Here is a 57671-nt window from a genome sequence, read left to right as displayed (position 1 = left end):
ATACGCTACTCGATATAATTGTTCTTTATGAACAGTAAGTAGTTGAAAGAATGCTTCCTGGTCCCCTTTTTGTGCTTCCTTCAACAGTTGTTCGACCATATCCATATTTACACCCCGATTCTTCCTCTTCCCCCATTAGACTCTACAGCCTTGCAAACAGTTTTAGTAAATTTCATTTTTTTAGCATACCATAAATTACTATGTTCCTCTTTTTGCATTCGTTATGTTTTGGTACGAATTTGGATTAGCAGTCCTATCCATTACATTTTTATGACCGTTACGCTATACTAAGTAAATGCAAGAACAAAATATTGGATTATAGAAAACCAAATGTATGTATTTCATTCATTACTTTCCAACGTTCATTAACTAAAATCAAATAGTATAAATGCTTGTTTGTACGTAAATTTCATCAACTGAAAGGAGATATTATGAAGTCACTTGTACTCGCAGAAAAGCCTAGTGTTGCTCGAGAAATTGCACGAGTTCTTGGTTGCCGCGAATCACATAAAAGCTATATAGAAGGTAAGCAATATATTGTGACATGGGCACTTGGGCATCTTGTAGAATTAAAAATGCCAGAACACTATGATAGTAAATATAAAACATGGAAGCTTGAGGATTTGCCAATTATTCCGGAGAAAATGGGGCTTAAAGTGATTAAACAGACAAGCCATCAATTCCGAGCAATTGAAGGACTTGCAAAGCGAAATGATATTAAGGAAGTCATCATCGCAACCGATGCAGGAAGGGAAGGAGAGCTTGTCGCTCGGTGGATTTTAGAAAAACTCCGCTGGAGAAAGCCAATTAAACGACTTTGGATTTCTTCCGTTACAGATCGGGCAATTCAAGATGGCTTTAAGCAACTAAAGCCTGGAAAACAATTCGAGCATTTGTATCAATCCGCCATTTGTCGTGCAGAGGCTGACTGGTTAATTGGTTTAAATGTATCTAGAGCATTAACAACTAAATACAAGGATCCCCTTTCTGCTGGACGTGTTCAAACGCCAACACTATCGATTATCATTGATCAGGAAAAGCAAATCCAAACTTTTGTGCCGAAAACATATTGGACCGTTCAAGCAAAGGTCGGCCCACTTCAAACAGACTGGGAAAAAGCTGGGGAAAAACGAATATTTTCAAAAGAAACTGCAGAAAAAATTGTCTCCACTGTTAGCGGAAAACAAGCGATAATTCGCGATATTAATAGAAAAGAAAAATCCGAACAACAGCCGCTCCCATATGACTTGAACGAACTACAAAGAGATGCCAATAAACGTTTTGGTTTTTCTGCAAAGAAAACATTAAATACATTGCAAAAATTATATGAAGAGCATAAACTCGTGACTTATCCACGAACCGATTCTCGTTATTTAACAAATGATATGAAGGAAACAATGATTGACCGGCTACACGGTATCGCTAACGCATATAAAGAGGATGTTCGACCGATTCTTGCAAACAAAGGGAAAGTATTGGCAAATCGCGTGTTTAATAATGCTAAGGTTTCCGATCACCACGCAATTATTCCAACCGAGCAGCAGGTCCATATTGGCGATTTATCAGCAGATGAAAGAAAGCTGTACGATCTCATCGTCCGTCGATTCTTAACACTATTCCATTCACCATATAAATACGAAACCATTCAAGTGGTCATGGACATTGAAGGTGAAACATTCACTGCTAAAGAAAAAGTAATTATGGAGTTTGGCTTCAAAAAGGTTTCCGGAAATCATGAGATGGACGAATCTCCCCAAAGACTTGGTAACCTTACAAAAGGTCAAAAATTATTCGTACACTCTGCGGAATTCCAAGAACGACTAACAGAGCCACCAAGCCGTTTTTCTGAATCAGACTTGCTGTATCATATGGAGAAATATGGACTTGGAACACCTGCTACAAGAGCAGAAATTATCGAAAGACTTGTTTCAACAGAAGTAGTCGAACGAAACAATGGAAAGTTCCATTCTACTCCAAAAGGAAAACAGTTAATGGAGCTAGTGAATAATGAATTAAAATCACCTGAACTAACGGCAAAATGGGAGAGAGAGCTCGAGATGATCGCTCTTGGCAAAGGAAATCCCGCTAGCTTTTTACAAAATATTCGCCAACAAACAAAGAACCTAGTATCTGAGATTGTCAAAAGTGAGAAATCGTACCGAGCACATAACTTAACAGGTTCGAAATGTCCAGAATGCGGATCCTTTTTAAAGGAACGTAATACGAAAGAAGGTAAAATACTTGTTTGCTCTAGTCAGAGCTGTTCCTATCGTCGAAGAAAAGACCCGAAATTGTCTAATCGCCGCTGTCCACAATGTCATAAAAAAATGGAAATGCATAATGGAGTAGCTGGTGTATACTTCCAGTGTCGTACCTGTAATGTAGTGGAGAAAGCAGCTGAGAAGAAAAAAGCAGTGAACAAGCGCGAGGAGCGAAAATTGCTGCAAAAATATACGCAAAAAGAGGACTCCTTTGGTACTAGTCTTGGTGATTTATTAAAGGCAGCAATGGAAGATAATAAAGAGTAATTACCATAGGAAAAAGAGGCTGGGACATAACAATTGATGTTTAAATGTAAGAGATAGCGGAGGAAATATACGTAGACTCCTGCGGGAAAAGCATAAGCCGAAGACCCCGCTCGAAGCGTAGCGGAGGAGGCTTTTGCCATGTCCGCGGAAAGCGAAGTATATTTCCGGAGCGAATTTACCTACTTAACTTTGTTTGGATTCTCTTACATAAAAATTACTTTTGTCCCAGCCTCTTTTTTCATTTTATAACATCTACAAATTTAGCATGAACAACATTTGCCAATGCTTCTGGGGCAAGTTCCATTTGCATTCCAATTTTCCCTGCACTGACGACCATGCTCGGTAGGTCTTTCGCATGTAAATCAATGAAGGTCGGATAGCTTTTTTTCATACCGATCGGGGAGCACCCTCCGCGAATATAGCCAGTATACTTTTGTAAATCCTTCACATGAAGCATTTCAATCTTTTTTTCCCCTGCCGCTTTCGCAGCCTTCTTTAAATCTAGTTCTGCCATAACCGGGATGACAAATATGTAAATATTTTGTCCTTGATGGGTGACCAATGTTTTAAAAACTGTTGCCTCTGCTCGATTAATTTTATCCGCAACCGTTGTCCCATTTATTTTCCCATCGTTCACATCATATGTAAAAATATTGTAATTAATTTTTTCCTTATCCAATATTCGGATTGCATTAGTTTTTGTACTCATAATTCTCACCCTTTTTACAAATCGATTGCTTCTGATACATCATAAAGCTCGAGTTCAATATCGACTGCATACCCAGACACTAATTTCGCCAGCTGTGCCCCGAGAAATGGTCCAACGGTTAAACCAGAGGCACCAAGACCATTGGCTACATAAAGTCCTTTATAGGCGGGAATTTCTCCGATGATTGGTAGGTAGCCTGGAGTAAATGGTCGAAACCCAACCCTTGCCTCTAAAAATGTTGCCTGCTTCATGCCGGGAGCTATTGATAATGCTTTTTCGAATACTTCGTGGAGTCCACCAACGGTTACCCGATTATCAAAACCCATATTATTTTCATGTGTCGCACCTATTACCATTTTTCCATCCTCAAAGGCAAGAATATATTGATCATTCGGTGGAATCACTACCGGCCAATTGGCGGTTTCATGATTGTCTAATTGCAAATGGACAATTTGTGCCTTTTGTGAGGTTACTTGAAAATCGATTCCTAATGGTTTTAATAATTCATTAGCCCAAGCGCCTGCCGTATTTATGATTGCATCTGCCTCATAAAAATCGTGCCCTATTTGTACTCCTGTTATTTTACCTTCATAATGTTCGATAGTTGCCGAGCCATTAATAAATGTTGCACCATGCTTTGTTGCAGCATTTATTAATGCATTTCTTAGCGAGCGACCATTAACACGAGCAGCACCGCTGACGAAAACAGCACCATAATGATCAGCAAGAGGTGGGAAAAGTTTAGTTGTTTCTTCTGGGGATAATACCCGAACATCCCCGATTTCTGGTGCCTCTTCCCGTCTTTTAATTGCTCGTTCTGCCATTTTTATTAATTTTTCTTCATCTGTATGGATACTTAAGGCACCTACCTGATGATATCCTGTTTCCGTTTCTCCATCTTCTATTAATTGTTGAATCAAGGAGGCATAATATGCAGCACCATCCTTTGCAAGAGCATACCACGCCTTATTTCTCCGTTGAGACAGCCAAGGACAAATGATTCCGGCTGCTGCATCTGTCGCCTGACCAGCATCCTTCCGATCCACAACAATTACCTCTGCGCCAAGCTTTGCTAAATGGTATGCAGTAGAAGCTCCTAAAACACCGGCACCAATAACAATACATTTTTTCATTTCAAACACCTTATCTTCTTTAGTTATACTCTTATTGTAACGCACTTTTTCGCGCAAATAAAATAGACTATACCATTTTGTATAGCCCTCCATTCGGATTTCAACCATTTTTATTTAGTAGGTGGGACAAATTCATTAAAGTCACTCGATTCGACAATAATTGCTACTAAACCAGTATTAACGGCTTTATAAAGAAAGAACCGATTTTTTCGATTGATACTATATTATTATTTTTCAGGATTACTAACAAGCTTTAAATAGCGGCGGTAAAAAGCGGAAAAGGATAAATATGCAACTAATGAAAACGTAAAAAATGGCAGTAAAAATAATAAACCATTAATACTCATATAAAAAATTATCCCATTACTCACAAGGACAACAACGGCTAATAATGGACTACCAACCGTGATAAGAAAGGCTTTCTTTAATAATACGATTAACTTTTCATTATAATGTGCTTGAATGGAAAACAAGTTGATCGTATACACATATAATAGGAAACCCATTAATAGGAAGGAGCCCATGAATAATACAGATTCCTTACTAAAGTAGTAATAATCAACACCCCAAATAACCCACACAATAGTAAGCAAGACTCCAACACCAACACTCTGCTTATAATTTTCACGATAATATTTCCAAAAGAATCGAATTAAGGAATGTTCCTCCTTTTGCATCACCCAATTTCGAGCAGATGCAAACATCGCAGTAGTAGCAGGGAATAATAATAGTGGCGCTAGAATTACTGCAGGTATTATTAATTGGATGGTGCTATCGTTAGTTTTGTTCATCCACATACTCACGACAATAATAACTAACGGGATATTAAACAGTAGCCACATTAAATTTATTACCGAAAATCGCATAATCCAAGTACTTATATTATTTATTCCATTAGTCAAACCGGATGAGTTCATTGGAAGCACTCCTTAACATTTTTCTTTTGTCATAAGTTAACAGTTTGATAACTTTAGGCTGTTTTCGTATAGCTTGTTGATATTTGTAAAAAGACAGCAGACAGAATACATGCGTTTCTGCTTTTCGTGGAGTCTTTGTTTACTCAGTCTGCTCAGCACTCCATTTAATAAACTTATCTCATGAAATAACAACAATCCTTGAGAAAACAGCCAAACTTTGATCTCTAGATGAATAACATCTAGTCTATTATAAAAAAAAGAAAAGCCTAAAGATAGTGTCTCACTTGGAGGTGCTTCTTTAGGTTTTTCCATAATCAATATCCATTTCTCCTAGTTCTTACTAGTTCCATACAAGTGTCTCTTTCGATAATAATCGTTGGAATAATGACGCTCTTTTTGAAAATATTTGGAGTATTAATTAGTTCCAATAAACATTTTGCCGATTCAAAACCTAGCTGATAGGTTTGGGTATCTACAGAAGTCATTGGCGGAGTTGCTAATTTCGAGATAATCGTATTATTAAAGCTAATAATACTAATTTCTTCAGGTACATTAATATTTAAATCTCGTAAAGTAAGCATCACAAGTAATGCATTAATATCATCGGTAATTACGAAAGCCGTTGGGGGTTTCGGCATCCGTAAAAACGCTTGTACAATTTGCGTCGCTTGTACTTGATTGAATTGGAAATATTTTTCATATGATTCGTCCAATGCTAAGTGATGGTCATTTACTGCTTGTTGGAAACCATTTAGACGATCACGAACCACCTGAAAATTCGGATCTCCTCCGATAAAGCCAATTTTCTCATGCCCACGAGTGATGATATACTCTGTGGCTTCCTTTGCTGCTTGAATATTATCGTTATCAACATACATTATACGATTCGTATCGCTCAATGGTTTTCCGATAACAACAAAAGGGAAATCCGATTCTAGTAAAAATGGTACAACTTTATCGTTGATTTTCGAGTAAAGCACAATAACACCATCAACTCTCCTACTCCGTACCATTCTTACTACTTCTTCGTAAATATCCTCCTCTGTTTCACCAGTTGTAAGCGAAATACTATATTCATGTTTATAACAAAGAGAACTTATTCCTCGTAATACTTCGGGGAAAAATGGGTTATTCAATGTATGGCTGGCAGAATGCTTCATCACAATGCCAATCGTTTGGGTATTCTTCTGAACTAACACTCTAGCATTATAATTGGAATAGTAGCCCAACTCTTCCATTACTTTTCGAACTTTCTTCTTCGTTTTTTCACTTATACTGCTACTATCCGCTATAACTCTTGAAACAGTAGCAGGAGATACATTCGCCTTTTTCGCCACATCCTTAATTGTAACACTCACCCTTTCTCCTCCTTCCTTACGATATTTACCTTACACCATTATTAACTTTACAATGGAAGGAGAAAATAGCCTTCCCCTAAATATTTTAATCGTACATTCCAATACAAAAGTAGTTATTATTTTACCGCACCATCTGAAACCCCTTTAATAATATGCTTTTGCGCAAAGAAGTAAACAATGATAACCGGAATAATAGCAATCGTTAAGCCTGCAAGTGCTAAATGCCATTGTTTTGTATATTGTCCAAAGAAGAAGAACATCTTTAAAGGAATAGTTGCACTTTGTTCATTTAATACTAATGATGGCAATAGATAGTCATTCCAAATCCAGATGACGTTCAATATTCCTACCGTAACAGAAATTGGTTTAAGAATAGGGAATATAATCCGCCAGAAGATTTGCCATTTGTTTGCACCATCAATTGTAGCAGCTTCGTCGAGCGAAACAGCAACACTTGATAAGGATCCATGATATAGGAAGATGGATAAGCTACTACCAAAGCCTAAATACATAAAGATTAAGCCAACTTGATTTAGCATTTCAACTTTTCCAAAAAGTGATACAAGTGGAATCATAACCGATTGGAATGGAATAAGCATAGCTGCAACAAATATAAAGAAAATCATCCCGCTTAATTTACTCTTATTCCGTTGAAGCGCATATGCTGCCATTGCAGAGAAAATAATAATGATTCCCACGCTAAATATCGTAATAATTAAGGAATTAATAAAAGAATGGATAAAATCTAAATCAATAAACGCATTAGAAAAGTTTTCGAATGTCCACTCTTCTGGAATTCCAATAACGTCACTAAAAATTTCTTTCTTCGTTTTAATTGAATTTACAATCATAATATAGAAAGGAGATAACCATAATAATGCAAGAAGTAAGCCTACAATCTCTAAAATTAGTAAATTTCTTTTTTTCTTCTTCATTATAAGTCAACCTCCTTCTTCTTATTAAAGTACACTTGAGTTAAACCGATACCAGCAACAATGATGAAGAATATTACTGCTTTTGATTGAGCAAATGCCATTAAGTTCTCATTGAATGCTGTTTTGTAAATTTCCATTGCCACCATTTGTGTTGAGTTAAATGGCCCACCTGCCGTTAAAGATAAGTTTTGATCATACATCTTAAACGAATGGGATAATGTTAAGAATAAACATACCGTAAATGCAGGTCGAATTAGTGGGAATGTAACATTGCGGAATCTTTGGAAGCTGTTCGCTCCATCCATTTCTGCAGCTTCGATAAGTTCTTGAGGCACCCCTTCAAGATACGCAATATAGATAATCATAATATAGCCTGCCCATTGCCATACCGTTAATATGATAAGTCCCCAAAATCCAGTTTCTGTTGTAGATAGCCAGCCACTTAACCATTCCATATGAAGTAATTTACCTACTCCATCAAATACGTTAATAAAAATAAATTGCCAAATGAATCCTAGAATTAACCCCCCAATAAGATTCGGCATGAAGAAAATGGTTCGTAAAAAATTGCTGGACTTTAGTTTTCTCGTTACTAGTAGTGCAAGTCCTAGGCCAATAACATTTAATAATATAATAGCTACAACTGCAAATTTCGTTGTAAACCAAATGGATTGAAGAAATTCTTTATCCTTAAATAAATCCACGTAATTTTCTAACCCGATAAAATTACTACCTTTAAGTCCGGTCCAATCCGTAAATGAGAAGATAAATCCATAAATTAAAGGTACTAATACTACCACGCAAAGACTTATAAGTACCGGTCCGAGAAATAACCAAAAAGATAAGCTTTTATTTTTCATTCCTTACACCCCCACTGAATGCTTTCCATCGAAAGTTAAACGATACAACCAACAAAATGTCATTATTTTGTTGGTTGTATTTAAATGCTTACTTACTCGAAATTATTTTCTTGCCTTTTCCCAATCGCTCTTAGCGTTATCCATTGCTGTATCCCAATCAATTTCACCACTTAAATATTTCTGCATATTTACAGCTAATGATTCTTCTTGCCAGCCTACAGGAGAGCCTAAGAATACCCAACCAATGGTATTTCCTTCAGAAGCATATTTATAAATTTCTTGTGAAAGTGGATCTGCTATTTGTGCTGGATCATATCCTTCGTAAGCAGGGATAAATTTGAAATCATTCATAACGGCTTCTTTACCAGTCTCAGATGTATACATCCAGTCTAGGAAATCCTTTGCTGCAGCTACAACTTCATCACCTGCATTTTTATTTACTGTCCAATACATTGGTACACCAACAGGTAATTTTCCTTCATAACCTTCTACCGGAATAGGAATAATCCCAATATTTTCTTCTGCGAACTCAGGATCCATACTATACACTGTATTGTAGATCCAGTTACCTTGTTTAATCATTGCTACTTTCTCTAAAGAGAATAATTGCTCCACTTGTTGTGAATAATCAAGACTTAGTACTGGTTGTACAGAATATTCATTTTGTAAATCTAGCATTCTCTTTAATTCATTTGATTTACTGATTTCAATTGTAGGAGAATTATACGCTTCTAGAACACTATGGTTAAAGTCTGGTGCAATAAATGCGTTTGCTAAATGGTTTCCGATAACCCATGTTTCTTTCGCTGCAAGTGCAAATACTGCATCGATACCAAGTTCGGATTTTTTCGAATCTAATGTTTTAACAGCGCTTTCAAAAGCGTCGTAAGTAGTTAATGTGCTAGGATCAATACCAGCTTTTTCAAAAACTTTCTTATTGTAAATAAATCCATAGCCTTCTTGGTTAAATGGTAATCCTAAAATTTCTTCGCCATCTGTTACACTATCAAGTGTTCCAGGAAGTGCTGCTTTTGCAGCTGCTGTATCGGATAGATCTGTCAAATAATCACGATATTGCTCTACCTCTGAAGGTCCACCAACATTGAAAATATCAGGTTCATCTCCAGCTGCAAATGCTGCTTTTACTGCTGCTCCGTAATCATTTCCTCCACCCACAGTTTTAACATTGATGTTAACATCTGGATGTTCTTTTTCATATTTCGCTACTAAATCCTCAAATTGTTCCTTAAATTCTACTTTAAATTGGAAAACGTCAACCGTAATTTTGTCTTCGTCTGAGCCTCCATCACTAGAGCAACCTGCTAGTAATACCCCTGCCAGTGATAATGCCATTAGTGATTTGGAGAAAATTCTTTTATTCTTCATCATCCCACTCCTCATAATAAATGATCATTTCTTTGTCATGCACCCTTACAATGAATACGGTTACATTCGGTAGCAAAAAAATAAAACCAGTCATATAAACACCGCAATCATCATAAAAACACATTCCGTCACTATGTAAATACAAATTTAGTAAAACGTTTGCATTTACAATGTCATAGTATCATACAAAAAAAGTATAGGCAATATCCATTTTTTATTTTTTTGAAAACGCTTATATTTTTTATTATTTACCTACTATATATATTTTTTTAGTTAGTTTCTCTGTTTGCAGATTACGAAAAATTATCTTATCCCAATAGCTTTTTTAATGATTCCCTAAAAATAAAAGTTATCTTCCTCTTTCAATTCAACAAATCAATCACATGTATAAATCTGAAAAGTCTGACTTATATGTAAGCTATTGACCTAATTTCAAATATTTAATATAGTAAAATTACAGTTTGTGAAAACGTTTTACTAATTTATTTTCTTCTCATAGCATGCGTTTCGACAGATGAACTTTTAAAAAACTATACTAATAGTTTCGTTGTGCGCATAGAATAAAGCGTTTTCATTTATCCTGTTCTAATATAACTATTCATTACTTAGGAGTGATTTACTTGGTAAAAGTAACAGTATGGAATGAAAATCGCCACGAGCAAAAGAACCCGGTAGTAAAGGAAGTTTATCCAACAGGTATTCATAATGCCATTGCTGGTTTTTTATCCACTGCTGGTTTTGAAACTAGAACAGCAACTTTAGATCAACCACAACATGGTTTAACCGATGATGTTTTACAAGATACAGATGTTTTAATTTGGTGGGGACACCTTGCACATAATGAAGTTTCAGATGAAATCGTAGAAAAGGTACGGCAACGAGTATTAAACGGAATGGGATTAATTGTTTTACACTCTGGGCATTTCTCTAAAATATTCAAAGCCTTAATGGGCACAAGCTGTGACCTAAAATGGCGAGAAGCTGGGGAAAGGGAAAGAATATGGGTTGTTAATCCAAGCCATCCAATTACAAAAGGACTTCCAGAATACATTGAATTAGAACAAGAGGAAATGTATGGAGAACATTTTGATATTCCAGCACCAGACGAGCTCGTCTTCACTAGCTGGTTCCAAGGCGGAGAGGTATTTCGTAGCGGCTGCACGTATTCACGCGGTAACGGAAAAGTATTTTACTTCCGCCCAGGGCATGAAACTTATCCAACATACCATCAAGAACTTATTCAAAAGGTAATAATCAATGCCGTACAATGGGCAGCTCCTGTTGAAAGACTTCGTCCAGTTTACGGAAATGTTCAACCATTAGAAGTCTTAGCTAGTAAATAAATCTCTTTCATTGGGAGGAATGCTACATGACAAAATTGAAAGTTGGCATTATCGGCTGCGGCAATATTTTTCCAATGCATGCACAATCTGTTAAGCAACTAGAGAATGCAGAGCTAGTGGCAGTATGTGATTCGAAAGAAGAACGAGCAAAAGAGAAAGCGGCAACATACAATTGTCGTTACTATACCGATTATCTAGAATTGTTTGATAAAGAAGAACTGGATGTCATCCATATTTGTTTACCTCATTATTTGCACGCACCTGTTGCAATTGAGGCAGCCAAAAGAAAGATTCATATTTTAACAGAAAAACCAATGGCTATTGCCTATGAAGATGCATTAGAAATGGTGAATACAGCAAAAGCAAATAATGTGACTCTAGGTGTAATCTTCCAAAATCGCTATAATCCAGGATCTCAGCTAATCAAAAAAATGCTGGAAAGCGGCGAGTTAGGTGCGATTAAAGCAGGTAAGTTAACTGTCACTTGGGATCGTTCCGATGATTATTACTTAAAAAGCGATTGGAAGGGCACGTGGGAAAAAGAAGGTGGCGGCGTAATCATTGATCAAGCCATCCACACAATGGATTTAATGCGCTGGTTTGTAGATAGCGAAATTAAATATATCGATGCAACGATTAGCAATCGAGCACATGAAATTATTGAAGTAGAGGATGCGGCTGAAGGTGTCATCGCTTATAAAAATGGTGTTGTTACTGCATTCCATGCAATAAACTACTATTCCTATGATGCACCAGTTGAAATTGAACTTCATTGTGAAAATGGTATCGCGAAAATGGTAGCAGACCGCGCGAGCGTAAAGCTTGTCGACGGAAGAGAATTTATTGCAGAAAACAATCCAGCAGAAACGTTTGTTTATGATTCTGGTGTGAAAAGCTATTGGGGCGTTAGTCATATTAAACAAATTAATAATTTCTATAATGCACTCCAAAACGGAATGGAACCAGAAATTACTGGTGAAGAAGCATTAAAGACACAAAAAATGATTTGTGCAATCTATCAATCTGGCAAAGAGAAACAACGTGTAACCTTTCAATAATTAACTAATTATCCATTAAGGAGGAGTATAAAATGAGTAAACTTAAAGTCGGAGTTATTGGCTGTGGAAGTATAGCAAGACACCGCCACTTACCAGAATATCAATTAAATGCAGCTGTGGAAATTGTTGCTGTTTGTGATATTGTTCCAGAACGCGCAGAGGAAATGGCAACGTTATATCATGCTACAGCTTTTACAGATTATCAGGAACTATTAAAATCAGCAGAAGTTGATGCGATTAGTGTATGTCTACCAAACTATTTACATGCACCTGTATCTATTGCTGCCTTAAATGCCGGTAAACATGTACTATGTGAAAAACCAATGGCTACTTCTAAAGAGGAAGCAGAGGCAATGATTGCAGCAGCAAAAGCAAATGACAAAAAATTAATGATTGCCCATAACCAACGCTTTGTCGCTTCTCATCAAAAAGCGAAGGAAATAATTGAAAGCGGTAAATTAGGGAAGGTTTATAGCTTTAAAACAACGTTTGGTCATCCTGGACCAGAAGGCTGGAGCGTAGATGGTGCAAACAGCTGGTTCTTTAAAAAAGAACAAGCCTTTATCGGTGCTATGGGAGACCTTGGTGTCCATAAAGCAGACTTACTTCGCTATTTACTTGGCGAATTTAGTGAAGTTGGTGCGTTTGTCGAAACAAATGCAAAACAAAATACTGACGTAGATGATAATGCAGTATGCATTCTTCGCACAGCAGATGGTGTAATCGGTACATTAGCTGCTAGCTGGGCATACGTAACTGGTGATGATAATTCCACAACCATTTATGGTGAAAAGGGCATCCTTAAATTAGAATCGGATCCAGAATATTCCTTAATAGAAGAGTATCGCAACGGTGAATCTGTTTACCATAAACTTGGAAAAATCCAAACCAATGAAGATGGTGGACAATCGAAGACCCATGTAATCGATCACTTCGTTACATCCATTCTAGAAAATAAAGAACCATTAATTACAGGCGAAGAAGGGAAAAAATCATTAGAAATTATTTTAGCTGCACTAGAATCTTATGAAACGAAAAAAATCGTTTCTTTATAATTAGGAGGGAATAGTATGAAATTAGGAGTATTCACTGTATTGTTTTCCGAATTATCCTTTGAAGAAATGTTGGATCATGTAAAAGAAGCAGGTCTAAACGCGGTTGAAATTGGTACCGGGGGCTATCCTGGTAATGCACATTGTCCTTTAGATGAATTATTAGAAAGTGAAGAAAAAAGAACAGCCTATTTAGAAGCCGTTACTTCTCGAGGACTTACAATTAGCGCATTTAGCTGTCATGGTAATCCAATCTCACCTGATAAAGCTTTTGCACAGCAATCAGATGCAACATTACGTAAAACAATTAAGCTAGCTTCTTTACTTGGCGTACCAGTTGTCAATGCTTTCTCTGGTACACCTGGTGATAGTGAAGATGCAAAACAACCAAACTGGCCAGTTGTTGCTTGGCCAACGGAATATGCTGATATTTTAACATGGCAATGGGAAAACAAACTTATTCCATATTGGAAAGAAATTGGAGAATTAGCGCAACAAAGTAATGTGAAAATCGGCTTAGAATTGCATGGAGGATTTTTAGTGCATACACCGTATACAATGTTAAAATTGCGCGAAGCAACATGTGATGCCATCGGAGCAAACCTAGATCCATCTCATATGTGGTGGCAAGGAATTGACCCGGTTGCAGCAATAAAAATATTAGGTAAAGCTGGAGCGATTCATCACTTCCATGCAAAAGATACCTATATTGATCAAGACAATGTCAATATGTATGGATTAACAGATATGCAACCATATGGTAATGTACAAACAAGAGCATGGACCTTCCGTAGTGTAGGCTGTGGCCATAGTATGCAAGAATGGTCTGATATGATAAGTGCGCTTCGTACGTATGGCTATGATTATGTAGTAAGCATAGAGCATGAAGATCCGTTAATGTCTATCGATGAAGGATTTAATCGTGCGGTGAAAAACTTAAAAGATGTTCTAATTTATGATTCTCCGACAAATATGTGGTGGGCTTAATACGAACCTTTCGTATCCCACCTCAGAGAAGAAAGCCGATTTCTTATGAAATCGGCCTTCTACTTTTATCTATCCGCTAATAACAATGGCTGTATTTATTTTTCTACTACACTATGCCCACCAAATTCATTTCGAAGGGCTGCGACTACTTTTCCAGAGAATGTATCTGTTTCAAGTGAACGATATCTCATCATTAATGAAAGTGCGATTATTGGAGTTGCTGCTTGTAAATCTAACGCAGTTTCTACTGTCCATTTTCCTTCACCCGAGGATTGCATTATCCCCTTCATATTCTCTAATCGATTATCCTTTGTAAAGGCACTTTCGGTAAGCTCCATTAACCAGGAACGAATAACCGATCCATTATTCCATACCCGAGCAACATCCTTAAAGGAGAAATCAAAAGGACTTTTTTCGAGAACCTCAAATCCTTCGGCAATGGATTGCATCATCCCGTATTCAACACCGTTATGAACCATCTTCAAGAAATGCCCACTACCAGATTTTCCAGTGTATAAATAACCACTCTCAACTGTAATTGCTTGAAAAACTGGTTCAATATAGGCAAATGCTTCCTTGTCTCCTCCAATCATCGTACAAGCTCCGTGACGGGCACCTTCCATCCCACCACTTGTTCCACAATCGTAGAAATAAATCCCTTTTTGTTTTAATGCCTCGGCTCTTTTTATCGAGTCTTTATAATTAGAATTGCCTCCATCGATTATGTAATCACCTTTTTCTAAATAACTGCTTACTTCCTCAACAACTGCATCCGTAATTTCCCCTGCTGGTACCATAATCCAAACCACCTTTGGGGAAGGTAAATTTGCTGCAAGTTCCTTAATTGAAGCTGCCGTTTGAATATCTTCCTTCGCAATCTTCGGTAATACCTCTTCATTCTTATCATAGGCAATCACTTGAAAACCATTATCTCGTAAATTTAGTGATAAATTATAACCCATCTTCCCAAGACCAATCATTCCTATTTTCATATATAAAACCTCCAAGTGAAAATTTTTTTCATCCAATACTTTAAGTATACAAAAAAAATTTCATAATACAATCTATGAAAAAAATTTTTTCTATTGTAAAATAAAAGTAATAGAAAAATTTTTCGGAGGTGGCGTAATTGACGACCGACAATCCGTATTGTCTAGCGAAAATAAAAACCCACTATACGTTTTTAAGCGATAAAGAAAAAATAGTTGCCGACTTTGTTTTAGAAAATCCGAAGGAAATTATTCATACAACCATTAACGAAATGGCCGAAGATTTAAAGATTGCCGAATCCACCATCTTCCGTTTTTGCAAAAAAATTGGTTTCAAAGGCTTTCAAGCATTTAAAATTGCCCTTGCTGCAGATATTGTTACCCCAATTACTGATATTCATGAAAATATTAAAGAAGAAGACGATTATCGAACGATTACCGAAAAAGTTTTTCGATCAAATATAAAAACTTTAGAGGATACTTTGCAAGTTTTTCATGGAGAAGCTTTTCATCAAACCGTTCAATCCGTAACCGAGGCGAATCGAGTGGAATTTTTCGGTGTTGGCGGTTCCGCAATCATTGCAATGGATGCTTATCATAAGTTTATCCGTACGGGTATTCCAGTAAACGCAAATTTAGATATCCATATTCAACTTATGTCTGCTTCCCAGTTAAAGGAAAATGACTTAGCGATCTTCATTTCTCATTCCGGGTCAACGAATGATACATTGGAGCTGCTGAAGGTAGTAAAAGCAAATGGGGTCAAAACGATCGGTATTACTAGCTATATGAAGTCTCCTCTGAGTCAGGCTGTCGATATACCGCTCTATACAGTATCGGAGGAAACTGAATATCGAGCAGAAGCATTATCGTCCCGATATGCACAATTAAGCATCCTTGATGCGATATACGTTAATGTAATGCTTGCTCGGAAAGATAAAGGAAAAGAATCGTTACAAAAAATCCGAAAGGTTATTTCGATCCAAAAAATATAATTTTTCTTGTAGAGAAGGAGAAACCGACCATATGTTGGCGACTCCTCCTTTTTTATTTACACTACATGAAGTCATTGTTTATTTTTTCTAGTTTCTATTCCTTTTGGAATAAATTCCTTTTTATTATTGAAAACTATTAATAGCTTTTTATTAACTTAATAAAAGGAGTAAGTTATGAGCAATTGGGTAGATTCTACAAATGTATTTTCATTACTATTCTTTTTTATGATATACGCTTGCTTAGGTTGGCTTTTAGAGAATACATATAATTACATTATCAATCGCAAGTTTGTAAAGGATAATTTCTTCATCGGTCCATTCAAGCCAATGTACGGATTTGCACCGATACTATTACTCCTGATGTTGAGTCCAAATATGCATTTGTTAACTGTGCTGATGTTATACCTAGTGATTCCTACCATTATTGAGTATGTGAGTGGATGGTTACTTTTTACCTTTTTCCGACGCAAGTATTGGGATTATTCTAAACAAAAATTCCAATTGCATGGACATATTTGCTTACCGTTTTCAATTTGTTGGATGGTACTTTCCTATGCTTGCTTGCACTGGCTTCATCTGATATTCGTGATGATATATGGGAAAGTGGATTTTCTATGGCCATGGATGGCACCATTCGTTATGATTTATTTACTAGCCGAGCTAATTTTCGCGATAAGACGAAATTTATTAATTCAATCGCCTGCAAATGAACCAAATCCGGTACAATAAGGCTCGGAAAAAAAGAGAGCCGTGAATGATGTGCATTGAATTACACATTGTTCACGGCATTTTCCACTATGACTTCATTTCTTGAAAAATTTCCTTTACTTTTTGTACGACTATTTTACTGCCATGCTCTTGAATCCCTTCCATCATCATCGCAATAAGTAAATCTTTATTATCCGTATTATACGCTACAAACCAGCCATTCTCTGTCCCTTGCTCACCTTGAGCTGCCTTGGCAATTTCTGCTGTGCCTGTTTTTCCAGCTAACGGCACTTCAGTCATGTTAGCAAGTCGCCCAGTTCCATTTGGCTCAGCAATTACTGCCCGCAAATCCTCTGCTAGGAGATTAGCGTATTCCTTCGATACTACCTCTTTTTTCCAAACCTGTGAAGTAGGTTCTTCTTTTAATAATGTCGGTTTAATCATATTTCCTTCATTAATAAATGCCGTATAACCTGATGCTAATTGAATAATATTAGTCTGTACCTCACCTTGCCCATAGCCAGAGTCTGCTAAAAGAATTTCTTCATTTAATGACCCGTCATTTGATATTTTGGAAGGCTCTAATGGATACGTATACGGAATTTCCTCGGCAAATCCAAAGTTTTTCAATCCTTGAATAAATTTATCTGCGCCGATTTCCAATGCGGTTTGGGCAAAATAAATATTATCCGAAAATACGAGGGCATCCTTTAAATTCACCGGTTTTCCAGGATCGGTTACTCTCGTTATTTTGTAGCCACCCCAAGAATCATCCTTTTGCCATTGTTTCGTCTTAATGTCTCTTGCTAAATCCGGTGTAATTGTACCTGTTTCTAGTCCGACTATTGCTGTAAATGGCTTCATAACTGATCCAGGTGTTTGTGGATAGGCAAATCGATTGAGCAATGGCTGCAGAGGATTTTCTTCTAGCTTGCTTTGCTGCTCTCCTCCCATTCCAAAAACATATTGATTAGGGTCAAAAGAAGGGCTACTTACAATTGCTAATGTTTCTCCTGTTGTTGGATTAATTGCAACTCCAGTACCTGCTGCACCATCATATTTGTTCAACATTGTTTGCTGCAGCACAGAATCAATTGTTAATTGAACCGATTCGCCATTTTTCACTGGCTTTTCTGCTAATGTTGCTGTCGTTCCATCTGGTTTTTCAATGGTAATTTTTACTCCATTCTCTCCCTTTAGCCTACTTTCCAGTAATTGCTCTAAACCTCTTTTTCCTATAACATCTCCTGTTACATAGCCTTGATTTTTCTCAAGGTCCTCTGCTGTTACTTCACCTACATAGCCAATTAAGTGGGCTGCTGCTTCTTTCAACGGATAAACCCGGGCATTCGCTGTATTGATTTGCACACCTGGAATTTCCAATAATTTATTTTCTAGCTCCACGTCTTCTTTAGAAAATTTCTTTAGCGGGACAAAATAATTCGGCTGTACCCAGCTGGCATTTAATTTCGAATCAATTTCTTCAACAGACATTGCTAGCAAAGTAGAAAGTTTTTCCTTTGCTTCTTTTTCATTTGTAATTTTTTCTGGTACGAGTCCAACCTCATTTACTTCCCCGTTAATAGCAAGTCCCTTTCCGTTACGATCTAAAATTTCCCCACGAGTAGATTTTACCGTCTCAATCCCAATCTTATCCTCTGGCTGTAATCCTTCAAAAATAAATTCCGTATCCCAATTAATCAACCAATTGGTTTCCTCTTCTTCTGCCTCGACTTTGACTAATTCTGCCTCGTGCGAAAACTCAATTGGTCCTGCGATTGTATTCATTGATACGGTAAATGGAAAAGTAAAGCTCGTTTCGTCTTTTACTTCTAGCTCCTTCGGCCTTTCAAATTCTACCTTTAAGTCGCTAACCCCTAAGTCATTGTAGATTTTTTCATATCTACTCGTAAAATCTTCTTCAGATACAATTTCCTTTGCACTATCTGAAAGCATTGGATACATCTCGGCAAAGTTTTGTTTATTCCATTGCTCAATATACTTTGCAAATACTTCATCGGGCTGTACCTCTTTATCTTCACATGCAGATAAAACGAATAGTATTAAACCACTAATTAATAGTAACCACCATTTTGCTTTCATCTATATTCCTCCCCTCTAAAAAATATAGCTTTGTCTCAGCAATTTATGCTGATTCTTTCGTCATCTTATAGATTCAACCTGCAGATGTGCTTGCATATTGAGGAATTTTATTATTCTTGAATTCTCCGTCATTGCTAAATAATGAAAACCAGTATCACCTGTCGCAAAAGCCACTTTACTAGCTACAGGTAAATCTAAAAACGTTTGCAATAAATTTGAAATTAGCCCTCCATGCGAAACAATCGCTACTCTGTTGTACATATTGTACTCTGTAATTATTTTGTGAAATACATAGTCTGCTCGATAACGGAATTCTAATTCAGATTCCCCGTTTTTAATCGGCACATAGATTGGTCTACCACTTTTCGGTAGCGGATACATGTGTGCTGCTTCTTCTCTTGATAACCCTGCAAGTACTCCATTATTAAACTCCATTAAATTCGGCTCCAAAAGTAGTTCACACTTTGTATAGGTTTGTAATATCTCTGCCGTCTGTTTCGCTCGTTTTAATGGACTGGAGATAATAATTTCCGGTTGTATATTTTTTGCTACATATTTCGCCATTTTTCTAGCCTGTAATTCTCCTAAGCTAGTTAACGGAAAATCTGCTCTCCCTTCATGAACGTTTAATATATCTGCCTCTGACTGGCCATGTCGAATAATTATTAACTCCAATATTTGTCCCCTCACACCTAACAATTAGCATTTTTTTATATCTTCTTCCATTGTAGAATTTTAACAGGAAAATTTCAAAAATTTTTTCATTAAAACCTCATAAACTCCTTCAAAAAAATGCTAGGCATACTCTCTCAACCTAGCATTTTATATCAGAATATCCTGTAATGTTTACGCTTCATAGGAACCATAAACATTCACTTGATTTTTTCCATATTTTTTCGATTGATACAAAGCAATGTCCGCTCGCTTAATTAAGCTTTCCTTTGAATCTCCCGGCTGGTAACTCGCAACACCAAAACTTGCTGTCACATTTTTCACCATTGCAAAGTGATGCTGTTCAATACTATTCCGCAGCAGTTCTGCTAATTTCATTGCTTGCTGTAAGGATATCGGAGAAATAATCATAAATTCTTCTCCGCCCCAACGTCCAAAAAATTCCTGCTCAGATAAATTATTGCGAATGAGGTTGGTAAATTCCTTCAATACGACATCTCCAACATCATGACCAAATTGATCATTCACTTTTTTAAAATTATCGAGATCAGCAAAAATTACCGATATTTCATGGTTGTTTAATAATGCACTTTTCAATAGGCTTTCAAAATTCAAGCCCAACTTTCTCCGATTTGGAATTTCCGTTAGCGAATCAATATATGCCTTTGTTTTAATAGAACTGAATTCTGCTAGCATTCCAAAAGCAAATTGAGAATAATAAAAAGCTAATATATAAACAAGATGTGCCAAATAAAATTGGATGAAGGAATCCATAGTAAGCAAGTTGTATTGTTTAACGTGATAGCTACCAATAGAAAACATGATAAGAAAAATACCAAGCGAAAATAGAACACCTTTTTTTCTACCTAAACTTAAGTATGTATAAATGACATACAGCGGCATCCATACGACAAAATCACCAAGCTTAGTATTATCTCCCAGAATAATTAATTGAACCGATTCCCAAAATAGATTTATTTGAAAAATACTGATCAAGAATAGATTGGATAGTTCAATAAACCGAAAGAGGAATCGTTTGTACATCATCACCCAGCAAATGGAAAAATATATAATTAGTATGCAATTTAAATAGAAGCTCATTGGTAAACTTTTATCAAATAAATTATTTATAATTAAAGCAAACACGAGTAGTGGGGTAGCATATAAATATAAGTTTCTTTTAAGCTCTTCAAGGTTCTCAATTGGTTTTTTCAAGAGGATTCGCCCTTTCTCACGAAAAAAAGTTAATCGTTGCCGATTAACTTTCACCACTGTCACAATCGGTAACTGGCTGGCATCGTTTTTCAAACATTAGCCCCTCTAGTTTTGCGCCATCATCTTTCAATGATTTTGCCTTTATCATTAATATTAAACTGAATACTAACAGTACAAAAGACACATGTAAATAGTCCTATTCGTATTATAAAGCTAATTATTATATCGAGCAATAGAACAAGTTGTGACATATTCCTCCCAGTAGTTAGAAGAATTTCCAACAGAAAATTTCCTAATTTTTAATGTAACTATTATCAAATATTTTTCACCTGATATAGTACTTTTTACCTATAATCCCCATTTATGTATTCATATTACAAAAGGATGCATTGGTTTAGGCTGTTGCTATATATACTCTTTCATAAAAATAAAATGATCCTCTGGGTTCCACACATGTAAATGATCACAAACGTATCCTCTTAGCCACAACAAACCGTTCATACGTCTAAGATAAAATCCTTTCGGAAAATCATCGTCTTCCGATAGTATTAATATATAATTAAGTTTGAGGTGAGTTAATTGTCAGAATTGTCAGAATTGGATATGTACCTTGATTATTTAGATGAGATGCTTACCTTTTTAGAAAGAGAATTAAATCAATTAGTTTGTAGTTGGGAAAGTTTATTAAAAGTTTGTTAAATGGATAAAAATATAAGGGTATCACCCTTATTTTTTTATTGTTCATTTTATAAAATTTTTCTAAACTGCTTTTTAAAAAATTCAAGAAAGTAAAATAAAATTTAGATATTGAAGTATTAATTATGAGTCTATTTTCTCAAAAAAATTAATAAAAAAACATGGTAGAATAACCTTGAATAGTATGTAAGAAATTAATTAAAGGGGAGAAATTAATAGAATGAGAAAACTTTATGAATATATATCAGTTGAACAAAAAAAAGAAGTTATAGAAAAGCTGAAACAATCACTAGAGCAGTTAGATGGTGAACTATCAAATAACGGAGATTCCTTTTCACCATTTGTTAGACAGATACTTCTTAGTACAAAAGATAAATGGACATTAGAGATTGAATTATTGCAAAATGATATTAAGGATAATAACGAATCATAGTAATTAGAAAAATAAATACACCCCATTTAAGGGGTGTATTTATTCGCACTAGGCTAGCTATTTAACTGGATTATAGTAGTAGCCAAGTAATGGTTCTTGCTATTGCGTCAGCAATAGGTAATGAATAAGATTACTAAATAAAAAACGTGATGAAACTTTACGTATCATCACGTTTACAAAAACATTCAGGCTGTCGACAAAAGGCAGTGAGAGCCCTCTCGGTGCATTGCGTTTAAATTCCGTTGATTTCCGCTCCGGGCACTTGCTTTCCGGGGGCTGGCGGTGTGCTTTCTCCTCACTGTCGCTCCTGCGGGAAAAGCGGGACAGTCGAGACCCTGGACTAAGCGTAGCGTGGGAAGCGCCTCCGCCCCGCCCACGAAAAGCGTCCACCCTTTTTTTCCAATACACTAGTTACATCATTCGATTTTTAAAGAAAAAAGAGTGTAGACAAAACGTTTCTTCTTTCATTATCGTTCTCCAAAAGGGGAAGCTTTTGAAGAATGTATCTAATTTTATCTTCTCGATACGTAGCCAATAGATTAAATCACCGATTTCAACAAATACAAAAAATACGGTGCACCGATTAAAGCAACGACAATTCCTGCTGGGATAGTTGCTGTTTCTAGGACAGAGCGGCCAATCGTATCAGCGAACATTAGGAGAGTTGCTCCGGTTAAGGTTGCAATTGGTAGAAAAAACTGATGTCTAGGTCCGACTAGCCTTTTCGCAATATGAGGTGTCATTAAGCCGATAAATGCTATTCCTCCAGTTACCGATACTGCGGCAGCCGCTAATGCGACAGCAATACATAGCAGCTTTAAGCGTTCTTGTTTTAAATGGATACCAAGTCCTATTGCGGTTGGCTCATTTAACGCTAGTAGATTTAAGACATTTGCTTTGAAAAATACAATTGGAAATAAAATAATAATCCATGGTAAAAATGCAAAAATGAACGGCCAATCGGTTCCCCAAACATTACCTGCTAGCCATTGGGCAATAAAATCAACCTCACTCCGCTCTGCAGAGGAAATCAAGATCATCATGACACCAGATAATGCAAAAGCAAATCCAACACCTACTAACACAAGTCGAACTGGGTGGATTCCTTTCCCTTTTTCATAGGAAAATAGATAAATGCAACTAGCTGTAGCCAGTGCCCCGGCAAATCCTACTAATGGCATTACATAAGCAAAATTCATAATATCTGCTTTCGCAAATAAATAAAAAATCGTGATTCCTACTCCTGCTCCTGCATTAATACCGATTATTCCAGGCTCCGCTAAATCATTTCTAGTGACGCTTTGGAGAATGGTACCAGATACAGCTAATGCCATCCCTGCTAATGCTAAAATTAATATACGTGGTAATCGAACCGTAAACAAAATAAAGTCTTCTTTAAAGCTGCCATAGCCCAATAAGGTAGGAATAATCCGGTCAACTGTTAACGAACCACTTCCTATTGAAATTCCAGCTACAAAAACAACAATAAATAACACTAATAAAATAGCTAACCACTTGATTACATTTTTGCTTTTATACTCACGCAAAATGTCGTCCTCCTTTTCGTACCATGATTAAGAAGAACGGCAAACCGATCAAAGATACTAATGCAACAACTGGTGTTTCAAATGGCGCATTGATGATCCTTCCACATAAATCCGCTAGTACCATAAATGTCCCACCTACAATAATACTCATCGGAATAATGTAGCGATAATCCGAACCGACAAATGCGCGTACCATATGCGGAATCATTAATCCAACAAAAGCTAGATTGCCAACAAGGGCAACAGCAGAACCCGCAAGAATAATTACTAAAAACATCATGACGCTTTTCACAACAGTCGTTTTTTGACCGAGTCCAATCGAAATTTCCTCGTTCAAGCTTAGTATGGTTAGCTGGCGACTAATAGCGATACTTCCCACTAATCCGAATACAATGACTGGAACAATTACTAATGCCTGCCAAGTTGTTCCCATCAAGCCACCTGCCGTCCACATCGACACATCCTTCGAAATTTTAAAAAGAATGCCCACTCCATCGGCAATCGCTTGTAAAAAGGCAGTAACCGCTGCACCAGCCAAAACAAGCTTTAACGGCGAAAGTCCACCTTTAGTCGAAGCGCCGATACTATATACGAGAATCATGCCAATTCCCGCGCCAATAAAGCATGCGACCATAATACCATAATAAGATACCGAGGGAAGGATGGCCATAACAACCGCCAGTGCTGCATTGGCACCAGCGGAAAGACCTAATAATCCTGGGTCTGCTAATGGATTCCGTGTTACTCCTTGCATAATTGCACCTGCAACAGCTAAAGCACTACCGACAAAAAAGGCAGCAATTACTCTTGGAAAGCGAATTTCACGCAGCACTGCATAGTGTTCGCCACCGGGATACGAAAATATCGCATCTGCAATATCCTGCAGACTCGTATTTGCTGCCCCATAATAGATAGCGATTACCATCGAAATTATGGAAATAAGAATGCCTACTATTATTTTTATAGAAAAGGGTACCGAACGAAAGATTCCCATTTTTTTGCTTCCTCTTCCAATTTAATTTTCACCTAAAAATTTTTCTTCAAAAAAGTTCAACTGATAATCCAATGACATCGCATCATTGAAATAAAAGGCTTTTGCGTCTGCTTCAAATAAATGTCCATTTTTCACTGCTTCTATTTCTTTATACCAATCAGCGTCTAAAAACGAAGTGTCCTGATCAGTCGTTAAGCTTAATATGACATAATCACCTGTATAATCCCCTAATACTTCCTGTGAAATGGCAAAATAACCAGGTTCTAATGCTACTTTCGATACTGCTGCCGGCATTTTTAATCCCATTGCTTGATATAAAATTTCTGTTCCTCTTCCCCAGTTGTCACCAAAAAGGTAGAATTGCTTTTCATAGTTTTCAATAACGGTAACAGTAGCATCTTCGCCAATTTTCTCTTTAATTTTTGCACCTAAGTCTGCAGCACGTGTTTTAAAATCTTCCACCCATGCATTTGCTTCTTTTTCTTTATTTACCACTTTCCCAATTTCAATATGCTGTTGTAAATAGTCGTTTTTGCCATAGGTAAATAATACTGTTGGCGCTATTTCCTGTAACTTATCTGCGTTGGATATATTATTTAGCCCGATAATTAAATCTGGCTCCAACTCAATAATTTTCTCTAAATCTTCATTCGTAACTACTTGGGCATCCTTTAATGCAGCAGCAAAATTCGGGTTGGCCGCTGACCAGGAATCAACACCAACTATATTTACACCAAGCTTGATTAAATCGCCAGCATACGAAGAAAGCACGACAACTCGCTTTGGATTTGCTGGTACTTCCACTGGACCTGTTTCTGACTCGTATGTAATCATTTCATTATCCTTCGATCCTCCGCTAGAAACATTGCTTGCTTTATTGTCACATGCTGCAAGCATTAATAGAAGTAACAAACTAAAACTAATAATTAACGATTTTTTCACCTTTTCTCTCCCCCTTAATTAAGTTATAGGTCATACATATCGGTTTATTTGTATTTGGATCCTTTCCGATTACTGCATCAATAGAAAATACTTTCTCTAATACTTCCTTATTCATCACTTGCACTGGGCTCCCCGCACAGGTTAAATATCCATTTGCTAGCGCAATCATATAGTCTGAAAAGCGTGCCGCATGATTCAAATCATGTAAAACCATTACGATAGTCCTGCCCTCTTCTTTATTTAATCGTTGCAAAAGCTCCAACACTTCCAATTGGTGAGCCATATCTAAATAAGTAGTAGGTTCATCTAAAAAAATAATATCCGTTTCTTGTGCCAGCGCCATTGCAATCCAAACCCGTTGACGCTGTCCGCCAGACAATGCATCGACAGGCTTATAACGAAATAAATCGGTACGCGTGACTTGAAGTGCCCAATCAATCACATCTTTATCTTTTTTCGATAAATTACCAAATCCTCGTTGATAAGGATAACGACCATAGGACACAAGCTCTTCCACTAGCAATCCATTCACACTCTCTGGACTTTGGGGCAGTATCGCCAATTGCCTAGCAAGCTCCTTTGTATTCATCAACCGAATATCTTTACCATCGAGAATGATTTTTCCGCTTTGATGGGAGATTATTCTTGTAATCGCTTTTAATAAAGTCGATTTACCACAGCCATTGGAGCCAATAATGGTGGTTATTTTTCCATCTGGAATTTGAATGCTCATGTCGTGTATGATCGTTTGTTCTTCATAGCCAACACGAATATCTTTCACCTGTAAACGCAATGTCTATATCCCTCACTTTAAAAAATGGATTATATTTTTCAGTTTCTAGTTGAGAATGATTATCAATATCGTTTATAATCATTATATTAAGTATAGGAATAATCTTTGTCAACAGAAGAATTTTCTTATTTTTTGCTATCATTTCATGAAACGGGGAAATTAATGATGAAGGAACTTTTCGATGTAACGATTATCGGTGGTGGTCCAGCTGGTTTATATGCGGCCTTTTACAGTGGTTTGCGCAAGATGAAAACGAAAATTATCGAATACCAACCACAATTAGGTGGTAAAGTATTGCTCTATCCTGAAAAAATGATTTGGGACGTTGGTGGACAACCGCCAATATTAGGAGATAGCTTCACAAAACAGCTCGTACAACAAGCATTAACCTTCCATCCAGCCGTATGCTTGAATACAAAAGTAGATGTCATTGATAAAAACAAAAATGGACATTTTGTTATTCGAACGGATACCGGGGAGGAACATTATTCGAAAGCTGTTATCATGGCCAATGGTGGTGGAATCGTTAACCCACAAAAACTGAAAGTTGAGGGTGCTGAAAAATTCGAAATGACAAACCTTCATTACACTGTTCCATCCTTGCGATCGTTTAAAGATAAAGTAGTATTAATATCCGGTGGCGGCAATACTGCGATTGACTGGGCAGTTGAGCTATTACCAATTGCTAGAAAGATCCTATTGGTTTATCGAAAAGATGTCCTTTCTGCACACGAAGCACAAGTAGATCAATTACGGAATAGTAATGCATCATTGTTATCCAATACTACGATAACTAAGCTAATAGCCAATCCGGAGAAAAGGAAAATCGAAAAGGTACAATTACTAAATAGTAAAACAGAGGAAGTAACACTTCAAGAGGTAGATCACGTTATCGTGAACCATGGGTATAATCAAGATGCTTCCCTTGGATTTGCACCATCATTACACATTGAAAAGAAGGATGGTTATTTCTATCAAGGAACGGCAACAGGCTTAACAACGGAAAAAGGAATTTTTGCTGCTGGAGATATTTTAAGCTATGATGGAAAAATTAATCTGTTAGCAGGTGCCTTCCAGGATGCGGTAAATGCGGTGAATGCTGCTAAAACCTATACGGAACCAGCAGCCGAAAGTATCGCCATGGTGTCCTCTCATAATGATATTTTCGAAGCGAGAAATCGAGAGTTAATGAAGGAACTCGTCTACGAAAATTGACTTTTACTCCAATCGTTTAAAATGGACTAGTGGTCAGTCGTAGTCATAATAAGAAAAAGGCTAGACTCACAGGGATTCCCCCTTGGAGACTAGCCCCTTTTTACATTTCCTGAACCTTTTGATAGCCTGCAGGAACGACAATTTATTCCTATTCAATTATTATTATCCATTTTCTAGCGCTTGCTGGGCAAGTAAAAGCGAGCCAGTAATTCCTGCATTATCCCCTAAGCCAGGACTTACAATATACTCGGAAAGCTCTGGTAAAACTACGTACGCATTTACCAATTCGGTTAAATGCTTATAAATATAGGAAAATACTTGTTTCTGCTTAGCAACTCCACCGCCAAGAATAATTTTTTTTGGGGAAACAATTAATATATATTGCATTAATGCTTGTGCAATATAATAGCCTTCTAAATCCCAAACCTCGATTTGGTCTGAAAGCTCTATTCCTTTTTTGCCCCAACGTTCTTCAATTGCTGGTCCAGCTGCTAAACCTTCTAAGCAATCATGATGATACGGACAGTTCCCTTTATACGTATCACTCGAATGACGGCGAACCAACACATGTCCCATTTCCGGATGGGATAGTCCTTGAAGTAAATTACCTTGGACAATTGCCCCAGCGCCAATTCCTGTACCTATCGTAATGTAAAGACAGCTGTCCAAGCCACGAGCAGCTCCTAGTGTTACTTCTCCTAATGCAGCAGCATTTACATCCGTATTAAACCCTACAGGGATAGAAAATGCCGCTTTTATTGTTTGAACAAACGGATAGTTTTTCCAGCCTTCCTTCGGTGTAGAAGTAATGTATCCATAGGTAGGGCTATCCAAGTTCACATCAATCGGACCAAATGAACCAATTCCGATTGCGTCTAGTTCATATTTTCGAAAGAAGCTTATTACTTGCTTCATCGTTTCCTCTGGTACAGTTGTCGGGATTTGTACGCGATCGATAATATTTCCTAAATGGTCCCCGACAGCACAAACAAATTTTGTACCTCCAGCCTCAATAGCTCCTAACATAGTAATCCTCCCCTATTATCGCTTTTTCTGATATTTATACTCCAAGTTTAGCATAACGAGGGCTATTTAAACCCCGCCTTAATAGTAGGACGGGGAATTTTTCCTGTTTGTTCCGTTAAATAGATGCTTATTTTTATAAACTAGTAGACTTCCAAGTGCAAGTAATAATCCGGAAATGACAAAAACGATTCTAATTCCAAGTAAGTCTGCAAGTGCACCGATACTAAGTGATCCGATGCCAAAGACACTGGTTCCAACTGCACCAAGTAAAGAATAGACAGTTGCCAACTGTTCTTTGGAGACGCTAGTCTGGATGATGGTTTGTTGTGGAATGCTTTTTATTTGGCTAAAAAATCCTACGAAAAAAGATAGTAGTAAGGCGATAATTGGAATACTATTCAAACTAAACCATATCGTAATAAACGCGCTACCGATTGACCCAAGAAAAATAAAACGACCTAATTTCTTTTCAATACTGGCGGAATACTTTATGCAATAAATACTTCCAACAATTAACCCAAAAAAGAAGGCGCCATTTATAAATCCCCACCAATTTTCCTCTGCATGTAGAGCATCATTGACAAAAACTAATAAAATAGCTGCTATCCATACCGTTCCTGCAATTGTTTCGAAAAAGTCCAACAAGGCAATCCTCTTTAATACTGCAATGTTTGCTAATATTTGCCAGCCTGATTTAATCTGTTCTATTTTTCCCAAGGACGAATCCATTTGCTGGCTAACATTTTCTAAAAGGCAGAGGAAGCTGCAAGATACAACAAACAAAAATCCTACTACCCAAATAAGCTGTTGGGAAGTAAGAATAATTAAGAACAAGCTGCCGAAAAACCACATTCCAGCTTGGATGGTTTGCGTAACTGTTTCCGCTATCCCATTAGCTTGCAATAAATGTTCTGGTTGAACATAATACGGGATTAATGTTTGTCTAATTGGGTTTGCAACACCATCAAAAAGGGCAATCCATCCGATAAAGATAAAGATGAAATAGTAATTTTCTTTTGTTACTCCAACAAGCATAAATCCTAAAATAATAAGCAATATTGTTTTTCCGATTTGCGACCCTGCCATTAACCATTTTAATTTGACTTTGCCGATTAATAGAGGTGTTAGTATGCTTGAGACAAACATTGCTGTTGTTATTGTAAACGGCACGAACGAGGAAATCGTTGCGGAACCTGTTAAGGCAAAGACCATTTGAATAACAGCTACTATATATAAAACATCTCCTATATTAGCTAGCGCTTGACCAAACAATAGGAAAGAGAAATTTCGATTCCATTTCATTGTATATCCCCCAAATTTTGTATAAATGTGAAATTATCTGTGGGGGAGAGTTAAATTGGACTGTACATAAAGTTTCCTCCATTCATTTAACGGATAAATCTGGGGGATTTGATTTATCCTATTTTTACTAATTATGTTTAAATGAATTTTATCATAATTAAAACATTTTTGTGATATATTCTAAATTCCTGCTTACTATTAACTATCATCTCCGCTTTTTCCATTTAGTAAAAGAGCGTCCACAAATAAAAAAAAGACGAGATCCAATAGGATTCGTCGCGATGTTTCAAAGAAAACTAGGAAAAATTTGTTCGCTGATAGGGCATATCTATTTTTCCTTCCTACACATAACGGAATTATATTTATCGGATAAGCTTATAAACAACATTCGCTAGTAGATGAACTGCAACAAGTGTCTTCTTGATTATCGTTAATCTCTTTAACCTCCACTCCACAGCAACTTGCTGGTTTATTTTCCTCATTACCAATGTTACTGAAAAAATTCTTCATACACTTCATACTCTCCATCTCCTTCATCAACTTTTTTGTATTTCCTATATAAATCAAATAATTTTGATTTATATACATATTATAATCATGAATATTCCCTAACGCAATATTTAATCAAATTTTTTTGATTAAATATTGACACAATAAATATGGAAGGATAATATAATGGTATCAAGCAAACCCGATTAAATTGTGAGGTGTAATTATGACAACAGAAATCAAGGTTCAAGATATTTCCATGGACAGTTTTTTTGAAAAATATGAAGGAAAATTCAAAGCCATTGCGGATAAAAAAAGACTAAAAATCATGAATATCTTAACGCAAAAAGGAGCTATGTGTGTCTGTGACCTTGCGCCTCTAATGGATATGTCACAATCAAAGCTATCCTACCATTTAAAAATTTTACTAGATGCCAACCTTTTAATTAAAGAAACAAAGGGTACATGGAGCTATTATCAGCTCAATCAGAAGGAACTTAACCATCTATTGTCTTCAGAGCTTTGTTGTGTTTTCAAACCGACCTGTTGAAAAATTTTTAACTTGTATATCGATTTTTTTTGATATAAATATCAAATAAATTTGATTTAATAAAGGAGGATTCCGTCATGCTTAATCATTTTGAAGTTTTTCAGTTAATGAAATTGCGTCAAGAACAAACAGAACAAACCGCAAGCATTGCTTGGGAGAACTATCCGGATACGAATAAAATGAAAGTGACAACAGCAGGAAAACAACAGTATGCACCAATAATATGCTGCTGCCAATGTGCTTAGCTTCGTTCATTATATCAATTTTCTTGATTAAGATAATTTTAGCTTTTGCAATTTTTTTACAACTGCCGAGAATCCTAATAGGGGCTCGGCTTTTTGATTATTTTATGCCCATAATTAGAAAGTTAACATAAAAAAGCTGAACCCTCTTGGATTCAGCCAGAATTATGTATTTTTCTTTACTTCGCTTACTAATCAATCTCCAACAACTGTATTAATTTAATGATTTCTTCGTTATCACCTGGGTCAACGTATACTAGCTCCGTATTGTGAATAATATCTTCCATATCTTCCAGAACTTTTTCTTTATCTAAATCCTCTGGAGGAGGCATCCCGCCATACCAACGTATCGGAACCTCGTACACATTGATTGTGCCATCTCCATTCCCACTATATGTTACGATCCCATCAACTAACCGAGAACCTGTTAGGCGGATAACATCTTCTGGGTAGTTAACCGTAATGTCATGATCAGGATCAAGTGGTGTTCCGGCCGAAATATGTGTAACAACCAATTCATCTATATTTTGATTTGGTCCAAGCTGCCGCCAAACTCTAGCATATTCAACTTGTTGACTAGAATAATTGGCAAGTGGATCTTCATCCTCAATAACAGCGTTGCTACTATCGGTTTCTGACTTACTAGCTTCTTCTGCCGAGAGGCTATTTGCATCATCTGAATCTGATTCTTTTGTTAATGTGTTTTCCTCATTTTCGGCTTCATCCTCATTAATTGACTCTGTAATCGAGTTATTGAGCGTAGGATTAGCCATAGATTCTTCTTTTGTATTGCCTTCACATCCAGCAAATAGGAACAAAGCAATAACGAGATAAAGAATCTTTGTTAGCTTTTTCATTCGTCTAGTCCTTCCTTTAGTTAGTTCCTTTATTCTTAATTTTTATAACAATATAATTATATTAACATAAATTTCTAATGAAAAAATAACGCTGGGATAATTGTTAAGATTTTATCCAAGCGCTTCTGAAAAATTTAGTTACCTTTATGTTTAATTTTTTTTAATTGCTCTGTTATCTCATTAAATTTTTTATCATAAACCGCATAGTCTACATGATTTGGGATTAATAAGCTTAGTTTTCCTAGAACAAATTGGAGTTCTGTTTCCAGACGCATTCTCTCCATATTGTTCCCATCCATCGTTTCCATCACTTGCTTCCGTTTCAATACCTTTGCATGAATTTCTAACGTATCATCCACTACTTTTTCACGAAAATAACGATCATGACTGACAATGATACATGTACATGGATATGCATTGATCGTTTCCTCTAGTTGCTCACGGGACGGCAAATCTAAATGATTGGTTGGTTCATCTAAAATTAATAAATCCGTTTCTTCTAAAATGTACTGCATTAATTTTATTTTTATCCGTTCTCCCATACTCATCTTCTCTATCGGCTGCTGCCATTGAATCGTCGAGAAGCCTAAGTTTTTCATGAGCGTCTGTACTTTCCCCCGCTCTTTAAATGTTTCACGTTCAAATAGCTGTGCTGGAGTTTTCGTAAACGGTAAATCATAAACTGTTTGTGATAAGTATCCAATTTTTGCGGATGGTGTTATCCATACATTTCCTGATGTCGGCGTCATCCTACCTAGCAATAATTTTAGAAGCGTAGTTTTTCCTGATCCATTAGGTCCCGTTATCGCAATTTTTTCTCCATGCCTCAGCTGAAATGTCGCTTCTTCGATAACGGTATAATCGCCATATGCTACTGACACTTGATCACATACAATAATCCGATTTCCCCGTTTTTCAACTGGATTAAAGGAAAACAAGACATTCGGTTCACTGGAAACAGTCTCCACTTTTTCCTTTTCCAGCTGCTTTTCTAATAGCTTTCGTTTCGATTTGATTTGTTTATCCATCCGCTTAGCAGACATGCGCTCATATTCCTTTGCACCCATAACTTTCGAATTTTCACTTCTTGTGGAATCACGTTGTGCAACATGTGACCAGCCTTGTAGCTGATTCAATTGCGATTCAATCATCACTATTTTTTTCTGCTGTTTTTCATATGCTCTTTGTTGCGCTAGCCGGCGCTCCGTACGGACATGCATATAATGAAAGTAATTGCCTTGTTGTTCATAAATAAATGTATCTTCAATCGACCAAATTTTTGTTGCAACCTTATCTAAAAAATATCGATCATGACTGACAATTACAATGGTTCCTTTATACTTACGGACTTCTGTTATTAAGCGAGCAACCGATTTTTCATCTAAATGATTGGTTGGTTCATCAAGTAGTAATACTGGTGATTGCTTCTGCAAGCCGTGCAGTAAGCGATATTTCAACTTTTGTCCACCACTTAATTCCTTATATGGCTTATTCGGAACATTCCATTGTTGATGTAGAGGAGTGTACACCATTTCTTTCACGTTCTCTACTTCTTGCGAAACATAACTTAGCTTTTGTGGGACGAACCATTGAATCATTCCGGCTGTAGGCTGCCATTTACCTTGTAATAATTGTAAAAGCGTTGATTTTCCACTTCCATTTGCCCCAATCAAACCGACAACATCATTTTCCTGGAGTGAAATCGTTACATCTTGAAATAAAATTTTATCGTCAAAAGCCATCGATACATGATGAAATTGACATAGTTCCATATGGATTCACCTCTTATGAGGATTAGCCTCCAAAAAACAAAAAATCCTACCATCATACCGGGTAGGATTCATCGCAAAATACACCTATTGATAGTAGGTGAAACCGTTCTTTATCGAATAATGGGCAGACTAATCCTAAATGTTTTTTTCACGTAATATACGTTTCGTAAACAGTAGAATTAGTTTTTCATCGGCCACCCATCATCCCTTCTATCATTGTTATATTAACCATACCATATACACGTATTTGTATCAATTAAAATAATTTGACTTTTCCCTCTAAAAATAATATTTTCTCACAATCTTATCGAATGAAGCAAGGTCAACTAATGGCATATGGTAGCCCAGCAACGGTTATGCCCCCAGACGTTTTGATAAATGTATTTCAAATAGAAGCTAAAATTATCCATGATGAGGAATTGAATATTCCTATCTGTGTTAGAAATGATCTTTCATAATAGAAAAAAAACCTACTTAGTTCCAGTAGTTAGGACACTAGTAAAATGTGCGTTATCTACAGAACCATATTACCATCCAGAAACAAATAGGCTGTTGTCCTGTAATATCTGCCCAAAAATTTATTAGCTTTCAAGGAATTATCCCCTTACTATTCAATAATCCTCATCTATTGTTTGTAAAATCTCTAGTGAAGTCTCATCAAGTTCTTCCATCTTTTCTCCCTCTGATGGATTCACTATGATTTTTACTAATTCATTTTTAAGCTGCTTTTTTATGTCACCTGGCAATTTTTTAACTAAAACTTCTAAACACCAATATTTCCATACAGGGTCATTTGTTGCTAACACATCTTTTATTAAAGGAATGATATCGATTGGATATTTTAACAGGAGTGCTGCTACCTCGTTTGCTATCGGCCAATTCATATCCTGTATCCATTCCATTAAACCAGGTAGAAACGGGAGGATCTCTTCTCTACTTAAATTCTTGAGTTGTTTTACACGTTCAATGTCATGCTTATTTCTTGGTAGATAATTTTTCATTTTCTCACCTTATGGCTTTTCCTATTTATAAACTATTAACCTTCTTAGTTCCTTATCATTTAATCATGAAAAGGGGCGTTTTTCCCAAGGCTCCACCGTTCCGACAGTATTTAGTAATTTTTCGTTTTGAATAGCATCAATTACACCTTGTGAAATTTCTTCATTTGTTAGCCATCTCGAATACCCGCTCTCCATGACGAATCCTAGCTGCACTTGGTGATAACAGATGGAATCTAGTAAACGAATAGTTGCTTTCATTTCGCTTAAATTTTTACTACTTCCTAATACATGAAATAGCTTCCATTTCTCGTCGTTCTGATGTGAAACTTCATTTACTATTGTCTGTAGTGCCTGTTCCGCATCTGAGTGGATCCAAGCAACGACTAATGTAATTTGTCCATTCTGCTCCATCGTCTCTCGTAATTTCTTTCTTAATTGGGATTTATCACGATAATCTACGATAACTGGCGTAATACGTGAATGATCTATTGCCTTACTGATTAGGCTTTCCATTTTACTTGGATTACGTCCGATTACAGAAACATGATACCCTTGACTCGCAAGCCAAAGGGATGTGTTCGCTAACATGCCTGTTCCTCCAATAACTAATGCATGTGTCATTTTAACTTTACCTCCCTTTTATCATCATTCCTATTCATTATCGATAGTTTAGTAGATTTATCATTAATCTAATGAATGGTGCTGCTTTCGAATGTTTATCTACTTTAGATTCTATCCAATCAATTTCTTCATTCAATAAATTCATTAAGTGGTAAACGGATTTTTTATGGGAAGCAGGCGTGATATACTCGAAAATAGTTTTTACTTTTGCTAGTGGAATTGAAGGCAAATTCGATTCCAAGCTTTTTAATCCCAATTGAGCTTTTTCCGGATTATATTTATGTAATAACACTTTCGCTAGATTAACCATAACATGCTGTAGCATTTCTACAGCCCATAAATCATTCCCTCTTTGCTTCGCCTTATAGTATTGGAAAAGAAACCAGGCGACATCATAGGCAAAATCACTAAACTCTTCAGAGGAAAGGAGTAAATTTTGTGTCGATTGGAATTTCGTTAACCGACCTTCTGGATCATACAACACACGGAAATAATCCTTTTCTTTGAAGCTCTTTTCGGTAACAGTAAATAAATCTACATGAAGAAGATTATCAAATACTGCTATTATTTGTGGTGCAATAATAAAAAAATCCTCATAAAACAATAGCTCTCGATAAGACTCTAAATGCTTTACTCGTTGCTTCAAAAATAGTGCTTCATCTTCCTCATCCACCAAGCAGTAGAGGTCAACATCCGAAAATTCATCATATTCTCCTCTTCCCATTGACCCTTTTAAATAAATTGCCTTTACATGCGGATCTTTTTTTAAACTTTGCGAAATAGCTTTTACAGCTTCCTCTTGTTTCATCATTACCCTCCCTACGGAAAAATAAATATTACGCCATTATATTCCAGTTACTCAGAATAATCAATATCTATTTCTCGTAGACAGCGACGTTTAACACGTTTATTCAATTAGTTTATTACGTTATTTATCTTGCTCCTAGTAATCTATCTAGATCTATTATCTCTTTTCTAACGTCTCATTTTTAAACATATATAATGAATTAACCAAGCGCTTAATCTCTTTTTTCTTGATAGTTAATTGAAAGGACTCAATTTGTTCTAGTTCTTCTTTACTTCTTCCTACTAATAAGGATAAGTCCTCATAATGAAGATTAAATTTTCTCCGTAGCTTTTTTAGCTCGTTTACTTTATTATTATATTCTATATCCAATTCTAGTTTCTCGATGAGTGGAACCGGGTTAATGGATAATTGCTTATGCGCTTTAATCAATACTTTTGCTGTATTGTATGCATCATCAATTGATCGATGGGGATTGCCATCAAACATTAATCCTAATGATTTTATCGCCGTCATTAACCCTATTTGATTTCCTTTTTGCTGATTAACTAATGGTGAAAACGCTGATTGGACATTATAATAATATTGAAATTTATTTGCAGATAATTGGTGAAACGACAAGTTATGAAGTAGTACTTTACGATCTTCTTCTCCCCACGAGCATAAAATAAAAGATTGATTTCCTAGCCACTTGTAAAATTGGTCCATCACTTTCGGAAATCTTGCTGCTAGCCATGTATCTGGTTCTTTAAGATTCGTTAAACTTTTTATTTTTTTTGAAACCGAATGAAGAGGTCTAACAAAGGAATGAAACTGCCTACCAATCACTAAAATTCCATCTACCTCACTTACTTCCACAGCCCCAATTTCCGTAATTTCTTGACTATATAACTTTCCATTTTGAAAAGTAGAATTCCATTCTAAATCGAAGACAATGTACCGCATACCTTCACCTCTTTACTTTTAGCTATGATAGATTGTTTAAATAAACAAGATAATTTTACAATGTTTACTTATAGGGGGGATAGTGCAAAATTATGGATACTAGGTTCCTAGAATTTAATTTCTTATGTACGATGAATTGGGCTGATTAAAGTTTAGAATAAAAAAACCGAAAATCTACCGGGAAAAGTACCGGATAAATCTTCGGTTTTGAATAGGATTTAAAGGAATATCGTTTCATTATTCTACAGGTAAGTAAATATTTTTCTATCATTGGATAACATCGAAACCCATTATTTATGGCACTTTCTTAAACCCACGCGCTCATGCCACCTTTTACATTGTATATTTTCTCAAAGCCTTGTCTTTTTAATAATTTTGCTGCTTTCGAACTTCTCATTCCACTTTGACAAATTACAACTATCTCTTTATTTTTATCTAATTGATCCAATTTGCTAAGTAAATTGGATAGTGGAATATTTTTAAATTGTTGACGATGATTGGCTTTATATTCACCCGGCGTACGTACATCAATAAATTGAACATTTTTATCTTTAAATTTATTTTTTGTCTGTTCAATTGATATAGTTGTAATACCCTTTGTCGGTAAAAAATGTCTGATTACAAATAATGCTATTAATATAATAATAATCCATTGGATGATATCCATTCTAATCTCCCCATTTCACTTCATCTTTTAATTTTTATACCCATATGGGTATTTAATAAAGTAAAGGAAAAAGGTGACAACTCTTTCTAAAGAAAGAGAAGTTGTTCACCCTTTTACCTGCTTTTTACTAGCAAATCTACCGCTTCTTTTACGAGAGCTTTTGTATCTTCGCCTTTTTCAATATTATCCCGGACACATTGCTCTAAATTCATACTCACAATTAAACCAATTGTACGATCTATCGCAGAACGTGATGCTGATAATTGCGTAATAACTTCACGACAATCTTTATTTTGTTCTATCATATTGATTACACCATTTATTTGACCTTCAATCCGCTTTAACCGATTTACTACCGATTTATCATAATTCATCCATTATTCCCCCTCTTTCTTCACAGAATTACCTTTAACAGGAAACTATCTTCTATACAACTCCATGTAAAGTAAACCAATAACCGCTCCTAATAAATTGATACCCCTTTTGAATTACTTAAAATTATATTCTGTGACAATTTTATCTCTACCAGTAACGATATCATTAAAATATTCATAGAGGTTTACACCTAAATAGGATCCAGAAATATTATATATGTTTTCATATCCTAATCCCTGTAATGCCATCACCATATTGTAACTTCTTTGACCGGAACGACAGTGAATATATACAGGTTGATCCTTTGGAATTTCATCAATTCTTTGTCGAAATTCACTTAACGGAATATTGATTGCATTTTTAAAATGACCTGCCTCATACTCTGCTTGTTCACGAGCATCAATTATGAAAGCATTGCTTTCTATTAAGTCTCGAACTTGAGAAACCTTTACTTCTTTATATTTGCCTTGAAGTAGATTTAAACCAACCAATGCTGCATGATTTACTACATCCTTAGCCGTTCCTAGCATGGGTGAGTACGTTAATTCAAGATCTTTTAAATCTTCCAATGTTCCATTCATCGTAATGATCGTTGCTACCACATCTATGCGTTTATCAACATTTCCTTTTCCAATTGCTTGAGCACCTAAAATTCGTCCCGTTGGATATTCATATATCAATTTAAAATGCATTGGATTACTATTTGGCATTAATCCTACCTTATCTCCTGGCATTAAATAAACCGAATCATGCATAATCCCCGCTTGTTTCGCTTGTTTTACATTTAGACCGGTGGAAGCAGCATTCAGTTCAAATAAATGTATGGATGATGAACCGATTACACCCATATTTCGACTTGGAATTCCATACATATGGTCAGCAGCTACTCGTGCTTGCTTTTGAGCCGGACCCGCTAATGCTAGTCTTGTAGGTTTGCGTAACAATCGATGATATACTTCAATCGCATCACCTACTGCATAAATATTACTATCACTTGTTACATAGTTGTGGTCTACTTTAATGGCACCTGTTTCACCAATTTCAAGACCGGCAGCTTCCGCTAATCGCGTTTCCGGTTTTACACCAGTTGCTAATACAACTGCCTGCGCATCAATTTTCTTCCCGGAATTTGTCAGTACATATCCATCAGAAAGTTTAGCCAATCCATCCTCTAAAATTAGGTTCACACCATGGTCGATCATTTCTTTATGAAGGATTTGTGCCATATCATAATCAAAAGTTGTCATCACTTGATTAGCAAACTCCACTAACGTTACATTGTATCCCGCTAATTTTAGGTTTTCTGCTACTTCTACCCCGATAAAGCCCCCTCCAATTACAGCAATATCATGGATTCCATTTTGTTTAATATAGGAATTAATATTCTCGATATCAACTACATTACGTACTGTAAAAACATTTGGGCTGTTAATACCTTCTACGTTTGGTCGAATCGGTGTAGCTCCTGGAGAAAGCACTAAATGATCATAACTCTCCTCATACATCTTTGCAGCAACCAAATCTTTTACAATAATCGTTTTCTTTTCCCGATTAATTTGAACAACCTCTTGATTAACTCTAGCTTCAATATTATAGCGGTTTTTAAAGATTTCTGGATTCATTAATACAAGTCTCTCACTATTTTCGACAATCCCGCTCAAATGATAAGGTAGGGAACAATTTGAAATAGAGACATGTGGGCTTTTTTCAAACATAATAATTTCTGCACGTTCATCTAATCGCCTTACCCTTGCGGCTGCAGACGCACCCCCTGCAACGCCACCCACAATTAATACTTTCTTGAACATCTCAAATCCTCCTATTCTTTTTCACCTTTCCATGCCAGCATACCGCCAGTCATATTCGTTACATCATAGCCTTGATTGATTAAAAATTCACATGCAGCAGAACTTCTTCCGCCAGCATGACAGACAATATAATAATGTTCATTTTTATCTAGCTTATCTAATGAATACGGGATGTCAGCTGATGGTATATGTTTTGCTCCGGGAATTTTACCTGTAGCAACTTCTGATTCTTCACGGACATCAATAATCGTAACCTTTTCACCATCTTTTAATTTCCCATGTAATTCGTCGGCTGTTATGTTTTTCATAATTGATTCTCCTCTTTTAAATTTTCTAGTTCGCTTCCTTCTAAATTTGCTTTATTTATCCTATTACTGCTTGGTAGAAGAACAAAACCTAATACCCCTAAGGGTATAAAGGAGTTGAAAATAAAAAGTCGTAATTCACGACTACTTTAAGTTTCCTATTGAGGTTCAGCTTCACTATGCAATAATTTTTTGTGTAATTCAACAACATGTAAATATTATACCCCAAGGGGTATTTTGTCAACTTATACACCTAGGAAAAATAAACATCCTACTATTTTGGCAGAATTTTAACCGGATATAAATGCTGAATGAACCTTTATTGAGAGGATTTTGAAAAAAGGAAATGGGAGGGGCAGAGTCCTATTGGACACGACCAGATTTGATATGATTTTTTATATAAAAAACTGGTTAAATAACGATTAGTTACATAATAATATTCTTGCTGCACTTCCTTTTTCTCTTCCATTTGTATACCAACTATAAAGCATTGGGAACAAACCTTTTAGCATCGAGAAAAAAGGAATCGCTGTATTTAATAGAGAAGGAATTAAAGAAGGAATTAAAAATGACATGCTAATACCTTTTTCATAACAGATATGCACCCGTTTTTTCAATAGACTTATTTGATAATATTAAATGAGTGTCCATCACGTTCTAATATAATTTTTGTCTTTTCAATTGAATGATTTTTAACAAGTAGGTAATCTGTATTAAATGTTGAAATGGCAAAGATACTGATTTTATTTTCGGCTAATGGATTTGCTAAAGAAGATAATATTCCAGTTAAGCTAAAGTCTAAAACATCCTCTACTTTTATACACCTCCAATCCTTTTCTATATTATTAAATACCTGATTGGTTGGTAAACATTCCGTAGGACATACAATTGACAGTTCCTCATCTGTTCGGGTAATAGAAAATATTTCGCTGTTCAATGCCCATAATGGTATCGTTACAGTTGTAGGTAATTTCAGAACGGAAAAAGTGGAATCTAAAATTTTTAATTGCATATTTTCAGCGCTCCTTTAATTAGTTATTTTTCCATTTGTAATCAACTGCACATTACTTAATAAAGTACGACCCTCTTGTTTATACTTTGCATTATTCCTTGACTGAGTTCTGACACTTCTTTACTTACTTCGACGCCATTTGATAAATACCTTTTTACTGTTTTATAAACTACGCCTAGCTCTCTTGCAATGGCCTTAACACTTAAAAAGGATGTGATGTTTCATTAGAGGAAAGAAGTTTGAAGATCAGCCAGAAGAAATTTTAAAATGGATAACAGTTAACTGAGGCTGGGACAAAAGTATTTTTATGTAAGAGAATCCGAACTAAGTTAAGTAGATAAATTTGCTCCGGAAATATACTTCGCTTTCCGCGGGCATGGCCTTAGCCGCCTCCTCCGCTACGCTTCGTGCGGGGTCTTCGGCTCATGCTTTCCCGCAGGAGTCTACGTATATTTCCTCCGCTATCCGAATTATTGTTCGTCTTACATTTAAACATCAATTGTTATGTCCCAGCCTCTGTTGCTACAATCTAGGTTTATTAATTGACGTGTTCTCTGAAATACATATACAAAATACATATTTTAAAATAGAGGAGTTGAGTGAATTTTCTAGAATATATTTATAGATTGCAAAAGAGAGAAGGAGTAAATGAAAAGTGAGTAATCAAATAATCGCAGCTCTAATTGCCTTTATAATTGTTGCAATATTATCTCCGCTATTAATAACTGTTTTGAGAAAACTTAGGCTTATTCAACCGATTAGAAAAGAACTTCCTTCAGATCACCAATTAAAAAAAGGTACTCCTTTAATGTTTGGAATGATACTTTTTATAGGAATTATAGTAGCTATTGCGTTTTCCCCTACTCCATTAATGTATTTTTTATCTATTATTTATTTTCTTTTTAGTTTTGTAGGGTTTTTAGATGATTTTTGGAAAGCTTCTCGTCAAGATCCTGGAGGTGTGTCTGGTAAGACAAAACTGATTTTTCAATTCCTCTTTACAGGTACTTTGCTATTTTACGTAATCAACGAATTAGGCATAGATACTAGCATTAATATTTATAAAAATATTTCATTGGAACTCCCAATGATTTTTTATGTCACTGTCATCACCTTATTTGTCGTAGGTTCTGCAAATGCTATAAATTTTACGGATGGTTTAGACGGTCTTCTAGGGGTTGTTGCAATCCCAACATACTTTTTCTTTTTTGTGGTTTCAGACAAACCAGAGGTGCAAATTTTTTGTTTAATTATGATTGGATGTTTACTTGGCTTTCTCATATATAATATATATCCTGCCAAAGCATTTATGGGAGATACAGGATCATTAGCGATAGGGGGATCACTTTCATTTCTTGCAGTTATAGAGAAAGTAGAAATTTTAATCCCTATTTTGTTCTTTATCTATTTTGCCGAACAACTTTCGGTTATTTTACAAGTTGCGTCATTTAAACTTACGGATAAGCGTATTTTTAGAATGACACCCATTCATTATCATTTCAGCTTAAAATATGGGTGGTCCGAAAATACCATTGTTTCAGTTTTTGGATTTATTTCGTGGTTTTGTGCTTTTATCTGTTTAGCTTATTGGAGATTTCTTCTAAATCCATAAATAAAGCTATCATTATTCCAATGAAAATTAATGGTCACCATGTGATGCAGAATGCAGAAACTAAATACCACGGTCGAAAATCTGCTACCGCGTAAAATGATGTACTAATCAATACCCCGATAATGAAAGAAACAGAGAGGATCTCCATTTTATCATCGAACTCCTTTTTAATATTATAAAAAGGAGCATTTGTCGGGGTACTACATTTGGGCATAATACTAAATTTTTTTTGTTAAAATGTTCTTCTATTGAATTTTTACTAGGAATGTAAATAGTAAACCCGTTTTTCATCTATAGGATGTTCTTAATGCTGTTGCAAACCTCTTAATTCCTTCCTCAACTTGTTGAATTTCACAACGACCAAATGTCAAACGGACAAATCCATTCTTTGTCCCTAAAATATTTCCTGGCACAAAAACTACTCCCTGTTGTATAGAGTGTTCAAGGAGATGAGATACTTTTACGGGAACATCTAATTTACACCATAAATGGATACCTCCCTCTGGAAGATGAAAACTAACCTCTTTTCCCAGTAAATATAGCAGAGCATCCTTCATCAAATCTCTTCGTTTCTTCAATTCTTTCCGCAGGATTAAAATATGCTGGTTAAAGTGCTTAGAGTCCAGAAATTCATTCGCTACCCATTGCGGGAATATACTGTGGCCAAAATCCACCTGCTGCTTTGCATCTGCTAATCTTTCAATAACTTTTTGAGGACCAATTACCCAACCAATACGTAATCCAGAAGCAACAATTTTTGAAAGTGAGCTAATATAGATAACGGTTCCATTTTCATCCATCGATTTTAAGTTAGGACCTACTTCTCCATTAAAAGAAGTTAAACTGTATGGATCATCTTCAATAATAGGAATTCCGTATTCAGCCGATATATCTAATATCCGCCTTCGGCGACTTAAAGGCATCTTCGTTCCAGTAGGATTTTGAAAATCCGGATTTAAAAAAAACATGCGAATCCGATGTTTTTTGTACAGGGAGATAATATCATCTGGATCAACACCATTTTCATCAACCGACAGGTGGAATGTTCGTAATCCCGCTGAATGAAAAATAGGAAGCGAATATGCATAAGATGGGTCCTCTATTGCTACAGCATCACCAGGTTTAAGCAAACATTGGATGATGAGATGGATGGCTTGCTGTGCTCCTGATGTAATAAGAATTGAATCTGGATTGGTTTGGATAAGTTTATACTCTTTTACATGGTTTATAACCGTTTCTCTTAATTGCTTATTTCCTAGCGGATGATCATATCCAAGATAGCCCGAAAAATACTTATTAGATATTATTGAACCAATGATTTTATCAGGCAATAAATCCGGTGCCAATTCTCCACTTGCAAAATTAATCAAATGATTATCCTGTGTTTCAGTTCTTATTTTTTGGACTAATGGTAAATTCGGCAAAAATGAACCATCTTCAACATAACGTCCCCAATTGGGGATACGTTTACTGGAAATACCCCATATATCAGTGCTAATATATGTGCCACTCCCTTTCCTCCGTTGCACAATTCCTAGGGACTGCAGCTCATCATAAGCTGCTACTATCGTACTTCTATTGACATTTAATTTTTCCGCTAATTTTCTTTCTGATGGCAGTGACTTTTCAGGGGGGAACTCACCTGATGATATTCCTTGTTCTACATATTCAGCAATTTGTTTATATAAAGGTTTTTTAGAATGACGATCAAAGCGAAATTCAATCAAGCAAATGACCTCCTCTGCCATGCTACCATTTATACTTTTAATAAAATTATAATTGGCAAATATAGCATTATTTGATTTTATATTAGTGACTTTTCATGAATTGAAGTCATTCTGCTAAAATTATTTTTTTGATAGATTCATTAATTGGAAGACATAACTACTAGGACAAGATGTTTTCAATATTAATCTTAGGACTAATTAAAATCTTATTCTCAACTCCTCTTATAAAAGAAACCATATGATTGCAACTAATAAAATGAAAACTGGCAAAAGAAGTATATATAATAAGGATAAACCCGTAATACTTTTCCTGTTATTGTACTTATTGCCATCTTCCTGAGATTTGTTTCCTTCGGTCATGGCAATTAGGATGGTCGCGACCAATCCGATTATACAAATCAGAACAACCATTACAATTAAATATTTCATATAATCACCCGTTAATTATGTCATAGTATAAAAATACCCTATATTATAGTACTGAACAACCAAAACGATAGGACCATCCAATTTGCTAGTTTTTTACTGGTCCAATTAACACCGTCGTGTAGATTTGGACTAATGTTTGATCAAATTAATACCTAATAACCTTGATAAACGAATAAAAAGAAAAGAGCGTGTTTTGAAAAAAAGATTGATCAAAACGCGCTCTTAATATATTCAATTGAATCATTATTTTATAAAAAAAGTTTGATCATTTCTGTGATCTTTCCTCCATTAAAACACCCGTTTGTTGAATATCAATAACGTCCCCCAGTTTTATTAATTGATGACATAAAAGGCTGATATTAGCTGCGTAAGGGTTAGGTGAAGCCACTGTTTGAAAAGATGTTGGCATTGTGCCATTTTAAGTAAAATAACTCCTTTTTAGGAGCTATTATTTTTTATTATGATAAAACCGCTTTGCTTTTGCACGATTTCCGCAGTCTGCCATCGAACACCAACGTCTGCTACCATTGCGGCTTGTATCCAAAAATAGCCAACCACACGGATGCCCTTTACACTTTTTCACCCTACTTAGTTCTTTTTCAGAAATAAGGATGTCTATAGCAGATTGAACAATCGGTGGAAGCATTCCATCTAATGTTTCTTCACAGTTCAAAAATTCCAGTGAAAATTTATTTTCACCAGGCACTATTTGCATCCTCCTGTAAGCATTACCTAAGGCTTCATTCAAAATAGAAAGATCTATAGAGGCTGGTGTTTTATTGTTTGACACTTGACTAAAGATTCGGAAAATCGATTCCCGCAGCTTAATTGCTTGTTGAAGAACCTCTTGTGCCTTAACAGGTTGATTTTCTGCTTTTTTTAGTAATGAAAGCGATTGTTGTTTATTAAGAATATTTGCATGCAAACTCCAGTTTACCAGCTTCTCGTAACTCGTTAGCAATTCCTGTGATTTATCACTGCTATCGTGCCAACTTACTGTATTGGCAAAATCTAAACACAAACGTCCGCCGAGCATATCATGCTTGTGTTCATTTTTATTTATATCAGACATATGACACTTCTCCTTGTCTTACCGTAAGTATTATGACAATCTTTGAATTTTCCTTATAACCATTATAAAAGGTATTGACAGTTAGAATCAACCACTTCATAATATAACCATCAAAGTAATTATAGATGGTTATATACATTTCCTAAGAAAGTCGTTTTGCAAAAGTATCTTTGAAATCGGTTCAAATTCAATTTTGTTGAATTTCATCGCCAGCATCCGAAACGACCCATCATGAGATATGAAATCTCTTAAATTCATAAGGAAGTTTTTTTAGAAATTTAAAAACAAGTACAGTCCCAACATGGTGGAAGGAGCAGATTGGAGAGTGGAAGAAACGCGAAAAGGGGGGATTCGAATCGACTTTTATTTGACCTGAATCCGGTTGGTATTTCAGTTGGCAATTGTGCGCATGCATAATAAAAATTTATTGGAGGGGCTTAAACATGAGTGAAACATTTAGAAACTCGGTTAAAATGATGGTACAGGAAACATTCGAAGGACCCCCAGTTCCTGTAAAAGGAAGTTGGTTCACAAATTCTGAACCGAATTCTGGAATTTTCGGTGTAATAGAGGGAATATCTTGCGACCAAGCATCAATGTCAGTTCATGGAACAACATTGGCCGCACATATTGATCACATCCGCTATCACATGTGGGGAACCAATGAAATCTTAAAAAAGGGGAAACAACCGGAAATGGATTGGGGAAAAAGTTGGGATATTCATTCAGTAGATGAACAGCAATGGAACCTAATTCAGGAAGGATTACGAAATGAATACTTAACACTTTTGGAATCGTTTGACGTTATTGAATGGAATGAACTACTGTCCAATGAAGTGTTATCCTCTTTGGCTCATTCAGCCTATCATCTTGGAGCCATTCGACAAATGGTAAAAGTAGTCAAGGCGTAGCTTTGACATAAAGTTTGATCATTAACCAAGTATCGTTACAAGTAGGCGTAAAGGTGCTTAGGGAGGCTAGCAATGATCTTTCATATTATATTTTTTACAATTGAAGTTAGAAAAAGGGAAGTGGGTTTGGAAGCGCTATCCATTAAGAGCAAGTTGAGAAGCTTTATGAGGAAATCAAGGATCGGCAAATAGCTTTGTATCATTTTATGTAACTTCAAAATTTTCAGGGTTTCAAGAATGAGTCCAAATCATATCCCCCGATATTCAGTCATTCGCCTGTTTGTTTATATTCCTTTCAAACGTGTAGATCTACCTAACGAAGGTACATCTTGAATCTTTAGCATGGTTTATTTTCTGAACCATACGTGAGCCACGACCTTCTTTAATCTATTTCTCAATTTTAGATGTTCTTTTTCTTTTTGACATAAAAACACCCCTTTAGACAATCATATCTAAAGGGGAAAAGCTTCGCAACTTTCTAATAAACATCGCGACTTTATTGCAAATCTACAAAAAAATTACTACTTTTCCTCATTATCACTCCACTGTCACCGATTTAGCTAAGTTCCGAGGTTTGTCAACGTCACAGCCACGGTGTAGGGCAGCGTAATAGGAAATGTATTGCATTGGTAAAACAGAGATAAGTGGTGTTAATATTTCATGTACTTCTGGTAAAACAAAGCGATCTCCGTTCATTTCCAATCCTTTCATCGAGATGATGCAGGTATTGGCACCGCGAGCTGCTACTTCTTTAACATTGCCGCGTAGATTTAAGTTTACATTTTCTTGCGTAGCAAGGGCAAATACAGGTGTTCCATCCTCAATAAGAGCAATAGGTCCATGTTTTAATTCCCCGCCAGCAAAGCCTTCTGCTTGAATATAAGAAATTTCCTTTAATTTTAATGCTGCTTCTAAACATACCGCATAGTCTAACGAACGACCAATGAAGAAGCTATTGCGGGAGACTGTTAAATAATCTCTTGCAATTTGTTCAAATTCATCTTTTCCATCGCATAGTTCTTCCATTGCGTTTGCAACAATCGCAAGCTCATGTGCGATATCGATTTCTGCATCTACATTCCGACCCTTTGCAGTTACTTCTGCCAAGATTGCAAGGACCGCTAACTGTGCAGTATATGCCTTTGTAGAAGCTACCGCTATTTCTGGACCAGCATGTAGTAACAATGTATAATCTGCTTCACGCGATAAAGTAGAACCTGGAACGTTTGTTAATGTTAATGCTTTATATCCTAATTTTTTCACTTGAACAAGTACTGCACGGCTATCCGCAGTTTCCCCACTTTGGGAAATGAAAATAAACAATGGTTTTTCTGATAACAATGGCATGTTATAGCCAAATTCACTTGCCAAATGGACTTCCGTAGGGATTTTTGCCATTGTCTCAATGAACTGTTTACCGATTAAGCCCGCATGATAACTAGTTCCTGCAGCAACAATGTACAGACGATCTGCCTCGTTTAATGCTTCGACAATGGAAGGATCAATTACAAGCTGCCCGTTTTCCTCTTGATACTGTTGAATGACCTTACGAATCACTAATGGTTGCTCTTCAATTTCTTTTAACATGTAGTGTTGGTAAGTGCCTTTTTCTATATCACTAGCATCTAGTTCCGCAGTGAATGGAGTTCTTTCCATCACTTCTCCGGCCAAGTTAGAAATGACCACTTCATTTCTTGTTACAATGACCATCTCTTGATCCATTAATTCAAGAAATTGCTTTGTTACTTGCAGCATTGCCATTGCATCCGATGCAACCACATTAAAAGTATCACCTAAACCCACAAGAAGTGGGCTTTTATTTTTGGCCACATAAATAACATCTGCATTTTCGCTATCTAGAAGAGCTAATGCATAGGATCCTTCTAACAATTTTAATGTCTTACGAAAAGCTTCCTGCACACTCGCTTCTTCTGCAGCAAATTTCTCCACTAATTGAACAATCACTTCTGTATCTGTATCACTAACAAATGATACATCTGCTAAATATGCTTCCTTTAATTGCTCATAGTTTTCAATAACACCGTTATGCACAAGTGTGAAACGTTCCGATGTACTTTGGTGTGGATGGGCATTTACTTTGCTTGGTTTTCCATGTGTTGCCCAGCGGGTATGACCAATTCCGACTTCTGCATGTACACTTTCATCCACTATATCACGTAAATCCGCAATACGTCCTTTTTCTTTAAAAACATGAACACCATTCTCATTAATAACGGCAATTCCTGCTGAATCATAGCCTCTATATTCAAGTTTTTCTAAGCCTTTTAGTAAAATTTCTTTCGTATCATTCGTTCCAATATATCCAACAATTCCGCACATATAAGTTTTGTCCTCCTTATGATAAGAGGGCAAGAAACCGAATTCGATACATAATCGGGGGATATCTCGCCCCCTTATCTCTGTTTTTCTATTTTTTGCTCCACGTTCAACACGCATTTTCTTTCCTTTGTGCAAAGAGTCGCCTCCTTGTTTTTAGAAAGAAATTTCGGCTATGCGCATAGCCGGAAGGCATCCGCCGAAAACATTCGATAAACCTTCTCCTCGTCAACTAATGATATGTTTTAATGAATTACCAAAATCCGTACGTATAGTAATTCCCCAACAAATACAACATCTCATTAGTTCTGGCGCTTTCAATAATTTTTTGTCCTATCCTCCTTTTCTATTTTGAGTGAAGTAGAAGCATTTTAATCATAAACTAAAATCTTTCCATCCGTCAATCAATATCTGTTAGAAAGTTAATGACAAATGCTTCTAGGAAAAATTCTTCCATCCATAAAATAATATGCATAAAGGAGGTAAAAGGTTCCCTTATGCATATCCATAATTATTATTCAGTTATTCCCATTTCATCTTCAACTACTTTGGCGATTCGATCCACATAGGATTCACATTCTTCGATTGTTGGTGCCTCTGCCATTACTCGTACGAGTGGCTCCGTTCCAGAAGGTCTCACAAGAATACGACCATTTCCGGCCATTTCCTGTTCCACTTGTTCTATAATTGCTTTTACCTTTTCATTTTCCGTTACATGATATTTATCCGACACACGAATGTTCACTAGCTTTTGTGGATATTTCTTCATTTCCTTCGCTAACTCAGAAAGAGGTTTTTTCGTTGCCTTCATAATATTTACTAATTGAAGACCTGTTAACATTCCATCTCCTGTTGTATTGTAATCTAAGAAAATAATATGTCCAGATTGTTCTCCACCAAGATTATATCCATTTTTCTTCATTTCTTCGACTACATAACGATCACCTACAGCTGTAGGAATACTTTGAATACCTTGTGCTTCGACCGCTTTATAAAAGCCTAAATTACTCATAACAGTTGAAACAATGGTTTGATTTTTCAAGCGACCCTCTTGCTTTAAATATTTCCCACATATATACATGATTTGGTCACCATCAACAATTTCTCCATTTTCATCAATTGCAATGATACGATCTCCGTCACCGTCAAATGCAAGTCCGATGTCTGCTCCTTTTTCCAAAACAAACTTCGATAGGCTTTCTGGATGGGTAGAACCTACGCCATCATTAATGTTTAAGCCATCTGGGGATGCACCCATTGTAGATAAATCAGCTTCTAAATCAGCATATAAGTAATTTGCTAATGAAGAGGTTGAACCATTCGCACAATCTAACGCAATATGTATTCCAGAGAAATCATTCTCCACTGTTTGTTTTAAATACTGAATATATTTTTGTCCACCTTCAAAGTAATCATTAACCATTCCTAAATTTGCACCAACAGGACGTGGCAGGTGATCTTCTTCCATATCTAAATATTTTTCAATTTCCGCTTCTTGCTCATCCGATAGCTTAAAGCCATCGGAGCCAAAAAATTTAATTCCGTTATCTTCTACTGGATTATGGGATGCAGAAATCATTACACCAGCCTCCGCACTCAAAGCCTTCGTTAAGTATGCAACTCCAGGAGTCGTAATAACTCCTAAGCGCATAACTTCTGCACCAACGGAAAGCAACCCCGCTACAAGCGCTCCTTCTAGCATATGTCCAGAAATTCGAGTATCCCTGCCAATTAATACCTTCGGTCTTTCTTTATCCTTTGTTAATACATAGCCACCAAATCGACCTAATTTAAATGCAAGCTCAGGGGTTAGTTCACTATTCGCAACACCTCTGACACCATCAGTTCCAAAATACTTACCCATGAAAAATTCTCTCCTTTATCAATATCTGCATATACAAAATGCTCATGTAATTTTCATCTATTAACCAAAGTTCCTTTAGCCTTCTTCATCGGCCGTAATCGAAACTGTTACCGTGCTTGTTTCAAGATCCCATTTCACATCATCTAGTCCCTCGACATCAATCGTTACTTCATGCTCGCCAGCGGTTAAATCACTAACATTAACCGAAAGCTTAATATCTTCTTTCCGTATAGCTTCAATTACGGAAGGTGGCCCAGTAATGCTTACATCAACCTGTCCATTATCAGGGTCTAAAAAATCTAATTGGTATTGGTCATTAAGTCCAATAATATCAATGGGTACACCTTGTATATCGATTGTGTCTTCTTTTTCGATGGTAACGGATATATTGACGGAATCTGGTGTTACAGCATGTACACCTTCTGCTAATTCAATCGGCATTGTCAATTCTGTATCCTTATCAATATCACTAATATCGACAGGTATTTCAATATTTTTGATTTCATCTAGCACACTTTGCTTTCCGAAAATAACAACCTCTCGAATCGCAGGCTCAATACTATCAATGATTACTCCATCTTTAGGAGTACCCACCTGCTTAATCGTTACCGGGACCGTCTTTTTTGGACTAATAACCGGTATCGTAACATCTACCGAATCAGGCTCTACGACAACATCTAATTTATTTAAATTAGTATCTAATACCGAAATAGCTGCCTTCTGAGAGAATGTTTCATTTACCTGTTCTGCAGACTCGATAATTGCTTTTACATAACTAATTTGATCGATAACATCCTTCCCTCCGGTTATTTTCACCGTACTTGGCTCAATAACTGGCTCCTCAGAAGAATAGCCTTCCTCTAACAACGCTTTATTAAATTCTGCTTCGACAGAAAACTCTTTCGTAACCTTTTCTTGTACATTTACAACCGTCGTTGCTGGTTCTATTCGAACCGCCAATTTGTCGGAGATATCTTTTATTTTAATATCAACTCTTTGTGCGCCAATTTTTGCATCTGTTAAATCGATGTATACAATAAAGTCACGCAAATTTTTTGCGGATTGCACAAGACTGTTATTCCCATCGACAATTACATCCACTGTTTGCGGCGCTCCAGTGACTACGAAATTGTCCTCATCATAATACAGCACAACCGGAACATCCTCTATCGTTTCGGAATGATTGCTGCTCGATGCATTCGTTGTAGTTCCTTTTTCATCAATAAATGCAGTAGCATAAAGTAATAATGCTAAAACGAGTGCAAGCCCCCTTACAAACCATTTACTTTCCATCAAATTATCAAAAAATTTATCCATTATTTTTTCACCCACTTACTCCAAATGGTCGTTTGTGGTTCCATATCGTTTACTAACTGATTGGTTAGCATTTCACGTAGAACATCTAAAGATAAATTTCGGTGTAATTCCCCATTTTTTGTAATAGTAATCCCACCTGTTTCTTCTGAAATAACTACCGTTAAACTATCTGTTACTTCACTAATCCCAAGAGCAGCCCGGTGCCTCGTTCCCAATTCTTTAGAAATGAAAGGACTCTCAGATAATGGTAAATAACATGCTGCTGCCTTAATTTCATCATTTTGGATAATAACTGCTCCATCGTGCAGTGGCGTATTTGGAATAAACGTATTAATTAACAGCTCAGAGGATACTTTAGCATCCATTGGAATTCCTGTTTCAATGTAATCATTCATTCCCGTTTCTTGTGCAATCGAAATTAGTGCACCAATTCGTCGTTTTGCCATGTATTCACTTGCCTTCACAATCGCATTTACTAATTGCTCTTGTTTTTCCGCTTGTTTTTGTCTAGCTCTTGTAAAAATCTTTCCACGGCCTAATTGCTCTAATGCTCTTCGTAATTCTGGTTGGAAAATAATAATTATCGCTAGGAACCCCCACTCGATAACCTGTTCCATTAGCCAAGCAAGCGTCCGTAATCCAAATAACTCACTTATTGCCCGTAGTATTAAAATAATAAATATCCCATTTATTAACTGAACAGCCTTTGTTCCTCGGACAATTAAAAAGATTTTATAAATAAAGTACCAAACCACTAATATATCAACAATGTTGGAAATATAATCTAGAATCGTAAAATCTGCTAAAAAATTCGCGAATGGCATAAACCTTCCTCCATTTATTTATGCAAAAATACCGAAGTATGTGTATTTTATGTTGCTCTTCGAATAACCCACTATCTATGGATAGTATTAGTATATGTAACAATTGAAATCATATTTTTTTATATTATATCATACTGATAGAAAATCAACGTTATTTTAAGGAAGAAATGCATCCTAACGCTATATCCATAATACTATATGTTTTCGTTTTAATGAAAAAAGATGCAAAATAACGCTAAAAGCAATCAAGCGTTATTTTGCATCTTTGTCACTATTGAATAATTGTAGCACTTCACTACTTATATCTTTAATTTTGTGCCATAGCCAATCAAAAACTTTATTTATTTCTTCAATTTCTCCAGTTACAGTACCAGCAGAAGCTAAATAATTATTACCATTAATGATGGTAACATTACCATCCACCTTACCCTCTATTCGAATGTCACCATTTTTTACAACGATATCTCCTTCAACAGTCTTCCCTTCTGGAACGACAGCCGTTGTATTATTTTCAATTATAATATTCTTATTTTTGGTGACCGAAAAATTATCATCCTGATTCCACGAAGCAAATACACTTGCTGTCATAAAAATAATAAAGACAGCTGCGGCAGTTAAAATTGGATGTCTTCCAAACCAACGTTTAATACCAACCTTTTTCTTTTCACGTGGTAAATGCATCATAACCTTTTCAGTGAAATTTTCGGGTGTTTGGATATGTGATGTACTTTGCACCAATGCAACGGTTTTAACCAATTCATTAAAATGCTGTTTGCAGTCAGCACAAATTTGTAAATGTTCTTTTAGCTCCTGTTTATGCTCTTCCGGTATTTCTTCATCAAGATATTCATGCATAAACTCGATAATATAATCAGGACAACTACTCAAGAATGTTCACACCCTTTCCATTAAATATGACGGAGTTGCTTTCGTAAAGCTTCTCTCCCCCTATGGATTCTTGTTTTTACTGTACCTAAGGGCATATCCAATATTTCACTAATTTCATTTAAAGAAAGCTCTTCAATATATTTCAAAACGATAACGGATCGATATTTTTCTGGTAAATTCAATATTTCCCTCTGAATTAGTGCTTGAAGCTCCATGCTTGTAACTTCATCTTCTGGGAGCATACCTTCAGCTGCTATTTGTGAATACATATTCATACCCTCTGTACCAGCAATCTCTGCATCCAAATAATAGTCAGGCTTCTTCTTTCGAATCCGGTCGATACATAGGTTTGTCGCAATCCGATATAACCAAGTAGAAAATTTCCTATCAATATTATAACGGTCAATATTAACATAGGCACGGATAAATGCCTCCTGCGCAATATCTTCTGCTTCATGAGAATTCCCTAACATTCGATAACAAAGTTGATATACTTTACTTTTGTAAAGCTCAACAATTTCGCCAAATGCATTGTGATCTCCTTTACGCACCTCTTTTATTCTTTTCTTTACTATATCTTCCATCACTGAACCCTCGCTCTATGCGGCTACCTTATTTACGAATCTTTAAATAAAAAGGTTTCATTTTCCTTCATAAAATTATTATACTATATTACATAATTATTTATTGGAAAAACTTACAAACTTTCCAATCTACGTAACATTCTTTTAACAGTTAAGAATAAGTGTATTTATCTTTAAAATATTGTTGCTATTTTAAAATAAACATTACAAAAAGAAAGCCCTTTATGGAGGAATATCCATGAAGGGTTAAAACTAGATTTTTTTATTTATAATAATTTCTCCCCAAAAAGTGAACCCATCAATTCAACAGCTAAATTTCCCGTTTTATTTTTCTCATCTAATATCGGATTTACTTCCACAAATTCTGCCGATGTGATGAGCTTTGATTCAGATAACAATTCCATTGCTAAATGACTTTCTCGATAACTGATACCACCATTAACTGGAGTCCCTACTCCAGGAGCATATATTGGATCTAGTGCATCAAGATCTACCGATAAATGAATTCCATCGGTACGATCCTTTAAATATTTGATTGTTTCCTCTATTACATATGTCATTCCTAACCGGTCTATCTCATGCATAGTAAATACTTTTATTCCTTTTTCTTTAATTAACTCTTTTTCTCCTTCGTCCAATGATCGCGCGCCGATAATTACGATATTCTCAAATTTAACTTTTGGCGAATATTCCCCAATTTTTATTAAATGCTCTTCACCTAAACCTAAACTTACAGCAAGAGGCATACCGTGAATATTACCCGATGGAGAAGTTTCAGGTGTATTTAAATCACCGTGTGCATCATACCAAATAACCCCTAAATTTTTGTAGTACTTTGAAATACCGGCTAATGTTCCTATCGATATACTATGATCTCCACCAAATACTAATGGAAAAGACCGACTCTCCATAATTTCTGTTACTTTTTTAGCAAGTAATTCACTAGCAGCTGTTACCGACTGTAAATTTCGCAAACCAGATTTTTCATCAATTGTCGTTCTAGGTCGATCAATAGCAATATCTCCTAAATCTTCTATTTCAAACTCCAAATGCTCTAACCTCTCTACAACTCCAGCATAACGAATAGCACTCGGTCCCATATCAACACCACGACGCAACTGCCCCAAATCCATCGGTGCCCCTATTATTTTTATCGTCCGCTTCATATTTCTCCCCCCCTAATTATCTATATTGTATACAGGGAAAGGAGTTTGACTCAACTTGACAAAATTATGCATAAATATTAAATAATCATTTAATTTAAAAGGGTAAAGAAAAAAGTCATAGTTTTTCACTATGACCCCATACTTTCATTTGTTTTAGGATGAGCCATGGAGGATTCGAACCTCCGACCCTCTGATTAAAAGTCAGATGCTCTACCAACTGAGCTAATGGCTCAAAACAATATTTTATTTTGAAAATAATTTTGTACATATAACATAGTCCATCTACGACGTCCCAATCTCAGGAAGATTATTCAAATTTTGGCTTAATTGGTACGCTGATGCTTTCCTACGCAGCATATTCGTCCGTGCTCTATCAACTGAGCTAATGGCCGGAAATACTATTTAAAGAATTAAAGTTAGTATGTGTTTAAACATACTAACTTTATGTAAAAAAATTATTTTTCATAAAGGACTGGGCTAGCTGGATTCGAACCAACGAATGACGGAGTCAAAGTCCGTTGCCTTACCACTTGGCTATAGCCCAATAAACACATGGTGGAGGGGGACGGATTCGAACCGCCGAACCCTAAGGAGCGGATTTACAGTCCGCCGCGTTTAGCCACTTCGCTACCCCTCCATATAATAGATGTCAATGCCGACTGCAGGAATTGAACCCGCAACCTACTGATTACGATTCAGTTGCTCTACCAATTGAGCTAAGTCGGCGTTCACGTGTTATCCTGCGAGGATATTAATATATTACAAACGATGGAGGTTGACGGGATCGAACCGCCGACCCCTTGCTTGTAAGGCAAGTGCTCTCCCAGCTGAGCTAAACCTCCATAAATGGTGACCCCTACGGGATTCGAACCCGTGTTACCGCCGTGAAAGGGCGGTGTCTTAACCGCTTGACCAAGGGGCCATTTAGACAATATAAAAGCTTCCAATCGGGCTCGAACCGATGACCTCTTCCTTACCATGGAAGTGCTCTACCTGCTGAGCTATGGAAGCATGGCTCCGCAGGTAGGACTCGAACCTACGACCGATCGGTTAACAGCCGATAGCTCTACCACTGAGCTACTGCGGAATAATAAAACCATACTATTAAAAGTATTATAGCCTGGCAACGTCCTACTCTCACAGGGGGAAACCCCCAACTACCATCGGCGCTGAGAAGCTTAACTTCCGTGTTCGGGATGGGAACGGGTGTGACCTTCTCGCCATAATCGCCAGACCAATTATTAAAGACAAGTATTATTATACACAGATTTCACGGTATTTCAAGAAGAATTTTATTATTCCTTCAAAACTAGATAATGTAGGGTAAAAAAACTAAAGTAATCAGTGCTGTCTAGCTTCGGCTCCTAGCGACTAGCGTACTTCACACTTCTCCACTCCGATAAGTCAACATCGATTCGCATACTGCTCATCGTGTTTCCTTTATCTCATTGCGAAGTGCTCCAGTCCGTACGTCGCTGAGCAGTCGCCTCAGCATTTCATTTGGTTAAGTCCTCGAACGATTAGTATCCGTCAGCTCCATATGTCACCATACTTCCACCTCGGACCTATCAACCTTGTCATCTTCAAGGGTTCTT

Annotated in this window: 52 protein-coding genes, 8 tRNA genes, 2 rRNA genes, 1 pseudogene and 1 riboswitch (1 of these 64 running past the window's edge); of the genes and pseudogenes, 13 read left to right on the top strand and 50 right to left on the bottom strand. The window is 36.3% G+C overall.

The features are described from left to right. On the bottom strand, positions 1 to 105 hold the 5' portion of the coding sequence (locus OEV98_RS15990; RefSeq protein ID WP_263074356.1) for a sigma-70 family RNA polymerase sigma factor. The gene continues 420 nt to the left of window position 1, outside the view; the window shows 105 of its 525 coding nt (coding positions 1-105); it begins with the start codon at positions 103 to 105; the stop codon falls past the left edge of the window. 326 nt (positions 106 to 431) lie between these two features. Between OEV98_RS15990 and OEV98_RS15985 the strand changes: the two genes are divergently transcribed. Next, positions 432 to 2528: a DNA topoisomerase III gene (locus OEV98_RS15985; protein ID WP_263074355.1), complete on the top strand. Its 2097-nt coding sequence runs from the start codon at positions 432 to 434 to the stop codon at positions 2526 to 2528. Positions 2529 to 2766: 238 nt separating this feature from the next. On the opposite strand, the gene ybaK is transcribed toward OEV98_RS15985, so the two are convergent. The 7 genes from ybaK to OEV98_RS15950 form a co-directional block, all read right to left on the bottom strand. Beyond that, positions 2767 to 3240, bottom strand: coding sequence for a Cys-tRNA(Pro) deacylase (ybaK, locus tag OEV98_RS15980; protein WP_263074493.1), 474 nt, complete (start codon positions 3238 to 3240; stop codon positions 2767 to 2769). Positions 3241 to 3251: 11 nt separating this feature from the next. Beyond that, positions 3252 to 4370, bottom strand: coding sequence for an NAD(P)/FAD-dependent oxidoreductase (locus tag OEV98_RS15975; RefSeq protein WP_317633824.1), 1119 nt, complete (start codon positions 4368 to 4370; stop codon positions 3252 to 3254). A 227-nt stretch (positions 4371 to 4597) separates the two neighbouring features. Next, positions 4598 to 5287, bottom strand: coding sequence for a YesL family protein (locus OEV98_RS15970; RefSeq protein WP_263074354.1), 690 nt, complete (start codon positions 5285 to 5287; stop codon positions 4598 to 4600). Between the two features lie 314 nt (positions 5288 to 5601). Then, complete coding sequence (locus tag OEV98_RS15965) at positions 5602 to 6645, bottom strand: LacI family DNA-binding transcriptional regulator (RefSeq protein WP_263074353.1); 1044 nt, start codon at positions 6643 to 6645, stop codon at positions 5602 to 5604. Between the two features lie 116 nt (positions 6646 to 6761). Beyond that, on the bottom strand, positions 6762 to 7580 hold the full coding sequence (locus OEV98_RS15960) for a carbohydrate ABC transporter permease (protein ID WP_263074352.1): 819 nt from the start codon (positions 7578 to 7580) through the stop codon (positions 6762 to 6764). Beyond that, positions 7580 to 8440 (bottom strand): carbohydrate ABC transporter permease, encoded by an 861-nt coding sequence (locus OEV98_RS15955; protein WP_263074351.1) that lies wholly within the window; start codon positions 8438 to 8440, stop codon positions 7580 to 7582. The genes OEV98_RS15960 and OEV98_RS15955 overlap by 1 nt, the downstream gene beginning before the upstream one ends. Before the next feature lie 102 nt (positions 8441 to 8542). Next, positions 8543 to 9826 (bottom strand): ABC transporter substrate-binding protein, encoded by a 1284-nt coding sequence (locus tag OEV98_RS15950; protein WP_263074350.1) that lies wholly within the window; start codon positions 9824 to 9826, stop codon positions 8543 to 8545. 620 nt (positions 9827 to 10446) lie between these two features. On the opposite strand from OEV98_RS15950, the gene OEV98_RS15945 reads away from it, so the two are divergent. From OEV98_RS15945 to OEV98_RS15930, 4 genes are read left to right on the top strand one after another with little or no spacing between them, the layout of a single operon-like run. After that, positions 10447 to 11169 carry a ThuA domain-containing protein gene (locus OEV98_RS15945; RefSeq protein ID WP_263074349.1) on the top strand — a complete coding sequence of 241 codons (723 nt, stop codon included), beginning with the start codon at positions 10447 to 10449 and terminating at the stop codon, positions 11167 to 11169. A 26-nt stretch (positions 11170 to 11195) separates the two neighbouring features. Next, entirely contained in the window at positions 11196 to 12227 is a 1032-nt protein-coding gene (locus OEV98_RS15940) for a Gfo/Idh/MocA family protein (RefSeq protein WP_263074348.1), read from the top strand. A 32-nt stretch (positions 12228 to 12259) separates the two neighbouring features. Beyond that, positions 12260 to 13282, top strand: coding sequence for a Gfo/Idh/MocA family protein (locus OEV98_RS15935; protein WP_263074347.1), 1023 nt, complete (start codon positions 12260 to 12262; stop codon positions 13280 to 13282). 15 nt (positions 13283 to 13297) lie between these two features. Further along, positions 13298 to 14266, top strand: coding sequence for a sugar phosphate isomerase/epimerase family protein (locus OEV98_RS15930; protein WP_263074346.1), 969 nt, complete (start codon positions 13298 to 13300; stop codon positions 14264 to 14266). Between the two features lie 95 nt (positions 14267 to 14361). Here the strand turns inward: OEV98_RS15930 and gnd are convergent, their stop codons facing one another. Then, positions 14362 to 15258, bottom strand: coding sequence for a phosphogluconate dehydrogenase (NAD(+)-dependent, decarboxylating) (gnd, locus tag OEV98_RS15925; RefSeq protein WP_263074345.1), 897 nt, complete (start codon positions 15256 to 15258; stop codon positions 14362 to 14364). A 137-nt stretch (positions 15259 to 15395) separates the two neighbouring features. Between gnd and OEV98_RS15920 the strand changes: the two genes are divergently transcribed. Together OEV98_RS15920 and OEV98_RS15915 are read left to right on the top strand one after the other, a co-directional pair. Next, the gene (locus OEV98_RS15920) at positions 15396 to 16250 is read left to right on the top strand and encodes a MurR/RpiR family transcriptional regulator (protein ID WP_263074344.1); all 855 of its coding nucleotides are present in this window, start codon (positions 15396 to 15398) and stop codon (positions 16248 to 16250) included. A 174-nt stretch (positions 16251 to 16424) separates the two neighbouring features. Next, the gene (locus tag OEV98_RS15915; protein ID WP_263074343.1) at positions 16425 to 16979 is read left to right on the top strand and encodes a putative ABC transporter permease; all 555 of its coding nucleotides are present in this window, start codon (positions 16425 to 16427) and stop codon (positions 16977 to 16979) included. Positions 16980 to 17045: 66 nt separating this feature from the next. Here the strand turns inward: OEV98_RS15915 and OEV98_RS15910 are convergent, their stop codons facing one another. The 4 genes and pseudogenes from OEV98_RS15910 to OEV98_RS15895 all read right to left on the bottom strand — a co-directional run. Beyond that, positions 17046 to 19061 carry a penicillin-binding transpeptidase domain-containing protein gene (locus OEV98_RS15910; protein WP_263074342.1) on the bottom strand — a complete coding sequence of 672 codons (2016 nt, stop codon included), beginning with the start codon at positions 19059 to 19061 and terminating at the stop codon, positions 17046 to 17048. 60 nt (positions 19062 to 19121) lie between these two features. Further along, entirely contained in the window at positions 19122 to 19736 is a 615-nt protein-coding gene (locus OEV98_RS15905; protein ID WP_263074341.1) for a histidine phosphatase family protein, read from the bottom strand. A gap of 171 nt (positions 19737 to 19907) precedes the next feature. Further along, the gene (locus tag OEV98_RS15900; RefSeq protein WP_263074340.1) at positions 19908 to 21041 is read right to left on the bottom strand and encodes a GGDEF domain-containing protein; all 1134 of its coding nucleotides are present in this window, start codon (positions 21039 to 21041) and stop codon (positions 19908 to 19910) included. Continuing rightward, a riboswitch (cyclic di-GMP riboswitch) is annotated at positions 21013 to 21098 on the bottom strand. Its footprint overlaps the gene before it by 29 nt. Before the next feature lie 255 nt (positions 21099 to 21353). After that, a pseudogene (locus OEV98_RS15895) lies at positions 21354 to 21497 on the bottom strand (helicase); the annotation flags it as partial. 367 nt (positions 21498 to 21864) lie between these two features. On the opposite strand from OEV98_RS15895, the gene OEV98_RS15890 reads away from it, so the two are divergent. Further along, the gene (locus tag OEV98_RS15890) at positions 21865 to 22077 is read left to right on the top strand and encodes a hypothetical protein (RefSeq protein WP_263074339.1); all 213 of its coding nucleotides are present in this window, start codon (positions 21865 to 21867) and stop codon (positions 22075 to 22077) included. Positions 22078 to 22616: 539 nt separating this feature from the next. Here the strand turns inward: OEV98_RS15890 and OEV98_RS15885 are convergent. The 4 genes from OEV98_RS15885 to OEV98_RS15870 are packed head-to-tail and all read right to left on the bottom strand — an operon-like array spanning position 22617 to position 26353. Further along, the gene (locus OEV98_RS15885) at positions 22617 to 23624 is read right to left on the bottom strand and encodes a FecCD family ABC transporter permease (protein ID WP_263074338.1); all 1008 of its coding nucleotides are present in this window, start codon (positions 23622 to 23624) and stop codon (positions 22617 to 22619) included. After that, positions 23617 to 24618 carry a FecCD family ABC transporter permease gene (locus tag OEV98_RS15880; protein ID WP_263074337.1) on the bottom strand — a complete coding sequence of 334 codons (1002 nt, stop codon included), beginning with the start codon at positions 24616 to 24618 and terminating at the stop codon, positions 23617 to 23619. The genes OEV98_RS15885 and OEV98_RS15880 overlap by 8 nt, the downstream gene beginning before the upstream one ends. 21 nt (positions 24619 to 24639) lie before the next feature. After that, positions 24640 to 25515, bottom strand: a complete 876-nt coding sequence (locus OEV98_RS15875; RefSeq protein ID WP_263074491.1) for an iron-hydroxamate ABC transporter substrate-binding protein — start codon at positions 25513 to 25515, stop codon at positions 24640 to 24642. A 22-nt stretch (positions 25516 to 25537) separates the two neighbouring features. Then, positions 25538 to 26353 carry an ABC transporter ATP-binding protein gene (locus OEV98_RS15870; protein WP_263074336.1) on the bottom strand — a complete coding sequence of 272 codons (816 nt, stop codon included), beginning with the start codon at positions 26351 to 26353 and terminating at the stop codon, positions 25538 to 25540. Positions 26354 to 26518: 165 nt separating this feature from the next. On the opposite strand from OEV98_RS15870, the gene OEV98_RS15865 reads away from it, so the two are divergent. Continuing rightward, the gene (locus OEV98_RS15865) at positions 26519 to 27568 is read left to right on the top strand and encodes an NAD(P)/FAD-dependent oxidoreductase (protein WP_263074335.1); all 1050 of its coding nucleotides are present in this window, start codon (positions 26519 to 26521) and stop codon (positions 27566 to 27568) included. A gap of 162 nt (positions 27569 to 27730) precedes the next feature. Here OEV98_RS15865 and OEV98_RS15860 read toward each other — a convergent pair whose 3' ends face one another. Beyond that, positions 27731 to 28594 (bottom strand): ROK family protein, encoded by an 864-nt coding sequence (locus OEV98_RS15860; RefSeq protein WP_263074334.1) that lies wholly within the window; start codon positions 28592 to 28594, stop codon positions 27731 to 27733. A 78-nt stretch (positions 28595 to 28672) separates the two neighbouring features. Then, the gene (locus tag OEV98_RS15855; protein ID WP_263074333.1) at positions 28673 to 29896 is read right to left on the bottom strand and encodes an MFS transporter; all 1224 of its coding nucleotides are present in this window, start codon (positions 29894 to 29896) and stop codon (positions 28673 to 28675) included. A gap of 715 nt (positions 29897 to 30611) precedes the next feature. Between OEV98_RS15855 and OEV98_RS15850 the strand changes: the two genes are divergently transcribed. Both OEV98_RS15850 and OEV98_RS15845 read left to right on the top strand, forming a co-directional pair. Beyond that, positions 30612 to 30935, top strand: a complete 324-nt coding sequence (locus OEV98_RS15850; RefSeq protein ID WP_317633823.1) for an ArsR/SmtB family transcription factor — start codon at positions 30612 to 30614, stop codon at positions 30933 to 30935. Between the two features lie 77 nt (positions 30936 to 31012). Further along, positions 31013 to 31180, top strand: coding sequence for a hypothetical protein (locus OEV98_RS15845; protein WP_263074332.1), 168 nt, complete (start codon positions 31013 to 31015; stop codon positions 31178 to 31180). Between the two features lie 188 nt (positions 31181 to 31368). On the opposite strand, the gene OEV98_RS15840 is transcribed toward OEV98_RS15845, so the two are convergent. The 12 genes from OEV98_RS15840 to OEV98_RS15785 all read right to left on the bottom strand — a co-directional run bounded on the left by OEV98_RS15840 (position 31369) and on the right by OEV98_RS15785 (position 41345). Then, entirely contained in the window at positions 31369 to 32034 is a 666-nt protein-coding gene (locus tag OEV98_RS15840) for a hypothetical protein (RefSeq protein WP_263074331.1), read from the bottom strand. 134 nt (positions 32035 to 32168) lie between these two features. Then, complete coding sequence (abc-f, locus tag OEV98_RS15835; protein ID WP_263074330.1) at positions 32169 to 33806, bottom strand: ribosomal protection-like ABC-F family protein; 1638 nt, start codon at positions 33804 to 33806, stop codon at positions 32169 to 32171. Positions 33807 to 34417: 611 nt separating this feature from the next. Then, positions 34418 to 34807 carry a DUF5071 domain-containing protein gene (locus tag OEV98_RS15830; RefSeq protein WP_263074329.1) on the bottom strand — a complete coding sequence of 130 codons (390 nt, stop codon included), beginning with the start codon at positions 34805 to 34807 and terminating at the stop codon, positions 34418 to 34420. Positions 34808 to 34870: 63 nt separating this feature from the next. Continuing rightward, positions 34871 to 35428: a short-chain dehydrogenase gene (locus OEV98_RS15825; protein WP_263074328.1), complete on the bottom strand. Its 558-nt coding sequence runs from the start codon at positions 35426 to 35428 to the stop codon at positions 34871 to 34873. 37 nt (positions 35429 to 35465) lie between these two features. Then, positions 35466 to 36236: a nucleotidyltransferase domain-containing protein gene (locus OEV98_RS15820; protein WP_263074327.1), complete on the bottom strand. Its 771-nt coding sequence runs from the start codon at positions 36234 to 36236 to the stop codon at positions 35466 to 35468. Positions 36237 to 36392: 156 nt separating this feature from the next. Further along, a complete protein-coding gene (locus OEV98_RS15815) occupies positions 36393 to 37178 on the bottom strand; it encodes a 3'-5' exonuclease (RefSeq protein WP_263074326.1) in 786 nt (261 codons plus the stop codon). A 307-nt stretch (positions 37179 to 37485) separates the two neighbouring features. After that, positions 37486 to 37845 carry a rhodanese-like domain-containing protein gene (locus tag OEV98_RS15810; RefSeq protein WP_263074325.1) on the bottom strand — a complete coding sequence of 120 codons (360 nt, stop codon included), beginning with the start codon at positions 37843 to 37845 and terminating at the stop codon, positions 37486 to 37488. Positions 37846 to 37958: 113 nt separating this feature from the next. Continuing rightward, positions 37959 to 38219: a metal-sensitive transcriptional regulator gene (locus tag OEV98_RS15805; protein WP_263074324.1), complete on the bottom strand. Its 261-nt coding sequence runs from the start codon at positions 38217 to 38219 to the stop codon at positions 37959 to 37961. Between the two features lie 114 nt (positions 38220 to 38333). Then, positions 38334 to 40028 carry an FAD-dependent oxidoreductase gene (locus tag OEV98_RS15800; RefSeq protein WP_263074323.1) on the bottom strand — a complete coding sequence of 565 codons (1695 nt, stop codon included), beginning with the start codon at positions 40026 to 40028 and terminating at the stop codon, positions 38334 to 38336. A gap of 11 nt (positions 40029 to 40039) precedes the next feature. Then, positions 40040 to 40336, bottom strand: coding sequence for a rhodanese-like domain-containing protein (locus OEV98_RS15795; RefSeq protein ID WP_263074322.1), 297 nt, complete (start codon positions 40334 to 40336; stop codon positions 40040 to 40042). 419 nt (positions 40337 to 40755) lie between these two features. Then, positions 40756 to 40908: a hypothetical protein gene (locus tag OEV98_RS15790; RefSeq protein WP_263074321.1), complete on the bottom strand. Its 153-nt coding sequence runs from the start codon at positions 40906 to 40908 to the stop codon at positions 40756 to 40758. Positions 40909 to 40955: 47 nt separating this feature from the next. Next, positions 40956 to 41345: an ACT domain-containing protein gene (locus tag OEV98_RS15785; protein WP_263074320.1), complete on the bottom strand. Its 390-nt coding sequence runs from the start codon at positions 41343 to 41345 to the stop codon at positions 40956 to 40958. Between the two features lie 655 nt (positions 41346 to 42000). Between OEV98_RS15785 and mraY the strand changes: the two genes are divergently transcribed. Then, complete coding sequence (gene mraY, locus OEV98_RS15780; RefSeq protein ID WP_263074319.1) at positions 42001 to 42957, top strand: phospho-N-acetylmuramoyl-pentapeptide-transferase; 957 nt, start codon at positions 42001 to 42003, stop codon at positions 42955 to 42957. A gap of 287 nt (positions 42958 to 43244) precedes the next feature. Here mraY and pdxR read toward each other — a convergent pair whose 3' ends face one another. Both pdxR and OEV98_RS15770 read right to left on the bottom strand, forming a co-directional pair. Then, the gene (pdxR, locus tag OEV98_RS15775; RefSeq protein ID WP_263074489.1) at positions 43245 to 44681 is read right to left on the bottom strand and encodes a MocR-like pyridoxine biosynthesis transcription factor PdxR; all 1437 of its coding nucleotides are present in this window, start codon (positions 44679 to 44681) and stop codon (positions 43245 to 43247) included. A gap of 880 nt (positions 44682 to 45561) precedes the next feature. Beyond that, positions 45562 to 46185 (bottom strand): CGNR zinc finger domain-containing protein, encoded by a 624-nt coding sequence (locus OEV98_RS15770; protein ID WP_263074318.1) that lies wholly within the window; start codon positions 46183 to 46185, stop codon positions 45562 to 45564. A gap of 443 nt (positions 46186 to 46628) precedes the next feature. Here OEV98_RS15770 and OEV98_RS15765 point away from each other — a divergent pair, with 443 nt between their 5' ends. Beyond that, the gene (locus OEV98_RS15765; RefSeq protein WP_263074317.1) at positions 46629 to 47096 is read left to right on the top strand and encodes a hypothetical protein; all 468 of its coding nucleotides are present in this window, start codon (positions 46629 to 46631) and stop codon (positions 47094 to 47096) included. 537 nt (positions 47097 to 47633) lie between these two features. Here the strand turns inward: OEV98_RS15765 and glmS are convergent. The 17 genes from glmS to OEV98_RS15680 form a co-directional block, all read right to left on the bottom strand. After that, positions 47634 to 49436, bottom strand: coding sequence for a glutamine--fructose-6-phosphate transaminase (isomerizing) (gene glmS, locus OEV98_RS15760; RefSeq protein ID WP_263074316.1), 1803 nt, complete (start codon positions 49434 to 49436; stop codon positions 47634 to 47636). A gap of 511 nt (positions 49437 to 49947) precedes the next feature. Next, positions 49948 to 51297 (bottom strand): phosphoglucosamine mutase, encoded by a 1350-nt coding sequence (glmM, locus tag OEV98_RS15755; RefSeq protein ID WP_263074315.1) that lies wholly within the window; start codon positions 51295 to 51297, stop codon positions 49948 to 49950. 75 nt (positions 51298 to 51372) lie between these two features. Then, a complete protein-coding gene (locus tag OEV98_RS15750; protein WP_263074314.1) occupies positions 51373 to 52614 on the bottom strand; it encodes a CdaR family protein in 1242 nt (413 codons plus the stop codon). Continuing rightward, entirely contained in the window at positions 52614 to 53438 is an 825-nt protein-coding gene (cdaA, locus tag OEV98_RS15745; protein WP_263074313.1) for a diadenylate cyclase CdaA, read from the bottom strand. Before cdaA ends, OEV98_RS15750 begins: the two co-directional genes overlap by 1 nt. Before the next feature lie 252 nt (positions 53439 to 53690). Next, positions 53691 to 54326 (bottom strand): anti-sigma factor, encoded by a 636-nt coding sequence (locus OEV98_RS15740; protein ID WP_317633822.1) that lies wholly within the window; start codon positions 54324 to 54326, stop codon positions 53691 to 53693. Positions 54327 to 54346: 20 nt separating this feature from the next. Further along, positions 54347 to 54910 (bottom strand): RNA polymerase sigma factor SigW, encoded by a 564-nt coding sequence (gene sigW / locus OEV98_RS15735; protein ID WP_263074312.1) that lies wholly within the window; start codon positions 54908 to 54910, stop codon positions 54347 to 54349. Positions 54911 to 55176: 266 nt separating this feature from the next. After that, positions 55177 to 56076 carry an arginase gene (rocF, locus tag OEV98_RS15730; protein WP_263074311.1) on the bottom strand — a complete coding sequence of 300 codons (900 nt, stop codon included), beginning with the start codon at positions 56074 to 56076 and terminating at the stop codon, positions 55177 to 55179. Between the two features lie 159 nt (positions 56077 to 56235). Further along, positions 56236 to 56308 (bottom strand) — tRNA-Lys (locus tag OEV98_RS15725). Between the two features lie 240 nt (positions 56309 to 56548). Beyond that, a tRNA-Gln gene (locus OEV98_RS15720) sits at positions 56549 to 56620 on the bottom strand. A gap of 9 nt (positions 56621 to 56629) precedes the next feature. Then, positions 56630 to 56713: transfer RNA gene (locus OEV98_RS15715), tRNA-Tyr, on the bottom strand. Positions 56714 to 56729: 16 nt separating this feature from the next. After that, positions 56730 to 56802 (bottom strand) — tRNA-Thr (locus tag OEV98_RS15710). A gap of 43 nt (positions 56803 to 56845) precedes the next feature. Next, positions 56846 to 56918 (bottom strand) — tRNA-Val (locus OEV98_RS15705). Between the two features lie 5 nt (positions 56919 to 56923). Further along, positions 56924 to 56998 (bottom strand) — tRNA-Glu (locus OEV98_RS15700). Positions 56999 to 57014: 16 nt separating this feature from the next. Then, a tRNA-Thr gene (locus OEV98_RS15695) sits at positions 57015 to 57087 on the bottom strand. Between the two features lies 1 nt (position 57088). Further along, positions 57089 to 57163, bottom strand: a tRNA-Asn gene (locus tag OEV98_RS15690). Positions 57164 to 57194: 31 nt separating this feature from the next. Continuing rightward, positions 57195 to 57310 (bottom strand): 5S ribosomal RNA (gene rrf / locus OEV98_RS15685). A gap of 266 nt (positions 57311 to 57576) precedes the next feature. Further along, positions 57577 to 57671, bottom strand: a 23S ribosomal RNA gene (locus tag OEV98_RS15680); the annotation flags it as partial.

The sequence above is a fragment of the Perspicuibacillus lycopersici genome, assembly GCF_025660475.1.
Taxonomy (GTDB): domain Bacteria; phylum Bacillota; class Bacilli; order Bacillales; family Caldibacillaceae; genus Perspicuibacillus; species Perspicuibacillus lycopersici.
The sequence above is the reverse complement of the archived record's forward strand: the minus strand, read 5'-3'. Positions and strand labels throughout refer to the sequence as shown.

Excerpts from the sequence above, each read along its gene's own strand:
- OEV98_RS15985 (WP_263074355.1), top strand. The coding sequence starts at position 432 with ATGAAGTCACTTGTACTCGCAGAAAAGCCTAGTGTTGCTCGAGAAATT.
- OEV98_RS15975 (WP_317633824.1), bottom strand. The coding sequence starts at position 4,370 with ATGAAAAAATGTATTGTTATTGGTGCCGGTGTTTTAGGAGCTTCTACT.
- OEV98_RS15970 (WP_263074354.1), bottom strand. The coding sequence starts at position 5,287 with ATGAACTCATCCGGTTTGACTAATGGAATAAATAATATAAGTACTTGG.
- OEV98_RS15960 (WP_263074352.1), bottom strand. The coding sequence starts at position 7,580 with ATGAAGAAGAAAAAAAGAAATTTACTAATTTTAGAGATTGTAGGCTTA.
- OEV98_RS15955 (WP_263074351.1), bottom strand. The coding sequence starts at position 8,440 with ATGAAAAATAAAAGCTTATCTTTTTGGTTATTTCTCGGACCGGTACTT.
- OEV98_RS15950 (WP_263074350.1), bottom strand. The coding sequence starts at position 9,826 with ATGAAGAATAAAAGAATTTTCTCCAAATCACTAATGGCATTATCACTG.
- OEV98_RS15940 (WP_263074348.1), top strand. The coding sequence starts at position 11,196 with ATGACAAAATTGAAAGTTGGCATTATCGGCTGCGGCAATATTTTTCCA.
- OEV98_RS15935 (WP_263074347.1), top strand. The coding sequence starts at position 12,260 with ATGAGTAAACTTAAAGTCGGAGTTATTGGCTGTGGAAGTATAGCAAGA.
- OEV98_RS15930 (WP_263074346.1), top strand. The coding sequence starts at position 13,298 with ATGAAATTAGGAGTATTCACTGTATTGTTTTCCGAATTATCCTTTGAA.
- gnd (WP_263074345.1), bottom strand. The coding sequence starts at position 15,258 with ATGAAAATAGGAATGATTGGTCTTGGGAAGATGGGTTATAATTTATCA.
- OEV98_RS15915 (WP_263074343.1), top strand. The coding sequence starts at position 16,425 with ATGAGCAATTGGGTAGATTCTACAAATGTATTTTCATTACTATTCTTT.
- OEV98_RS15910 (WP_263074342.1), bottom strand. The coding sequence starts at position 19,061 with ATGAAAGCAAAATGGTGGTTACTATTAATTAGTGGTTTAATACTATTC.
- OEV98_RS15890 (WP_263074339.1), top strand. The coding sequence starts at position 21,865 with ATGAGAAAACTTTATGAATATATATCAGTTGAACAAAAAAAAGAAGTT.
- OEV98_RS15880 (WP_263074337.1), bottom strand. The coding sequence starts at position 24,618 with ATGGGAATCTTTCGTTCGGTACCCTTTTCTATAAAAATAATAGTAGGC.
- OEV98_RS15875 (WP_263074491.1), bottom strand. The coding sequence starts at position 25,515 with ATGCTTGCAGCATGTGACAATAAAGCAAGCAATGTTTCTAGCGGAGGA.
- OEV98_RS15865 (WP_263074335.1), top strand. The coding sequence starts at position 26,519 with ATGAAGGAACTTTTCGATGTAACGATTATCGGTGGTGGTCCAGCTGGT.
- OEV98_RS15860 (WP_263074334.1), bottom strand. The coding sequence starts at position 28,594 with ATGTTAGGAGCTATTGAGGCTGGAGGTACAAAATTTGTTTGTGCTGTC.
- OEV98_RS15855 (WP_263074333.1), bottom strand. The coding sequence starts at position 29,896 with ATGAAATGGAATCGAAATTTCTCTTTCCTATTGTTTGGTCAAGCGCTA.
- OEV98_RS15850 (WP_317633823.1), top strand. The coding sequence starts at position 30,612 with ATGACAACAGAAATCAAGGTTCAAGATATTTCCATGGACAGTTTTTTT.
- OEV98_RS15845 (WP_263074332.1), top strand. The coding sequence starts at position 31,013 with ATGCTTAATCATTTTGAAGTTTTTCAGTTAATGAAATTGCGTCAAGAA.
- OEV98_RS15840 (WP_263074331.1), bottom strand. The coding sequence starts at position 32,034 with ATGAAAAAGCTAACAAAGATTCTTTATCTCGTTATTGCTTTGTTCCTA.
- abc-f (WP_263074330.1), bottom strand. The coding sequence starts at position 33,806 with ATGGAACTATGTCAATTTCATCATGTATCGATGGCTTTTGACGATAAA.
- OEV98_RS15830 (WP_263074329.1), bottom strand. The coding sequence starts at position 34,807 with ATGAAAAATTATCTACCAAGAAATAAGCATGACATTGAACGTGTAAAA.
- OEV98_RS15825 (WP_263074328.1), bottom strand. The coding sequence starts at position 35,428 with ATGACACATGCATTAGTTATTGGAGGAACAGGCATGTTAGCGAACACA.
- OEV98_RS15820 (WP_263074327.1), bottom strand. The coding sequence starts at position 36,236 with ATGAAACAAGAGGAAGCTGTAAAAGCTATTTCGCAAAGTTTAAAAAAA.
- OEV98_RS15815 (WP_263074326.1), bottom strand. The coding sequence starts at position 37,178 with ATGCGGTACATTGTCTTCGATTTAGAATGGAATTCTACTTTTCAAAAT.
- OEV98_RS15810 (WP_263074325.1), bottom strand. The coding sequence starts at position 37,845 with ATGGATATCATCCAATGGATTATTATTATATTAATAGCATTATTTGTA.
- OEV98_RS15805 (WP_263074324.1), bottom strand. The coding sequence starts at position 38,219 with ATGAATTATGATAAATCGGTAGTAAATCGGTTAAAGCGGATTGAAGGT.
- OEV98_RS15800 (WP_263074323.1), bottom strand. The coding sequence starts at position 40,028 with ATGTTCAAGAAAGTATTAATTGTGGGTGGCGTTGCAGGGGGTGCGTCT.
- OEV98_RS15795 (WP_263074322.1), bottom strand. The coding sequence starts at position 40,336 with ATGAAAAACATAACAGCCGACGAATTACATGGGAAATTAAAAGATGGT.
- OEV98_RS15790 (WP_263074321.1), bottom strand. The coding sequence starts at position 40,908 with ATGTCATTTTTAATTCCTTCTTTAATTCCTTCTCTATTAAATACAGCG.
- OEV98_RS15785 (WP_263074320.1), bottom strand. The coding sequence starts at position 41,345 with ATGCAATTAAAAATTTTAGATTCCACTTTTTCCGTTCTGAAATTACCT.
- OEV98_RS15770 (WP_263074318.1), bottom strand. The coding sequence starts at position 46,185 with ATGTCTGATATAAATAAAAATGAACACAAGCATGATATGCTCGGCGGA.
- OEV98_RS15765 (WP_263074317.1), top strand. The coding sequence starts at position 46,629 with ATGAGTGAAACATTTAGAAACTCGGTTAAAATGATGGTACAGGAAACA.
- glmS (WP_263074316.1), bottom strand. The coding sequence starts at position 49,436 with ATGTGCGGAATTGTTGGATATATTGGAACGAATGATACGAAAGAAATT.
- glmM (WP_263074315.1), bottom strand. The coding sequence starts at position 51,297 with ATGGGTAAGTATTTTGGAACTGATGGTGTCAGAGGTGTTGCGAATAGT.
- OEV98_RS15750 (WP_263074314.1), bottom strand. The coding sequence starts at position 52,614 with ATGGATAAATTTTTTGATAATTTGATGGAAAGTAAATGGTTTGTAAGG.
- cdaA (WP_263074313.1), bottom strand. The coding sequence starts at position 53,438 with ATGCCATTCGCGAATTTTTTAGCAGATTTTACGATTCTAGATTATATT.
- sigW (WP_263074312.1), bottom strand. The coding sequence starts at position 54,910 with ATGGAAGATATAGTAAAGAAAAGAATAAAAGAGGTGCGTAAAGGAGAT.
- rocF (WP_263074311.1), bottom strand. The coding sequence starts at position 56,076 with ATGAAGCGGACGATAAAAATAATAGGGGCACCGATGGATTTGGGGCAG.